Genomic DNA, 57671 nt, shown 5'->3' on the forward strand with positions numbered 1-57671 from the left:
GCAAGGACTATCACCTGACCTTCCAGGATATCCCCGGGCCAAACCCGCACTTCCAGGCGCACCTCAAGTTCGCCGACGGCGCGCCACTGACCATCGACGTCACCCCGGCGCCGGTGCCACTGGCCACCTGGCTACCGGTAGTGCTGTTGTTCCAGCTGGCAATCCTGCTGCTGTGCACCTGGCTTGCGGTACGCCTGGCGATCGGCCCCCTGACGCGCCTGGCCCAGGCCGTCGACCACCTCGACCCCGACAAGCCGGGGCCACAGCTGGATGAGAGCGGCCCGCGCGAGGTGAAGTACGCGGCCGTCGCCTTCAACGCCCTGCAAGCACGCATCGCCGCTTATCTCAAGGAGCGCATGCAATTGTTGGCCGCCATCTCCCACGACCTGCAGACACCGATCACACGTATGAAGCTGCGCGTGGAAGTGATGGACGACGGGCTGGAGAAGGACAAACTGTGGAGCGACCTGAGCGCCATGGAGCATCTGGTGCGCGAAGGGGTAGCCTACGCCCGCAGCATGGACAGCAGCACCGAGCAGCCATGCAAGGTCAATCTAGACGCGTTTCTCGACAGCCTGGTATTCGATTACCAGGACAGCGGTGCGCAGGTCGTGCGCTGTGGCGACACCGACACGGTGCTGCACACCCGCCCGCATGCCCTGCGCCGAGTCCTGGTCAACCTGCTGGACAACGCCTTGAAGTTCACCGGCTCTGCGCGCCTGGAAGTCAGCCACCGGAGTACCGGCGACACCCTGATCCGGGTGCTCGACGAAGGTCCGGGGATTCCCGAGCAGGAGTTGGGCGAGGTGCTCAAACCCTTCTATCGGGTCGAAGGTTCACGCAATCGCAGTACCGGTGGGACCGGGCTTGGGCTGGCAATTGCCCATCAACTGACCCAGGCCCTGGGTGGGCGACTGAGCCTGAGCAATCGTGAAAGCGGTGGGCTCTGCGCCCAGATAGAACTGCCGCCCTCGCACCTGTAGGAATAACGCTATCTGTAGGAGGGGTCTCCCCTCCTACCCTCGGGCCTTGTACGGTTCTGTAGCACACCCGCCCAACGGTACACGCCGATACACAACCCGCGCCTTGCCGACACACTGCAGATACCCCTTCCCAACACACTCCCAGCCACAACAACGCGACGGTATTCGCCGTCGACGACCTGGGAGCTGCTCATGAAAAACCTCGCGTTACCCTCCGGCTGGAAGCTGTTCGCTGCCCTTGCCGGCCTGACCCTGCTGATGACCGGGCTGGCACTGTGGATGCACCCCGTCGGCTCTGCCGATGCCCTGCGCACCGCCATCCGCGCCACCGCGCGAAGCTCCTTCGCGCTGTTCCTGCTGACGTTTCTGGCCTCCTCGCTGGTGACCCTGCTGCCTGGTGCCTTCAGCCGCCAGGTGCTGCGTGAGCGACGCTTCCTCGGGTTGGCCTTCGCCTTCTCCCACACGGTTCATGGCGTGCTGATCTACCTCTATGCGCAACGCTTCCCGGAACTGTTCTGGGCCGGCCGCACCGCAGTGGCCAACATTCCCGGCAGTGTCGGCTACCTGTTCATCCTGCTGCTGACCCTGACCTCGTTCAAAGGCGCCATGCGCCTGCTAGGCGGTCGCCTGTGGCGAGGCCTGCACAGCACCGGCACCTGGGTGCTGGCCGGGGTGTTCTGCCTGTCGTTCTACAAGCGCATCCCGATGGGCGGCTGGTACCCGCTGGCATTCGCCCTGATGTTCGCCGCCATCGTCCTCAAGCTCACCGCAAAGCGCGCTCAACACCTGCGCCGCGCCAAACCCGCCCTTTCCTGCTGAAGCGAGACCTGCACCATGACAACACTGATCAATCGCACCCTTGCACGCATCGACAACACCGGCAACTGGAGCGCGGACCTGCCCCTGCGGCTGTTCCTGGCCTGGGAGTTCTTCGAGTCGGGCCTTGAAAAGTTCAACGGCAACAACTGGTTCGTCGACTTGCAGGCCAACTTCCCCTTCCCGTTCAACATGCTGCCCGCTGAGTTCAACTGGCAAGTGTCGATGTGGGCCGAGCTGATCTGTCCGCTGCTCCTGCTGCTGGGCTTCGGCACACGCCTGGCCTCGGCGGTGTTGGCCGTGGTGACGGTCGTCGCGATCGCCTCCGTGCATTGGCCGGCACATTGGTCATCGCTGGCTGAGCTGGCCCAGGGCTATACCATTACCGACCGCGGCTTCGGCAACTTCAAGCTGCCGTTGATCTACCTGGTGGCGTTGCTGCCCTTGATACTCAAGGGATCGGGACGTCTCAGCCTGGATTATTGGCTGACTCGCCGCTGGCAGCACGGCTGATCAAGACCCGCAGAACACAAAGCCCACGCCTGGTAACAGGCGTGGGCTTTGTGTCTTCCAGCGGAGTGCAAACGCAGTAGATGGGCCCGCATGATTAGCACGTGCCCTCGGTTGAGGCGCCCCGTCAGGGCGCCCGGGTTCCAATGATCACACCCTGGGCGCGCAACCCTTCGAGCATTGCTCTCCCGCCCTCGAGCGACGCCTCGCCCCCCAGCGCCAGCAAGCGCTCACGCCCGCTGCCCGAGGCGTTCAACAGCTGCCACGCCAGTGGCGCCAGGCGGGAAAAGTGCACCTTGAATCCTGCATCGCGGTGTACCAGCAGCAGGGACGGCATCTCTGGCGCCTGTTCAGGCTGGTAACCCGGGCCGATTTGCTCCACCGGCCACTGGTAAGCCAGCACCTGGGCCACACAGGACAGCAGCGGCTCCCCGTCGAGCAGATCGCCGTCTGGATCGTGTGCCGGGTCCTGCGCATCAGTGAGGCTCAGGTACGCCTCGATCCACTCGTAATGCGCCAGTTCCAGTTGCCAGGGTGCATCCAGCTCGACACCTTGCAGATAGTCGATGAAGCACTCGGCAATCTCGGTGAACAAAGGGGTCTGGCTGCGATAGTTGGCGTAGAAGTCGCGCACCCGGGCATGCCAGACCTGATCGCCCAAGGTCCTGCGCATCACCGGGAAACTGCCGGCCAGCAAGCCCTCGATGGCACCGTAGAACAGCTCGCGGTAAACCCTCAACCGCCGCGCCTCGATACCGGGTGGCGCCGGATGGCGCTGCGGGTCGCGCAGGTGACGGGCCAGGGTGAATTGTTGCTCGCGCAGCTCAGTCATGGCGCAACCCTCCGGCAGCCTGCTGCAGCGCCCGGATGCGTGCCGTCTCGGCCAGCAGCTCGGCGATGGGCGGGTAGTTGAAATCGCGCTCCAGCACTGTCGGCTGATTGCCGAAACGCTGGCAAGCGATCGAGAACAGCGTCCATACGTCTTCCTTCACCGCAGCGCCGTGGGTATCGACCTTCAAGTCCGGCGCCTCGTCGTAGTGCCCCGCCACATGCATGCCAACCACCCGTTCGCGCGGCAGCCCTTCGAGAAAGGCCAATGCGTCGTATCGATGGTTGCAGGCATTGACGAAGACGTTGTTGACGTCCAGCAGCAGGTCACAGTCGGCTTCCTCGAGCACCGCGCGGATGAACGACAACTCGCTCATCGCCTGGTAGGGCGCGGCGTAGTAGCTGATGTTTTCCACCGCGATACGCCGGCCCAGACAATCCTGGGCCTGGCGGATACGCGCAGAGACATGGCGGACAGCTTCGTCGGTGAAAGGAATAGGCATCAGGTCGTAGAGATGGCCATCATCGCTGCAATAACTCAGGTGTTCGCTGTACAGCTTCACCTGGTATCGGTCCATGAAACGGCGGGTGCTATCGAGCAGCTTCAGGTCCAGCGCCTCGGGGCCGCCCAGCGACAGGGACAGGCCATGGCAAGCGATTGCGAAACGTTCCGCGAGCTGCGCCAGGCCATGGCCAAAGGCGCCACCGACATTGATCCAGTTCTCCGGGGCGCATTCGAGAAAGTCCACGGTGCCTGGCTCCAGTTTCAGCAGTTCGGCAAGCAGGCCGCGGCGCAAACCAAGGCCGGTGAGCAAGGGTTGGGAATGCATGAGAGAAGTCTCCGCAGGGGCCGGAAACGACTGCGGGGCAAGCCGCCTTCCGTTGAACGATGGAAGATGGCTTGCCCCGCGCGCTAACCGGCGAGAGGTCAGATTTGTCGAATGAAACGGCAGAACGGCGGGAGAAGATTGCAGATAGCGGTCATGGCAAGGCTCCACATCGGTCGAAAGGTCAGCTCATTTCGCCGCAATGGTGTGTCCTTGGTGTATCGGGCAATGGCGGAATTTGTATGGCAATCGGTCACCGGGGCCCGGTGATACAGTGCGATACAAAAACGCCGGTCTGCAAAGACCGGCGCGGATGGTTCAGTCGTCCAGTGGCTTGGGCGGTGCTGCCGGCTTGGCTGGTTTGGCGGCCTTGCCAGTTTCTTTCGCTTTGGGCTCTGCGGCCGGGGCGGCAGCGACCGGCTCGGGTGTCGCGATGGCTTTCTCAGCGGCGGGCAGTTCGTCAACCGCCTTGAAAATCGCCTGCGGGTCGATCTTCTCACCGCTTTCATCATCCTTGAGCATGTGCCGCTCGCCATCCTTGCCGATCAGGATCACCTTGGTGCCTTTGCTCGCGCCAAGCTTGAGCTCGCGGATCAGCGCCATGGTGGTCTGCTGCTCGAGGTTCTTGTCTTCGCGTTTGCCCATCATCTGGGCAACGCTGAACAGCACCAGGTTACGCTCCTTGAACCCGGCCTGGGTGGCTGGATCCTTCATGGCCTCTTCCAGCCCGCGCAAGGTCGGGTCGGCGCTGCTGGGGGCGATCACGACCAGTGGCCGTGCCTTGCCCAGCTCCTTGGCCAGGGGCGCATCGCTGTCGGCCGCCAATAGCGGGGCGGCGACGGCAAGCAGGGTGGCGAGGGTCAGTGACCGGACGAGCATGTGTATCTCCTTGTTCTCTCGATATATCAATGACTACAGATCATAGAGAAAGATCCGAAACGGAGCCTAAACCACCTGAGGTGGACCATGCGCTGTGCAAAGGTAACTTCCGGTGTCCAGGCCTTCGCTCAGGAGGTACGGAAATGGCCGGCACCCACTGCAGAGCATAGCCCAACAATGAACGCCGGCCCCTCGCCGCTCAGCCCGTGCCGCTGCCACGGCTTGATCCAGGCTGCGGCTCGGAAGCACCCGGTCCCAGTTGGGATGGGTTCTGCGCCAGCGCGGCTCGGGTCAGTTCTATGATCCGTGCCTGCACCGCCGCGTCGTGCTCGGTCGACAGCAGGTCCATCGTCTGGCGAAAGGTCTGTGAATCCATGCCAGTGCCAAGCGCGCGCATGCGCTCGGCGAATTCGCTATCGACCAAGCGTATCTCAAGGCTGGCACGCTGCTCGCGCAGTTGCCGGTCGATATCGGCCTGCCGCTTGAGATGCTCCTCCAGGGCATCTCCCGTCAGATCGGCGGTTTGAAGGCTCAGTTGGCCGGACTGCGTCTGCAACCGTTGCACCTCGTTACGCAGGGCTTGCACGGTATCGTCATAGGATCGGGCGCCTGATGAATCATTGCCAGCCATCTCCTGAACCACCTCGATACGCTCGAAGAACGGCTTCTTGATGGCGTCGAATTCCGCTTGATGGCTGTTCTTGAGATGCTCGGTCCAGAATTCACGCATGAACAGCGACTCGACCATGGCCTGCTCGGTTTCCCCCTCGCGCAGCCGCTGGCGGGCGGCAGCCAGACGCTCGGGAGTCAAGCCGGCAGTCTGCTGGTAGGCGATGTCTGCCGGTTGTGCGGGCAGATCGAAGTCATCGCGCAGCATGACACGGTAGGCCAGTTCTACCTCGACTTCATCGGGGTCACGTCCCGCGATCACACGGCCGGCAATGTCATCGACGGCAATCCGTTCGATTTCATCCAGACGCCACAGCTGTCGTCCCAAGCGTACCAATGCCGCATCCTGGGCACCTCCCCTGGCGTCGACCAGCGCCCTCCAGACCAGCATGCGCACCTCCAGTCGACTGAAATTACCGATGACACTGTCCTGGCAGGTCCTGGGCAACATCGCCTGGGTGAACAGTTCCTCGCGCAACTCAGCATGCTCACGCATCGCAAGCATCATGCTGGTCACTCGCCGCCCAAGATCGGCGCCATGGTTGCGAAAATCCAATGTCTCCAGCAGGCGGCGCAACAAGTCCATGAAGTCGGCGCTGCCCGGCGCCTCGGCCAGCCCATTCCAGCAATCGTCGAACTGCACGGTGTCGCCTGCTTCGATCACGTGTTGCCAGGCACCACGGGCACTGTCGAGCGCAGCAGCACCCTCCTCCGCTTGATCACTGACAGTTTCGGCTTCCAGCTCCTCTTCAATTATCAGTTGATGACGAATCATGAAGCTGCGCAGTCGCTGGGTCGACGTGGCGCTCAGCGGGTTCTCGCTCAACAGCACCGCGCGGGCGTACCACCTCGGGGCACTGAAGAAGTGATCGGGAAGTTCGACAATTGCGTTGTGACGCAGGTCAGCGACCACCAAAGAGCCTCGACTCAGCAAGCCCTCGGGCAACTCGCTGATTCCGGTGTGTGCCAGCTGCAGGGAGTTCAGGTGCGGCATGCCCGCCACGGAAAAACTGCGCCCCAATGGGTTGTACGACAAATCCAGCAGCCTCAGGTGCGTCAGTTGCAGCAGCGTGGTCGCCTGGCGATCGTCCAGCATGATCTGATTGCCGGTCAGGTCCAGCTCACGCAGTCGCGACAGGTGACGTAACCGGGGCGGCAGGCGGGTAAGCCTGTTGTTGGGTATCTCAAGGACTTCCAGGCGACTGAACGCCCGCATGAATGTGCTGGAAATCTCGGTCAGGCCAATGCCGCGCAACGACAACGACACCACATGATCGAAGCGAACCTGTTGCGAAAGCTCCGGGAGCGACTGCAGCGACACGGTCCACAGGTTCAGGCGTTGACCGATCACGCGCCCGTTCTGGTCGTACACCCTGGGCAGCGTGCGCCGCCAGGCCGCAAGCAAGGCGTCACGCATGTAGACCCTTTCGCCACGGGCGCTCAGGCTCACGGGCTGATTGGTCCACAATTGCAGGTCCGTCTCCAGCACGGCCAACTCATCCTCAAGCCGACTCAGCTCGGTGTGAATGTTCCCGCCGCTGTTGCCAAGCGTCACCAGCCAGGCTTGTGCATCGTTGTCGCTCAGGTTCGGGTAGAGGTTACGTACCCTGGCGAACAACGGCCGGCCTCGTCCCCGCCCGCCCCCGCGACCGCTCAACGGGTAACCGACCCGGCCATCCGCCAGACGTTGCGGCGCGCGGAACCAGCCTGCAGAGGCACGCCTGCCGAGCATCGTTTGGACGTCCGCCCGACGGGCCGCGGTCGCGCGCGCCAGGGTCACACGCAGGTTGTGCGCCAGGGGCTCGCCCAATCCCAGAGCCTCCCGCTGAGGGCCATCCATCGCACCGCTCAGGACCTCGAACAACTCCCCTTCCCCGAGCACCGCCTCGGTTGCCTCATCGAGCAGTAGGAAGTACCCATCGGTGTGAACCAGGGTCAGTGTGCGAACGGCCTGTGTGCGGTCTATCGACAGCAGCACCGGGCCGTTCGCAGAGCCCTCGCACAAGCGCCAGGCCACGTTGCGCGAAGCACCCGGCAGGGTGTCGAGAACCTGCAGCGCAACACGGGCAAGGTCGGCGTTCTGGCTAGCGTCCAGGTACAACCCTTCGAACACTCGGGCCACTCTGATACGCCACACCGCAGCGCCCGCCTTTGAAGCAAGGTCCATCGCAACCCGGCCGTCATCCAGCAAGCGCTGGCGATCCACAACACTGGCTTCGCGCATCAGTTGCGCAGCCGCTCGACCGTGCAATGAAGCGAACTGCCGACACAGACGCTGGACGCCTGCGTTCCCCGGTGGCTGCTCCAACGCATACATCTGCTCGAACAGACGCCTTCGTTCGGACCAGATCAACTCCGCCAATGCCTGGTCCGAAGCACCTGCGGCGCCAGGTAGTAACCGCGCCTGATCAAGCACGGCCTCTTCGGTGGGCATGACCCCGCCGCGCAATTGCCTGACCACTCGACGGATTCGCAGGTCCAGCCGATACCGAACGACACTGTCCTGCCATTCGCCATGGGCCACGCGCCCCTCGACATGTACCGCTCGCAGATGCTGGGCCTGTATGTCGTGGGCGAGCAGGATCTCATCGATCTGGTCGTCATCCAGCTCGGCAAAGTCATGGCCCAGGCGCCGGAAAGAGCGCCGAGGGTCATCCCACTCCAGCGGTTGCTCCCACCACAGCCGCCAGCTACCCGCGCCATTGTGTCTGAGCACCGGCGCATGCTTGTCGTCACCCTGCAGGCGCCAGCGCTGATCGCTGCCCTGCGCAACGCGATAGTGCTGGCCATCCATTTCAACCCAACAGCCTTCGCCGGCCCGGTATACACCCAGGTCGTCACGCACGGCCCCCGCAGGCGGCGCACTGCGAAAGGGTGTGAGGTCTTCTTTCCACAGCCGCGTGCTGCCGTCCTCCAGCCGCACCGGCAACAGGCTATCGACGAGTGCCGAACGGCTCCAGGCCGCTCGCGCCAACTGAGCACCTGCCGCCGTAGCCGCAATCATGGCGACATCGCCGGCGACGTTGAGCAGGTGATCGAGTGCCTCGCTGCTGTCCCCTTCGTGCCAGGCCTCGACACCGTGGTAGACCTCACCCAGCAGTTGCCATGCGCTCACCGCGAGCAACACCGCGCCCAGGGCCGGCACGAAAAGCCCCGCTATGCTGAGCAAAGCCCAGCCCTCTGCGGACAAGCGCTGATCATGCTCGCGCCGGACCTGTTCATCCACAGCAGCCGAGGGCACGGCGATCATCGCCGCATCGGCCTTGACCTGCGCGATGCGCGCACGACCCAGCGCAATGAACAGCGAGCCCTCCAAGGTACTGGCGGTGGCCTGGTCGCTGATCTCCCAAGGATGCATGTGCTCTTCCAACGCAATGTTCGCCAGGTCCGACACACCCTGGTAGCCCGAAGCCACAGCAGAAAAGAACGACTGCGCATCGCGGCGCAACACGAAGCGGCTGAAGAAACGCTGATACCCGGGCAGCCGCAAGCGCTTGCCCAGGTCATTGGCAAAGTAGCGCAGGTTGGGGAACGCGCTCCATGGGGTCGCGGGGTCGCCCGGAATATGGACCAGCACGCGGTGGCTGGAGCTGTACAGAGGGCTGAAGGTCTCATCGCGCACATCCAGCACCACGATCTGCTCCAGGTTGCACGCCAACAGGCTCAGGCGCTTGCACTGCACCGGTCGTCCTTCGAAGGTCAACGGGGCTTTCTGCGCGCAGAGATTCTGCACCAGCACGTATTCGTTCTCGCTCAGGACGCCCTTCAGCCGAGCGACACAGGCATCGGCCAGCATGCCGTAGCGATGGGCACGGCCAAACACCGAGTCGGCGCCAGCCTCCGAGTCGCTGTACTGCTCCAGCACCGTGTGCAAATGGCGCTGGTACTGACCGCCCAGGTCCAGTGACCGGCACAGCGCAGCGAAATGACGCGCGCTAGGCAGACGTGCAGAGTTATTGCCAGGATCGCCTAGCCGGCTACCGGGTAACTGCCCGCCGTCCTCGGTTTCCTCCTCGCGGAAGTTGCCCAGCGCGGCCTCGAGCAGGGGTATTTGCGTGTACACCGGCACCGTCACCGGATAGCCGATGGGTATCGAGGTGAGCACCGGCTCACGGTGTCCACGCCGAAACTGCAACGTGCGGACATCGAAAGGCTCGTCGACATGGGGCTTGAGGGCCTCGGTCAGACGAGTCTGGGCAAAGCTGTCCAGGGGTTCCAACTGCCCCATGATGGCTTGAGCCCGCGTCTGGAAGTACACGCTGAGCTGCATCGCTTCGTGCAACTGCTTGACCTGTTCCGGGGAGGCCTGACGCAGCCAGTCCGGCAAACGCTCCCCAATCACGGCGTCCTGATGCAAGGCCGGAAAATCGGGGACGGTCGTGGCGTCTTCTTCGCGCTGTTCGCGGGGGGTCGGCATGGCATCGCGCTCCTTGAAAAAAGAAGCGCAGGCTAGGTGGCAGGGTCCCCGCTCGGGCAGTAGATAGATGCCACCCCGACGGCGGCCCACCGAGCGTGCGGCGGGGCCCTCAGAAGAGCAGGAGCTGACGATCGGTCAGGCTGGCGAAATCATCCCCAACGAACGGCAAGATCGCATCCGCCACCGGCTGCAACTGCCGGCTCAGGTAGTGCTCGTGATCGACTGGCGACTGCAGGTTCTCCAGAGGCTCCGGGCCTGCCGTGGTGATGAGGTAGCTGATCCAGCCTCCCCGCTGGTATTGCAGCGGGCGACCCAGGCGCAGGTTGTATTCATCGGCAAGGCGCGCGGCGCGCACATGGGGAGGCACGTTGCGCTGGTAGTCCTGCAAAGGGCGACGCAGCCGCTTGCGATACACCAGCAGTTCATCCTGTTCGCCCAACAGCGTGCGTCGTACATAATCGCGCACATAGTCGCGGTAGGGTTGGCCCCGAAAGATCCGGCCATACAGCTCCTGCTGGAACTGCCGGGCCAGCGGCGACCAGTCGGTGCGTACCGACTCCAGCCCTTTGTACACCACCTCGTCCTGGCCGTCTGCGCGCTGTACCAACCCGGCATAGCGCTTCTTGCTGCCCTCCTCGGTGCCGCGGATGGTCGGCATCAGGAAGCGCCGGTAGTGGGTTTCGAACTGCAGCTCCAGCGCACTGTGCAGCCCCAGCTCTTGATCCAAATGCTCGCGCCACCACTGGTTGACCTCAGCCACCAGTGCACGCCCGATACGCGCCGCCTGCTCCTCGTCGTGCGCCCCCTTGAGCCAGACGAAGGTGGAATCGGTGTCGCCATAGATCACGTCATAACCACGTGCTTCGATCAGCGCCCGGGTCTGGCGCATGATCTGATGCCCGCGCAGGGTGATCGACGATGCCAGGCGCGGGTCGAAGAACCGACAACCGCTGGAGCCAAGCACGCCGTAGAAGGCATTCATGATGATCTTCAGGGCCTGGGACAACGGAGCGTTACCCGCTTTCTTCGCCGCTTCGCGATTCTGCCAGACCCGCTCGACGATGGCTGGCAAGGCGTGGCGGGTACGCGAGAAGCGGGCGCCACGAAAGCCCTCGACCGAGCTTGTCTGATCGGGCTCGCGCAAGCCTTCCACCAGCCCCACCGGGTCGATCAGGAAGGTACGGATGATCGACGGGTACAGGCTCTTGTAGTCCAGCACCAGCACCGATTCGTACAAGCCTGGCCGCGAGTCCATGACGAACCCGCCTGGGCTGGCCTCGCCCTCGCGGCTGCCCAGGCTCGGCGCGACGAAGCCCAGCCGGTGCATGGCCGGGATGTAAAGGTGACAGAACGCCGCCACCGAGCCGCCGCTGCGGTCCACCGGCAGGCCAGTCACCGTGGCACGTTCAAGAAGGAAGTCGAGCAGCCGGGTGTGCTCGAAGATGCGGGTGACCAGCTCGCAATCCTTGAGGTTGTAGCGCGCCAGGGCCGGCTTGTCCTGGGCGAACATCCGGTTGATCTCATCCATGCGCTGGTAGGGAGTGTCGATGGCCTTGCCTTCCCCCAGCAGGGTCTGGGCGACGTTTTCCAGGCTGAACGAGGGGAAGCTCCAGGTCGCCGAGCGCAGGGCTTCGATGCCGTCGATCAATAGCCGCCCCGGCGCATCGGCGAAGAAATGCGTGCGGCTGCCATGCTCGCGCAGGGTCATCGGCGCACCATCGCGGCCCAGGCACAGAGGCACCTGCAACTGCCGAGCGTGATCATGGAGGATACGCAGGTCGAACTGCACCAGGTTCCAGCCGATGATCGCGTCCGGGTCGTGACGCTCCAACCAGCGGTTGAGGCACTCGAGCAACTGGCCACGGTCGGCGCAGTAGTGCAGGTCGAAATCCTCCACCTGCATTGGGCCGTTGGGAGGTCCGAGCATGTAGACCTGGCGCTGACCGCATCCCTCCAGCGCGATGCTGTACAGCTCGCCCCGTTCGCTGGTCTCGATATCCAGAGACACCAGGCGCAGGCTCGGGCGGTAGTCCGGATGAGGCTTGAGCTGGGCATCCACGACCGTTCCCTGGGCATCGACACGACCACCGAACAAGACCGGCGCGGTAATGAAGCGCTCCATCAGATAGCGCTCCGGCGGTCGGATGTCGGCTTCCAGCACCTCGACGCCGGCGGTGCGCAGGCGTTTGTCCAAGGCCATCAGTTGGCGATGTTGACGGCAGTAAAGGCCCATCACCGGCCGCTGCTGAAAGTCGCGCAGTTCAAGGGGGCGCAGCTCTGCGCCCGGCTCATCGCCGAGCAACAGTTGTGCATGTGCGGCCTGCTGCGCGGGCACGAACGCCACCGAAACCTGCGCGCCCAGGCGCACACGCCGGGGGCCCTGGTCGGTGGCCAGCCAGAACTCCACGCACGTGCCGTCGGGGGTGTCATGCCAATGGCGGGTCAGGACAAAACCCTGCTGCAGCTCCACATGGACCTCACACACTTGATCAAGCGCGAATTCTACCCGCTTTGCGCAAGCCCCGGGACGTCTGGCGATTCTGCAACACGCGGGCAGATGTGAAAAATTTGTCTTTTTTTTTGGCATACCACGCTTTCGGGGCGCGACAAATCCTGACAAACTTATTGCCAATCATTCTCATAAGCACTAGCAACAAGGATATCCAGGCATGACCCCTGCTGCTCCGCCTCGTCGTTTCGCGCTCAACCTGCTGACCCTGGCCATCGGTTTCAGCACCCTGCCCCATGCCATGGCTGACGACCAGCAACCACCCGCAGCGCTGGAACTGGGCGCCACCGAGATCAGCGACAACCGGCTGGGCAGCACCACCGAAGGCAGTACGTCCTACACCACCGGCGCCATGAACACCGCGACCAAGCTGCCGTTGACCATGCGCGAGACCCCGCAGGCGGTCACCGTGATCACCCGTCAGCGCATGGACGACCAGAACATGACCAGCATCAACGACGTGGCCCGCTACACCCCGGGGCTGTTCCTCAACCAGTCCAGCGGCCCCGGCCGCCAGAGCTACACCGCCCGAGGCTTCGACGTCGACAACCTGATGTACGACGGCATCCCAAGCGCCTATACCGGTTGGGTGGTTGGCGCCCAACCCAACCTGGCGATGTTCGACCGCGTCGAAGTGGTTCGCGGCTCCACCGGTCTGGTCACAGGCGCCGGTACACCATCAGCGGCCATCAACCTGGTGCGCAAGCGCCCACTGGCCGAACAGAAAGTCACCGTCACCGGCGCGGCCGGTAGCTGGGACAACTACCGCGGCGAGCTCGACGCCTCCAGCCCGCTCAACGACAGCGGCACCCTGCGCGGCCGGATAGTGACCTCCTACCGCGACGCCAACGGATTCCGTGATGGTCAGGAAGAAAACCATGGGCTGTTCTATGCCATCAGCGAAGCCGACCTGAGCGACGACACCACCTTGACCCTGGGCTTTTCGCACCAGAAGGACAAGACCAATTTCTTCTGGGGGGCCATCCCGACCGACCTCAGCGGCCATCACCTGGATGTGTCGCGTTCGTACAACCCCGGCACCGACTGGGAAGACAAGGACCAGGAGATCAACACCCTCTTCGCCGAAGTGCGCCACCACCTGGCCAATGACTGGAAGCTGCAGGTCAACGCCAACTACAGCGAGCAGAACGCACTGTTCCGCGGTTCTTACCTGTCGCGCTGGAACACTGCCAAGACCCTGAGCAGGACGGTCTACCAGTCCGCGCACGACGAGAACCAACTGGGTCTCGACGCCTTCGCCAGTGGCCCCTTCGAGCTGCTGGGCCGCAGCCATGAATTGGTGCTGGGTGCCAGCAAGCGCATCTACGACATGAACGAGCGCGAATACAGCCCCTATGACAGCGACTATCCGCTCGATAGCGGCAAGCCGAACTTCCTGCACACTGGCAACAGTCGCTACCTGATCAACCAGGAAGGCGTTTACGCCACCACCCGCCTGAGCCTGGCAGACCCGCTCAAGCTGATTCTCGGCGGACGCCTGGACTGGTACGACTACGACCAGCGAGACAACAACGACGGCGACTACAAGGTGACCCGCAACGTCACTCGCTACGGCGGCCTGATCTATGACCTGGACGAGCATCACTCGGTGTATGTGAGCTACACCGACATCTTCACTCCGCAGAGCGGCAAGGACGTCTCCGGCAAGCCGATCATCCCGATCGTCGGCAAGAACTATGAAGTCGGCATCAAGGGCGAATATTTCGATGGTGCCCTGAACGCCAGCCTTGCGGTGTTCCGTATCGACCAGGAAAACCGTCAGGTCCAGATCGGCGCGGCCAACTGCCCGCAGATGACCTGCTATGAAGCCTCGGGCGAAGTACGCAGCCAAGGTATCGATTTCGAACTGCAGGGTGCACTGACCGACCATTGGCAGATCGGCACCGGCTATACCTACGCCCGCGTGCACACCATCAAGGACGAGAAGAACCCGGCGAGCGTCAACAAGCCGCTCAAGTCCGACACGCCAGAACACCAGTTCAAGCTGTTCACCACCTATCGCTTCCAGGGCCCGCTGGAAAAACTGCGAGTGGGCGGCGGCATCACCTGGCAGAGCCGGATGTACAACGACATCCCGGTCAATGGCGGCAACTATCGGTTGGTACAAGGTAGCTACGCAGTCACCGACCTGTTGGCCGGCTATCAGGTCAACCAGCATCTGGACCTGCAGCTCAACGCCAACAACATCTTCGACAGGAAGTACTACTCGTCCATCTCGAAGTCGGTGGACTACGGCGGCGACACCTTCGGCGATCCACGCAACCTGATGCTGACGGCCAAGTACAGCTTCTGACCCTCGCGGGCTGGCGGGCCAGGCCTGTCAGCCCTTGATCGCGCGCTCGATCGTGGCGATGTCGATCTTGTCCATATTCATCATCGCCTCGAACGCCCGCTTGGCTGCCGCGCGGTCGCTACCGCCGACCGCGTCGGTCAGCACCCGCGGACTGATCTGCCACGACAGCCCCCATTTATCCTTGCACCAGCCGCACACGCTGGCCTGGCCACCGTTATCGATGATCGCGTGCCAGTAGCGATCGGTCTCGGCCTGGTCGTCAGTGGCCACCTGGAACGAAAACGCCTCGGAATGCTTGAACGCGGCCCCACCATTGAGGCCCAGGCACGGGATGCCCATCACGATGAACTCCACCGTAAGCACATCACCCTCCTTGCCCGAGGGATAGTCACCCGGCGCCTTGTGCACGGCCACCACACGGCTGTCGGGGAAGGTGTCGGCGTAGAACTGCGCCGCCGCCTCGGCATCGCTGTCGAACCACAGACAGATGGTGTTCTTGCTGGGCATGGCGCGCTCCCGGATCGGTGGATGATCCTGAGCAGTCTAGCCGGGCCCGTCACAGGTGGCTGACGAGGGCGACACACGGAAAACTCGGAATTTTCCTACGCAAGAAACGGAAAGCGAGAAGTCGAAATTGGGACTTCCCCGTCGCAACATTGCCACCGCGGCTGATTGATAGCCGTTCGAACATCTCTGGCATATCAACGACAAGGAAGCCCAACATGGACATACGCGAACTGCCGGGCAACGACGCCTGGGATTACGGTATCAGCCTCGACAAACATGTCCTCTACAGCGTGCCGGTCGGCGAAAACGCCCAAGGCTACATGCAGTTCGACACCACCCGCACCGCCATCGGCGAGGCTGTGTTCCAGCTCAAGTACCGCGACGACTACGACCTGGTGGACTTTCTCGCAGAATCTGTCGCCCATGCGATACAGAATGTCCCGGTGGATGTCGTGCTGCCCATGCCCGCCAGCCGCCAGCGTACTCGCCAGCCCGTGCACGCGGTGGCAGAACGGGTAGCCCAGCTGCTGGAGCTCGAGTACTGCGACCAGACACTGATCAAGCACAGCAGCACCGTCGCAATGAAAGACCTGGCGACCTATGAGGAGCGTTGCGCTGCGCTGCAAGGTTGCTTTGTCACCCACGACAAACTCCACCCGTGCAATATCCTGCTGCTCGACGACCTGTTCGACACTGGCGCCTCGCTGGAAGCCGCCTGTACCGCCCTGCGCGGATACGCTAGCATCCGCTCAATTGCAGTCGTCACCCTTACACGGAGGCATTGATGCCGAAGGTTTTCATCTCCGGCTCGATCACGCTCAAGCGTCTCGACTCCCAGGTCGAGGCGCGGCTCGACAATATCGTTGCCAGCGGCCATGAAGTTCTGGTCGGTGATGCCGCAGGCGTGGACCAATGCGTGCAGCAGTATTTCGCCAATCGCCAGTACGCCGCCGTTACGGTGTACTGCACCGGTGACACGCCTCGCCACAACCTTGGAGCATGGCCACTCGTGGCTGTCTGCCCACCCGCCAATGCCAGGGGTCGCGCGTTCTACACCGCCAAGGACCTGGAAATGGCCGAAGCAGCGGATTTCGGCCTGATGATCTGGGACGGCAAAAGCCCCGGCACCTTGAGCAACGTCTTCGAACTGCTGGACAGAGCCCGGAAGTCGGTGGTTTACCGTCAGGCCGCGGGATTGTTCTGCAACGTCCATTGTCTGGACGATCTGCAGGCGCTCATCGCCCAGATGGACGAGCCGGCTCGCCTGGAGGCCGACAAGAAGGTCGGCTTGTCCAGGCGGATCGAACGGCTCTCGAGGAAAGTCGAAGATCCGGTAGCTATTCGTCAGCAGATCGATGAACACCTCACGGCCATCGCCCGACACCAACGCCGGGTGGCCGAGTTGCAAGCCAAGCTGGACGCGATCTCTACATCCACCGGCGCCGACCTGTTCTCCTGAAGGCAACCGGCCGGGCGCCGGTTGCCTGTGGAAAGGTTTGAACATTCAGCCCGCACACGACTCAATACGGGATTGACGCCCTTTTCGGACATCCGTACGATTTATTCGTACATCCGTACGAAATTATTCCAGCGAGTCTGTACCATGCCTGCCACCCACCGCCTGGCCCGCTACGCCTTGTATCTGCTGTTTCTGCTTCCTGGCCTGACCCTCGCCAGTTGGGTCACCCGCACCCCAGCCCTGCGCGACGGCCTGTCGGCCTCCACCGAACAGATGGGGATGATCCTGTTTGGATTTTCAGCCGGAGCGATGTGCGGGATTCTCAGTGCCGGACGCCTGATCACCCGCTTCGGTGCGCACCGAATGATGCGCATCGGCCTGCTCGGCCTGTCCGCCGGCATGCTGGTGCTCGCCGGCAGCAGCGAGTTGGCCAGTGCCTGGTGCGCCTTTGCCGGGCTGTTCATCTACGGCATCGGCATGGGCTGGGCGGACATCGCAGTGAACATCGAAGGTGCCGCCGTGGAGCGGGAAATCGATGCGCCGATCATGACCACCCTGCACGGATTCTTCAGCCTCGGTACCCTGGTGGGCGCGCTGGCCGGCATGGGCATGACTGCGCTGCAGGTCCCCCTGGACCTGCACCTGGTCGTCGCGGCACTGCTTTCGGCCGGCGTGACCCTGGCCCTCGTCCCCCACGCCCCTCGGGCCAGTGAACGGGCAACGAACCAACCGACAACGCAGGCAGCCGAATTTGCCTGGGGCGCCCTGCTCAGCGACCGGCGCCTGTTGCTGATCGGTTTCGTGGTGCTGGCCATGGCGCTGGCCGAGGGTGCAGCCAATGACTGGCTGCCGCTGCTGATGATCGACGGCCACGGATTCGCAGAAACCACCGGCACGCTGATCTACCTGGTGTTCACCATGGGCATGACCCTGGGTCGATTCGCCGGAGCGCCGGTGGTGCGCCGCTTTGGCCGGGCGCTCACCTTGCGTGCCAGCGCACTGCTGGGTGCAGGCAGCCTGGCGCTGGTGGTGTTCTGCGAGGTGCCATGGATCGCCGCAGCCGCGGTAATGCTCTGGGGCATTGGCGCATCGCTGGGTTTCCCCCTGGCGATCTCGGCAGCCGGGGAAAGCGGTGCACATAGCGATCAGCGGGTAAGGCTGGCGGCAACGGCGGGCTACCTGGCGTTTCTGGTCGGCCCGCCCTTGCTGGGTTTCATCGGCGAGCATCATGGCTTGCGCCTGGCGATGCTGCCGGTCCTGACATTGGTGGCCCTGGCGTTCGTCGTGGCGTCGGCGCTACGCGAGCAAGCCCCGTTGCCTGCCGATACCTGCGAGAAGGCCAGCTGAGGGGTTATCGCCGTGCAGCCAGCAAGCCAAGCCCTGCACACCCCAGCAACGAGGCGCTGATCCGATTGAACAGCCGCCGTGGCCGCGGCTGGTTGAACCAGCGCTGCAGGTAGGCACCCAGCGCCGCATAGATCGCGATCGCCACCCATTCCAGCAACAGGAACCACAATCCCAGCCAAAGGAACTGCTCGCCCACGGGAGTGGGACTGCCGATCGACACGAACTGCGGCAGGAAGGCTGTGAATATGAGAATCGCCTTCGGGTTGCCCGCCGCCACCCAGAACTCCTGCCGTGCCAGGCGCCAGATACCGCGGGGCTGCCCGCCGGCATGGGGCGCCTCTGCCACGGGCGCCCGCCACAGCTGCCAGGCGATATAGAACAGGTAGGCCGCGCCCACGAGCTTGATGCTCAAGAACAGGTATTCGCTGGTATGCAGCACCACCGCCAGCCCCATCGCCGCCAAGGCGATCATGCCGCTGAAGGCGAGGATGCGCCCGCTTCCTGCCAGGCAGGCAGTGCGCAAGCCGTGGCGGCTGGCGTTGTGCAACGACAGCAGGTTATTGGGTCCCGGCGCCATATTGAGGGCGAAGCAGGCGGGGATGAACAGCAACAGGCTCGAAAGGTCCATTGTTTTTTCTCCATGCGGACCCCGGTAGCCTTGCGCCCTGGCGCCATGCGGTCAAGCACAGTGGCGTGGTCATTCGCCGGCACAGTGAGTCCGGGGCTGCGACGCAGCCCCTGCCCGCCTCAGATCCTGCGTCGTGCCTTCAGCCCCGGGATGGTAGTGGCTGCGATCTCGACCTGCGGCTTTTCCCACCCGGTACTGGCCGCCAGCCCTGCCAGCGTCGGCTGACGGAACAAGGTGCGTGCGTCGGCTTGCAACCCCGCCTGGCGCATGCGCGCCACCAGATTCACCGCCAGCAGTGAATGCCCGCCCAGTTCGAAGAAGTTGTCGTCGCGCCCAACCTGCTCGACTTTCAGCACTTCGCTCCAGATCTGCGCCAGGGTCTGCTCCAGCGCGTTGCGTGGCGCCACGTAGGCGCGGCTGATCACCGACTCCGCGCCGGGCTCGGGCAGTGCCTTGCGGTCGATCTTGCCGTTGGGGCTCAGCGGCATGTCGGCCAGGGCGACGAAGGCCGAGGGCACCATGTACTCCGGCAGTCGCGCCAACAGGTGGCTACGCAACGTATCCAGCGCCGGAGCGGGTTGCCCCTCTCGGCAGGTGAAATAGGCGACCAGGCGCTCGTCGCGCACCAGGACCACAGTCTGGCCCAGCGCGGGATGCCCACCCAGCAGTGCCTCGATTTCACCGAGCTCGACGCGCAAACCGCGCAGCTTGACCTGGAAGTCGTTGCGCCCGAGGAACTCCAGCTCGCCATCCTCGCGGTAGCGCACCAGGTCTCCGGTGCGGTACAGCCGATCGTCCTCGACGAACGGGCTGTCGATGAAGCGCTCAGCCTGCAGCGCCGGCAACCCCAAGTAGCCGCGCGCCACACCGACGCCGCCGATGTGCAACTCTCCCGCCACGCCCATCGGCACCGGCCGGTCATGGGCATCGAGCACGTAGAGCCGGGTATTGGCGATCGCCCGGCCGATCGGCGGTGGCGTGTGCGGCAGCGGCTGATCGGGTTCGAGCGTCCAGGCCGTGCTGTCGACCGTAGCCTCGGTCGGCCCATAGACATTGTGCAAGCGCACCTGCGGCAGGCGCCGGCGCACGCTGGCAGCCAGCGCCAGGGTCAACTCACCCCCGCCACAGAAGATGTCGGTCAGGCTCGTACAGCGTTCGACGCCCGGCTGCTCGAGAAACTGGTGCAACAACGCTGGGACGAACTTGATCGTGGTCACCTGGCGAGCCTGGACCAGTTGCACCAGGTAAGCCGGATCGCGATGACCGTCGGGGCGAGCCAGCACCAGGCGCAGACCCGCGCACAACGGCCAGAACAACTCCCAGACCGAACCGTCGAAGCTGAATGGCGCACGCTGCAACAGCGCGTCACCCGGACGCGGCGGGCAGATGCGCGAGCCCCAGTGCATGAGGTTGCCCAGCCCGCGGTGCTCGATCATCACGCCTTTGGGCATGCCGGTCGAGCCGGAGGTGTACATCACGTAGGCAAGGTTCGAGGGTGTCAACGCCGGCACCTCAGGGGCCTCGGCAGGCTGCGCTTGCCAGCCGCCCTGGTCGAGATCCACCAGCGGCACCGCCAACAGATCGAACAGGCCACGTGTCGCCCCATGGACAAGCACTGCCAGCGGTTTACTGTCCTCGACCATGTAGCGCAGGCGTTCATCCGGGTAACCAGGATCCAACGGCACGTAGGCACCGCCGGCCTTGAGCACGCCCAGCAGCCCGACCAGCAGCGACAGGCCGCGCTCGATGCAGACGCCGACACGTGTGTCAGGCTGTACGCCCAGGGCCACCAGGTGATGGGCCAGACGGTTGGCCTGCTCGTCGAGCTCACGGTAGCTCAGCGCCGCCTCGTCGGTCTGCAGCGCCACCGCATCCGGCGTGCGCAGCACCTGGGCCTGGAACAGCGCCGGCAGGGTCTGGCGCATCAACTCGTGGGGCTCCTCGGTGGCATTGAGTTCGTGCAGCAGCCGTTGCAGCTCGTTCTCAGGCACACTGCACAACTGTTCGATCGGTGCCGAACCACCCTGCTCCAGCGCCTCGACCAGCCCCTCGAGGGTACGTTCGAGGTAGGCCAGCACACGCGCTGCACCTAACGCTCGCGGCGCGCGAACGTTCAGGTGCAAGGCCTCGACCTGATCATCCACCGACAGCACCAGCGCATGGCTGTGTACTTCGCTGGCTTCCAGCAAGCGGGCACCTGGCAATGTCGATTGCCCTGCCACCAGCCCATGGCGGAAATTGATCAGGCTGTTGAACAGCGGCACACCCGCTGGCAGCCCGCTGCAACGCTGAGCCAGCAGCAAGGGGGCATCTTCGTGGCCCAATAGCGCGGCAAGCCCGGCATGGGTGTCGGCCAGTGCCTGCGCCACGCTGCGCCCCGCCAGGCTCACCCGCAGGGGCAAGCTGTTGATGAACATGCCCAACGCCCGATCGGCCCCCTCGCCCGCCATCATCCGCCCCAGCAACACGCTGCCGAACACCACGTCGTCACGACCGCCCAGTGCCCCCAGCACCTGTGCCCAAGCCAGGTGGAACAGGCTGGCCAGGCCGACATCCTGCTGCCGGGCCAGGCGGCGCAAGGCCTCGGTCAGCACGAGCGGAACCTCATGCCCAAGGCTCTCCAGCGCGCCCATCTGCACATGATCCTCGACCATGCCCGGCAACGTCGGCGGTGCCTCGACACCTGCCAGCAATGCCCGCAGGAACGCCTCGTGCCCTTGCTGCCGCGCCTCGGCGCCGCTGAGCGCGACATAGTTGCGATAAGGCACAGGCGCCGGCAGCGTATGACCCTGATCGCTCATCAGGGCCCGCAGCTCACCGAGCAACACCTGCACCGACACGGCATCGTTGACCAGATGGTGGAAACGCAAAAGCCCCAACCAACGACCGTGCTCACGGTCTTCGGCGCCCGCCAGCGCCATCATCGGCGCACGACGCAGGTCCAGCGGGCGTTGCGCCGCAGAGTAATGCGCAGCCAACGCCTGCGCCGTATCGTCCGGCCCGGCCCGCAATACCTCCACGGGCAATTGCGCCTGACGCCAGACCACCTGCTGCGGTTGTTCGAGCCCTTCCCAGGCCAGGCTGGTGCGCAGGATGTCGTGACGCTCGACGACCTGTTGCAACGCGTGGGCGAATGCCTCGAATGCCGTCTGGTCGGTAAAGGCGAACAGCGCCTGTTGCTGATAAGGATCATGGCTGTCGCGCAGGTGGTGATAGAGCAGCCCCTGCTGCAAAGGCGCCAAGGGGTAGATTTCCTGCACATTGCCCGCACCACCCGGTATCCCCGCGACGATGGCGTCGATCTCGCCCTGGGTCAGCGACGCCAGACTGAGCAGCGCCGGCGTGATGTGGCTGCAATCAGCAGGCACACGGTTGTCTTCCACCTGAGCGAGGGAACGCTGGCTGGCCGCGGCAAGGCTTGCCAGGGTCGGCTGGCCGAACAGGACCTGCACGTCAGCCTGCAGGCCCTGCTGGCGCATGCGCTCCACCAGTTGCACTGCCAGCAACGAGTGGCCGCCCAACTCGAAGAAGTGATCGTGACGACCAATGCGCTGCACTCCCAGCAGCTCGCTCCAGAGTGCCGCCAGGCGTACCTCCACGTCGCCGCGAGGTGCTTCATGGGCGCGGCGTACCGACGCGGTTTCATCCAGGGCCGGCAAGGCGCGGCGGTCGAGCTTGCCATTGGCGGTCAGCGGCCAGTGGTCGACGCGCTGGTAGCCGACCGGCAGCAGGGCCGCAGGCAGAAGGCCGCGCAGGTGCTCATGCAGGTCGCCGGGAGTGACCGCATCTCCGATGAACCAGCCCTGCAGTTGGCCATCGCGCAGCAGCACCAATGCTTCACGCACCTGTCCGTGGCTGGTCAGCGCAGCCTCGATTTCGCCGAGTTCGACACGCACACCGCGGATCTTCACCTGATCGTCGTTGCGCCCCAGGTATTCAAGGGTGCCGTCGGCAAGCCAGCGAACTCGGTCGCCGGTGCGGTACATCCGTGCGCCGGCTTCGTCACTGAATGGGTCGTCCAGGAAACGCTCGGCGGTCATCTGCGGGCGATTCAGGTAGCCGCGAGCGACCCCCAGGCCGGCTACGTAGAGCTCACCCGGTACACCGACCGGCAATGGCTTGAGCTGCGCATCGAGCACATACAACCGTGTATTGGCCACAGGCGTGCCAATATGCAGCGCGCCACCCGCCATCACCCGCCCGGAGCTGGCGACCACCGTGGCTTCGGTAGGGCCGTAGTTGTTGATGACCGCATAGGCCCGCTCACGCGACAGGCTGCGCAGCCGGTCGCCCCCCACCAGCAGGGTGCGCAGGGTCGGATGATCATGCTGGGTGAACGCATGTTCGGCCACCGGGGTTGGCAGGAAACTGACCTGCAGTGGCTGGGCACGCCACCAGCGCAGCAGCTTGTCGATATCCTCGCCACCTTCGCTGGTAGGCGCCAGGTGCAGCGTCGCACCCGCGCACAAGGCTGGCCAGACCTCCCAAGCCATGGCATCGAAACCAAAACCAGCGAGGCTCGACGTGTGTCCGCCGACGCCCAGGTCAAAAGTCTCGCAATGCCAGTCGACCAGGTTGGCCAGCATGCGATGTTCGACCATCACTCCCTTGGGTTGGCCGGTGGAGCCTGAGGTGTAGATCACATAGACCAGGCTCTCGGCCACAAGCCCCGCCACGCGAGGATTGTCCAAGGTGGCCGCGGCTGCCGGGCAGGCGTCGAGTTCGATCAACGGCAGTGCATGGCGTGGCAGACGCGCCAGCAGATCCTGCTGTGTCAGCAGTGCCACGGGTGCGCTGTCTTCGAGCAGGTATGCGATGCGCTCACGCGGATGTGCCGGATCGATCGGTACGTAGGCCGCTCCCGCCTTGAGTATCGCCAGCAGGCCCACAAGAGTATCCAGGCCACGGCGGGCAACCACCGCAACGCGCTGCTCGGGCCTCACACCTCGCTCGATCAGACGCAGGGCCAGTGCATTCGCCCGCTGATTGAGCTCGCCGTAACTCAGGCTGCGCCCTTCGTGCACGGCGGCAATGGCCTCGGGCATCAGCGCTGCGTGTGCCTCGATTCGGCGATGCACGAGCGGCTCGCCAACTGCACGCCCCGTCGCGTTCCATGCCTGCATCTGGCGATGCTCGGCAGGTGTCGGCAGATCGAAATCGGCAACCGCCAACGCGGGTGTCGCCAAGCCTTGATCCAGCACGTGCAGCAGCCGCTGTGCCAACGCCTCGGCCTCGTCGCTCGCCAGCCAGGCGCGGTGATGCACCAGGTGCAACCAGGCCTTGTCGTTATGGCGGTTGCTGCGCAGATGGATGGCCAAGGGCGTGGATTCGTGGCTGTTGGAGACCTTCACCGTGTGGGCGCTGGCCGCGCCGTAACGGTAGTCGTGATCGTCCTGCTCGTAGGAGACCGACACCTCGAACAGTTGCCCGCGCTCTTCGCGCAACAGGCCCAGTGCTCGGTTCAGCTCGCTCACGGCCAGCCGCTGATGGCGAAAATCGCGGCGCAGGGTGTCGCGTATCGCGACCACCAGTTCGGCGAAACCCAGTGCCGGAGAGAACGCCAACGGCACCGCGCTGACCTGCACGAAGGTACCCAGCGTAGCCTTGAAACGTGCGCCGCCACGATTGAGCAGCGGCAGGCCCACCACCCAATCCTCGCGTTGTGCGCTGCGAGAGAACAGCACATGCAGTGCAGCCAGCAGTACATGGAACGCCGAGGCCTGGTGAGCTTCGGCCAGGCGCTTCATGCGCTCGTGCAACGCATCGGGGAACGCCTGAACCCAGGTGCGCGAAGGTGCTTCATCGGTGGCTCGACGGTAAGGGTGACGCGCTGCCAGCAGCGGCTCCGGCACGCTGGCGAAGCGCTTGAGCCAGTAGGCGCGATCGCGGGCCTGGCGAATCGAGCCCTGGTACTGGCGGTCTTCGTCGATGAAGTCGGCATAACCGGCCTGGGCCCGTGGTGCCTCGCCGCCTTCGAGCAGCGCGGTGTAATGCTCACCCAGTGCCTTGAGCATCTGGCCGAAGCCCCAGCCGTCGAGAATCAGGTGATGGGCCTGGGTTGCCAGCCAATGGTGCTCCGGCCCCAGGCGAATCAGGGCAAAACGCAGCAGTGCCGTGCCGTCGAAGCGATAACCCTGGCCCATTTGCGCCTGAATCAATGCCGTGGCCGCCGCTGCCGGGTCAGCTTCAGCCGACAGGTCCAGCAGGGGCAATGCCAAGGTGGCATGCTCGGCGAAGCGCTGCACAGGGAGGCCGTCGGCCCCGGCACCTGGCAGCAGCTCGGTGCGCAACACCGGGTTGGCCGCCACCAGTTGCTGCAACGCTTGGCGCAGGGTGTCAGGCCGCAGGTCGCCCGTGAGTTCGACATAGCCGCCGATGGTATAGAGCGGAGAATCGCCGTTGCTCAACTGGTCGAGCCAGATGTCCCGTTGAGCGCTGGTCAGGGGGTAGGTATCGGCGGCAGGCATGGGCTGGGAGGGTCCTTCTCCGTTGATCGTCCGCGGATTCAAGCATCGCTTCCCTACCCTGTATGGCCCCGGAAACCCGGACAGTCGCCCGAGCATCCTCGGTCGCTGATTTTTCTGTAGGAAATCAGCTACATATCAACCCCTTCGATAGCCTACCCGCAGGGCCAACCGTGGCAAACGTGATGGCAACAGCAGCTTTATGACGTCAATTTGCCGACTACTGCCGAAACATCTGCATTTAGTCTGTCCGAATCATCCCCCCACTTTGTCCGATTTGATGCCATTTTCTGTCCCCGGTTTCCACTACAGACGCAGGCGCCAGGCCCAGGCTTGAATAGCGCCACCCTCGACCGGCCAAGGCGTAAGGCCATTCGCCACCCCGCCTGCGCAGTACCCGATTCAAGGATGAACAGGACATGAAGCTGACCCGCAGCCTCGAACATCACCACGACGCGCGCCTCTACCTGCAACTGGGAGAGCTGATCGCCAGCACCGGCGAGGATCATTTTGCCGAGCGCATGCTCCGGCTGGTGGACAGCCTGGTGCCAGTGCACCGGCTCGACCTGAGCGAGTGGACCCTGGATGCCCGACAGACCGGCGTCAGTCGGGTCAAGGTGCTGGGCGGCGCGGGACTTGCCCAGGAGTTTCCTCCACCTGATCAGCCCAACCACCCGCTGCTGCAGAACATCCTGCAGATGAACGATCCCTTGCTCATTCAGGTAAAGGCGCCTCACGTCACCGGCAACCCGCAATCCAGTGCTCACCAGTGCAATCTGGTGTCGTGCAATGGCGACCGCCGTTGGGTCATCTGCTTCCATCGCCTGCCCAGCCAGATGGCCTTTTCCCTCGGCGAACTGTCGCTGCTCAAACGCCTCTCCGACACCTTGCTCCCTCTGCTTGAACACCATGCACAGCACCAGGTGCACGTGCAGGGTGAAGGTTCGGCGACGCCCGACACCTTGCGCCACGGCTTCGACGAGCGCCTGGCCCAGGAAGCCGTGCAACTGTCGAGCCGTGAGCAGGAAGTCTGCCTGGGGCTGCTCACCGGTGGCACCGTACCGGAAATGGCCCAACGCCTGAACGTGAAGAACAGTTCGGTGGAAACCTACCTCAAACGCGCCACCGCCAAGCTTGGCGTCAGTGGCCGCCACGGCCTGGCCAGATGGATGGCCGGTGCCTGACCCCAGAGAACCCGCGATGCCTAGATACCCTGCTGCCGTGTTGGCGGTGTTGCTGACCGGCTGCACCCTGGCCCCCGACTATCAACGCCCCGCCCTGCCTGTCGCACCTCGATTCCCGGGAGAAGCCAGCCAGGATGCCATAGCTCCCAGCCGCCAGCACGACGACTGGCACCAGGTGTTCCAGGATCCGTGGCTGCGCCAACTGATCGACAACGCTCTGCTCAACAACCGCGATCTGCGCGTAGCAGCGCTCAACGTCGAAGCCTATCGTGCGCAGTTTCGTATCCAGCGCTCGGAGTTGCTGCCCAAGGTCTCCGCCGACGCCAAGGGCCAGCGCCAGTACCTGCCCCGACGCATGACCGGGACCGGCGACGGAGCCATCACCCAGACCTACGCCGCCACGCTCGGGGTGAGCGCCTATGAGCTTGACCTGTTCGGCCGCCTGCGCAGCCTGAGTGACAAGGCCTTGCTGACCTATCTCGCCAGCGAACAGGCCCGGCGCAGTGTGCAATTGGGGTTGGTGGCCAGCGTGGCGAGCAGCTACATGACCTGGCGAGCCGACCTGGAGCTGCTCGAACTGTCACGCCAGACCCTGATCGCCGACCAGGAAAGCCTGCGCCTGACCCAGGGTCAGCGTCGCGCTGGCACCGCGTCGGCATTGCAGCAGATCCAGGCGCAGACCAGCGTCGACACCGCTCGTGCCGCAGTAGCCCGCTACCAGCGCCAGGTTGCCCAGGATATCAACCAGCTGACCCTGCTGGTCGGCGCGCCCCTCGATGAGCGTACGCCCAGCCTGCCGCTGGCCTCGCAGCAGATCGTCGGCTTGCCGCCCGGCCTGCCCTCGGCACTGCTGCAACGTCGCCCGGACATCCTGGAAGCCGAATACCAGCTGCGTGCGGCCAATGCCGACATCGGTGCCGCACGGGCAGCATTCTTTCCCAGCATCAGCCTGACCGCCAACGCAGGCACCAGCAGTCGCGAATTGTCCGGGCTGTTCGACGGCGGCAGCGGTACCTGGTTGTTCCAGCCGCAGATCAATCTGCCGCTGTTCACCGCCGGCAGCCTGCGGGCCAGCCTGGACTATGCGCGCCTGCAAAAGGAAATCGAGGTGGCCCGCTACGAGAAATCGATTCAGGGCGCGTTCCAGGAGGTGTCTGACGGCCTCGCGGCGCGCGCCACTTATGAGCGGCAACTGGTGGCCCAACGCGACCTGGTGGCCTCCACCCAGCGCTACTACGACCTGGCCCGCAACCGCTACCGCATTGGCGTGGACAGCAGCCTGACCTTTCTCGACGCCCAGCGCTCGCTGTTCAGTGCCCAGCAGGGCTTGATCAACGACCGGCTGGCGCAATTGCTGGCAGAGGTGAACCTCTATGCCGCGTTAGGGGGAGGCTGGACAGACGCGCACTGAAGGCAGGCCGTCGCCCGCGGCCGCGCCTTGGCGCCTGCCGCTCAGGTCGAGTCAGGCCAGGTCGGCAAGGGCCTGGGCCGCATATGCGTGGGAGCGCAAGCGCGCCAAGGGGTCATGGATCCGGCAATCGATCATCAACTCATCGGCGCCAGTCTGTTCGATCAGTGTGCGCAACCCATCCCTCACCCGCTGCGGCCCACCGGCCACGGTACAGGCCATCACCTGTTCCAGCACCGCCCGTTCATGGCCCGGCAAGCCCTCGACATAACCTTCCTGCGGCAGGGGCAGCAGGCCGTGACGTCCGACATGCAGATCGAGCATCCATTTGCGGTGCGAGCTGGCGAGATAATCGGCTTCGGCATCGCTGGCTGCTGCGAACAGATTCATGCCCACCATGACGTAGGGCTTGGCCAGTTGCGCCGAGGGTTGGAAGTTCGCGCGGTAATGGGCGATGGCCTGCAGCAGGTAGCGCGGGGCGAAATGGGAGGCAAAGGCGTAGGGCAAGCCGAGCCGTGCCGCAAGGTCGGCGCCGAACAGGCTGGAACCCAATATCCACACCGGCATCTCGTGCTTGCCCGGCACCCCGCGCACCGATCGCTGGCCGTTGTCGGCCAGGTAGTCGCGCAACTCGGCGATGTCCTGGGCAAAGTCACGCTCGGGCGCGACGCCGCGCAAAGCACGGACGGTCGGGCCGGAGCTGCCGGGGGCACGCCCCAACCCCAGGTCGATGCGCCCCGGGTGCAGGGCATCGAGCGTGCCGAACTGCTCGGCGACCACCAGCGGAGCATGATTGGGCAGCATGATGCCACCGGCACCCACGCGAATATGCCGCGTGGCATTGGCGATCTCGTTGATTACCAGCGCTGTGGCGGCAGAGCCGATGCCGGGCATGTCATGGTGTTCGGCGATCCAGTATCGAGCGTAGCCGTGCTGCTCGACATGGCGCGCCAGTTGACGGGATTCCTCGATCGCATCGGCCAGGGTCTTGCCCTCGCCAATCATGACCAGGTCCAGGACAGACAACGCAGTCATGGCGTCTCCATAAGTCGTGACGGATATGACTGCACAGTGTCCAGGGCCACGCCTGGGCGATAAACCGCAAAACGGGCCCTACACACGGTCCCTGCATTCCCCAATCAGCGTTCCCAGGGCACTCCGTGCTCCCAGCGGGCGACCAGCAGGTCGATGAAGCCTCGCACCCGTGGCGACAAATGGCGCTTGCTGGGGTAGACGATACGAATCGGGTCCGCTGGCGGCCGGTAATCCGCGAGTACCTCGACCAGCGTTCCAGCGCGCAAGTCGTCGCCGGTGATGTAGGTGGGCAGGTGAATCAGCCCGAACCCGGCGCGGGCGCCATCGAGCATGGCCTCGGAGCTGTCGATGTTCAAGCGCCCGGGCTCTTCGCACAGGTGCAGCCCTTCATTGGTGTGGAAGCGCCAGGGGCTGGCCTTCTCGCCCGCCAGAAAAGCGATCTTGTCGTGCCCATACAGGTCTGCCGGTACCTGGGGCACCCCATGACGCTGCAAGTACTCGGGTGCAGCGCAGGTGACGAACTGCTGCCACGCCACGGTGCGTGTCAGCAGTTGCGAGTCCTCCTTGGGCGCACCGATGCGCACGGCAACGTCCACCCCCTCCTCCACCAAATCGACGAAACGGTCGGTGAAGCGGATATCGGCGCGCAGTTCCGGCCATTGCTTGAGGTAGACATCCAGGATCGGCAGCACATGACGCTGGCCGAACGACAGCGGCGCAGTCAGGCGCAGAGTGCCGGTCGGTCGTCCACGGCGCTGGGCCATCGTGGTCTCGACTTCGTCCAGGTCTTCGAGGATCTGCCGCCAACGCTCGAACGCGACCTGGCCTTCATCGGTCAGGCTCAGTTTGCGCGTGGTACGGTTGAGCAGGCGCACGGCCATGCGCGATTCAAGGCGCGCGATGCTCTTGCCCACCGCCGAGCGGGTCAGGCCCAGGCTCGCGGCGGCTGCGGTGAAGCTGCCGACCTTCACGGCACTGACGAAGGCGGCGATGTCGCCGAAGCGGTTGGGTTCCATGAAGCTGTTCCTGGATATCCGAGGCTGCCTAGGATGGGGGCAGATCGAGGTATTGCAAGGCCTTGATCGCCATCAGGTGCAAAGGATAGAACCCGTAGGCCCAGCGTCCCACAGGCACGATTGAGGCGCCCTGGTACGCCAGCATGCGCAAACCCAATGGCAGCGCCATTGCCGCGGTGGCCAGCACCAGCAGGGAAAAGGGCTGCCAGGGATGCGCCCATAACCAACTGTTGGTCAGGTTTGCGCCCATTGCCAGCAGACAGGGCACCAGCCAGCCGGGCCGACTTCGCGACCACAGCATCACGCAGGCCGCCGGCAGCAATACCCCCGGCAGGCCATACATCAGTCGATCGCTGAAAACCAGCGCCAGCCCGGCACTACCGAGGCCGACAATGCGCGCAGCAGGCTGTGGATGCTTTACCCCCCAGGCGACCAGCAGGCCAAGGGTCAGGGTGGGCATGACATTGAGCGTCTGCGAGTCATTGTCCAACCAACGGTACGGGCCCTCGGCAAGTACCGAGAAGGCCAGCATCCAGCTCAGGTAGCGCGCGTTGGCTGCCGTGTACAGCGCGCCTGGCTCGGCGCGTGAGACATGACAGGCGATCACCAGGCAGAACAGTGGAAACGCCAGGCGCCCGACCACGAACAACCCGTCGGCACTGGGCCACAGGTAGCGCAAATGATCGGCGACCATGCTCAGGATCGCCGTCCACTTGACCAGGTCGAGCCCGGCCGAGCGGCCGTTCAGGGCGCCACCCCGGATTGCGGCGAGGGGTTCAGGTAGCGTGTGGTCCAAGCCGCCAGGGGCAGCGGAGGTTGCTGTTGGAGGATCCGACGCCAGATCAGCCCCAGGTCATGGCCGTTGAACATCGCGGCACCGTCACTCCAGTTGGCTGGAGTATCGACCACCCACTGACCCTGGCTGTCGCGATGAGCCATGCGGAAACGGAAGGTGTAGTTACCGGGAATGCCCATGCGCAGGTCGGTCACCACCAGCACATCGCCGACCACGTCATAACGCAGCCAATCATCGGTGAACCAGCGCAGCCGCTCGTGCAGCGCGACGCCCTCGAGCACCTTGGCGGCGACCAGGTTCAGCGACAGGCGCTGCATCTCGGGTGGTTCGCGGTCGAAAACGCTGCTCACGCCCTCGTAGTAATGACCATCCGCCGTCTTGGCCAGCACCCGCCAGACCAGGCTGTTGAAGGCCATGGGCACTGCCCGCACATGATCGACAACAACGCCCTGGCGGCCCAGGGCCTCATGGAAACGCTGCTCGACCGCCATGCGTCCGGCCAGCCCGAACCCCAGATACGCCGTACTGAACAGCAGAGCCGCCGCCATCAGGGGTATCGCCCGGCCACTCAGCCCCCGCCACGCGGCGTAGATCACAGCTACCAGCAGCGGCACGGTGTAGATCGGGTCGATGATGAACACTGCCGCCCAGCTTTCGGGAGTGAACGGCAGCGGCCAGAACAATTGCGTGCCATAGACCGTGAAGGCGTCCAACAGGGGATGGGTGACCAGCACCAGCCAGAACGCCACGAACAGTCGGGGCCAACGGTAGCCTCTGTCGGGCCAGCGCCTCTGCCCTACCCAGGCCACCAGCCACGCCAGCAGCAGCGCCAGGCCGGTAAGGACGAAGATCGAATGGGAAAAACCGCGGTGATAGGTCATCTGCGAAACAGGGTCCGCATACCGGATTACCACATCGAGATCGGGCAAGGTGGCCAGCGCGGCACCGTACAACAGCGAACGGCGGCCCTGGATGCGGCCGAGCACGGTACCTTGCAGGGTGGCGCCAAGTACGGCTTGGGTAATCGAGTCCAAGGTAAGTCTTCCATCGACAGGGTCAGGGAAACCTACCCCTCGGCGCCCGCTGCGGCAAGCGTGCAGAACCCCTCGAGGGCGCCGGGGAAACAGCTTGCAAACATGTGTCAGCACCGCTCGGGAAAAATTGCCTGCAGCGAGGCCATGGCTTCTGTTAAAAACGACGACTTCCAGCACGCCTGATGACACCCATGACCGACACCCTGCTCACTCACTTCAAACGCCGCTGGCTCACCTGGCTGGCCATGGCCTTGCTGGTGGTTGGCCTGCCCGCGGGTTGTGCGGTCTTGCAGCACAAGGAGCGCGAACTGGTGTTTCGTATCGAGCCGGGCCAGGCCAGTTGGTTCAGGGGCCTGCCGGCCGGCGTACAGGAGCTGGACCTGCGCCCGCGCAGCTTCACCGACGGCCAGAGCCTGCACGCCTGGTGGTGGCCGGCCAAACGCGCCGATGCGCCAGCGATACTCTACCTGCACGGCGTACGTTGGAACCTCACCGGTCAGTTGTTCCGCATCGAGCAGCTGCACGCCATGGGCTATTCGGTGCTGGCCGTGGACTACCGCGGGTTTGGCCAGAGCCAAGGCGACCTGCCGTCCGAGGCCACGGTATACGAGGACGCCCGAATTGCCTGGGAGCGCTTCGCCCAGTTGCAGCCGGTGCCAAGCAAGCGCCTGATCTTCGGCCATTCGCTGGGCGGTGCGGTCGCTGTCGAGCTTGCGTCGGAGCTCGCACGCCAGGCACGCCAGCAAGGCCAGCCCGTACCTGCGCGCGGCCTGATTCTCGAATCCACCTTCACCTCCCTTGGCGACGTGGCGGCATCGGTGGCCGATACCGCACTGCCGGTACGCTGGCTGCTGTCGCAGAAGTTCGACTCGCTGGGCAAGATCGCCGATATCGATTTACCTCTGCTGCTGGTGCACGGCCTGGACGACCGTTATGTGCCGCCACGCTTCAGCCAGGCGCTGTTCGAGGCCGCGCAGCAGCCCAAGACCTTGCTGCTGGTGCCGGGGGCAAGCCACAACAACAGCATGAGCCTGGCAGGCCAGCGCTATCGCCGCGCTATCGAAGCCTTGCTCTGAGGCCCGCGGCGATGATCACTGTACGGGCAGGAAATTCATCAGCAGCAGGCTCTGCGCATAGTTGAGGCCGATCCGTCGGTAGCGCTCATCGAGCATCTGCGCCAGCAGGTCGAGGCGTGCGACGATCTTGCCGAACTCGACGGCAAAACTCAGGTTGCTGCCCTCTTCCGAGATCTCGTTGGAAAACAGCAGCAACACACCATTGGCGTCCTGGCGCTGACCGAGCATCCAGGTGGCCTTTTCGATGTTGCGCGCGGCGTTATTGACGAACAGTGGGTCAATGGCGTCGGTCATGTAGAACTCGGTGCGTCCACCGTGGGCGGTAATCAACATGCTGCCGATCGCATAGATGAACGCACCGACCCGATCACCGCGAAACTCCGGGCTCAAGGCATAGCTCAGCGCCGCCAGGTCACGGCGCTCGCCCAGTTGCGGCAACGACTGGCGCTGCTCGATGGCCTGGCGGATCTGGCGCTCGGCAGTGGCGGCATCCAGGTATCCGGACTGCTTCCACTGACTGGGGTTGCGCAGGTAGAGCTTGTTCATCAGCAGATACAGGCTCTGCAGGTTGTCGCGCATGGACAAGGTCGCCATGCGGTCGACACTGGTCTGGAACAGCTCGCCAGGATGCCCGTTACCCAACTGGGTGAATACGTCATGCCCCTGCTGCCCGGTGCACCCGCACAGGGCGATCAAGACACCCACCAATGACAGGCGGGCATGGCGGCGAAAGGCAGGAACAGGCATTTGCACCGGGGTCCAGGGTCAGCGGCCGGGCCGGGAATCGGCGCAGCCTGGCCATGCATAGAGCCCCTGAATGTAAAAAAGTGCGACGTTCAAGGCTGACTGAGGATTTTCAGCCCGCCCATTTGCTCATTTCGTAACAAGAATTGACGACCAAAGCGTGGCCGTGATCTCCTAATACATTACGTAGGGTGCCCCTTTGCAGGGGTGAAACGGGAAACCGGTGCGTCACAGGCTCTTCATGGGTCTGGCAAGTCCGGTGCTGCCCCCGCAACGGTAAGCGAGCGAGCGTCTGATCCACTGTGCCTGCAGTGCGGCATGGGAAGGTGACGCTCTCCCCAGGAGCCAGGCTCCTGCTCGTCAGCCCGGAGACCGGCCCGACGTCTTGTGATCACACCCCGCGGTGGGCGGGCGCTGTTGCATGTCCCTGGGCGGTTCTCGCCTGGGGTTGCCGCGCTTCCTGTCGCCCATGAAAAAAGCAGAGGAATGCGTCATGTCCGTCACCAGCGCCAAACACAGCATCGCCACCTCCGTCAGCCTCAGCCAGCGCCTCGTCGTTGCGGTCGGCGCCAGCCTGCTGGGCTTGTGCCTGGTGTACTTCGCCGGGTTCTCGCACCTGGAGGCTGTGCACAACGCTGCCCACGATACCCGTCACAGCGCCGCCTTCCCTTGCCACTGAGTGTCCGATGATGATCAAGCGTATCGCTCGCACTGCAGGCTTCAGTGGCCTGCTCGCCGCACTTTTGCTGACGCTATTGCAGAGTTTCTGGGTCGCTCCGTTGATCCTTCAAGCCGAAACCTATGAAAACTCGGCCCCCACCGAGCAGCACGAGCACGCCGGTGAAAGTGCCGCTGGCCATGAGCACGGTGCAGAAGCCTGGTCACCGGAAGACGGCTGGCAGCGCGTGCTGTCGACCACCGGCGGTAACCTGGTGGTGGCAGTCGGTTTCGCGCTGATCCTTGCCGCACTCTACAGCCTGCGCGAACCCGGTCGAGTCAGTACTGGCGCCTTGTGGGGCCTGGGCGGCTTCGCCGTGTTCTGCCTGGCACCGACCCTGGGCCTGCCACCCGAACTGCCTGGCACCGCCGCGGCCGATCTGGGTCAACGCCAGACCTGGTGGATCGGCACCGCCGCCGCCACTGCAGTGGGCCTGGCGTTGCTGGTCTTCGCGCGGCACTGGCTGCTCAAAGTGCTTGGCGCAGCGCTGCTGGTGGTACCGCACCTGATCGGCGCCCCTCAGCCACTGGTGCATGAAAGCCTGGCGCCCGAAGCGCTGGAAGCACAGTTCAAGGTTGCCTCCTGGCTGACCAACGCAGCCTTCTGGGTCGCACTGGGTCTGCTGAGCGCCTGGCTCTACCGCCGCTCCGCGCAGGCCTGATGGCCGCGCTCTATGTCGGTTTCGGCTGCCGCCGGGGTTGCCCGGCGGCGGTTCTGGAAACCCTGCTGCACCTTGCCCTGGCCAGCAACGGCCTGACGCTGCCCGCGTTGCGGGGTATTGCCAGCATCGATCTCAAGGCTCAGGAGCCCGGCCTGCGGCAACTGGCCGAGCAGCTCGGCCTGCCCCTGACGCTGTACAGCGCCCAGCAACTGCAGCCCTTCCTGCCCTTGCTCAGCCACCGCTCCGAAATGGCCTTCAACACCACCGGCTGCTGGGGAGTGGCAGAAAGCGCGGCGCTGGCACTGGCGGCGAGCGAGGGTCAGCGCTCGCCGATCCTGACAGTCACCCGACAGGTGCTCGGTGACGCTACCCTGGCGCTGGCCAGCAACGGATAATCGCACTTCATTTCACGTTCAAGGACTTGCCATGACGGTCTATTTCATCGGTGCCGGCCCCGGCGATCCGGAGCTGATCACGGTCAAGGGCCAACGCCTGATCCGTCAATGCCCGGTGATCATCTACGCCGGCTCACTGGTACCGCCCGCGGTACTCGAAGGTCATACCGCCAGTACCCTGATCAACAGCGCCGAACTGCACCTGGAGCAGATCATCGGCGCAATCCGCGAAGCCCATGACCAAGGCCTGGATGTGGCCCGTGTACACAGCGGGGACCCGAGCCTGTACGGCGCCATTGGCGAACAGATCCGCCACCTGCGTGAACTGGGCATCGACTACCAGATCATTCCTGGCGTTACCGCCACAGCCGCCAGCGCCGCCCTGCTCGGCTGCGAACTGACGCTGCCGGACATCTCGCAGACCGTCATCCTGACCCGCTACGGCGAGCGCTCGCCGATGCCGGCAGGCGAGCAACTGGCGGACCTGGCGCGCCACCGCAGTACCTTGGCCATTCACTTGGGAGTACGCCATCTGCCGCGCATCGTCGAGGAACTGCTGCCGCACTATGGGGCGGATTGCCCGGTGGCAGTGATCCACCGCGCCACCTGGCCGGACCAGGACTGGGTCAGGGGCCGTCTCGCCGATATCGTCGAGGGTGTTGCCAACAAAGGCTTCCGGCGCACGGCACTGATTCTCGTCGGCCACGTTCTTGGCGATGCACCGTTTGCCGACTCGGCCTTGTACCGCGCCGGCCACGCCCATCTGTATCGCCCCGCCGACTGAGGATTGCCAGCCAGCTTCCAGCGACCGACACTGGCGCATCTCTGTCCACACCGGAGTTGCGCCATGCTCGAGCTACGCCCCAATTGCGAATGTTGCGATGCCGATTTGCCCCCCGACACCCTGGACGCGCTGATCTGCTCGTTCGAGTGCACCTTCTGCCGCCGCTGCGCTGAACAGCATCTGCAGGGACAATGCCCCAATTGCGCGGGACAATTGCTGCAACGCCCGACACGGCTCGGTACCGCGCTGCTCAACAATCCCGCTTCGACGCATCGTGTGAACAAACCGCATCCCGCCTGTGCGCGCCCGACCTGAGCGCCCTCACCCCACGCCTGCCGGCGAGGGCCTCATCGCCCCTCGCCCCTAGTTTCTTTTGTAGGACTTTTCACCAGCAAATGGCGGCTTTTTCCACACGCCTATACTCGCCATTATCAAAGCGTTCTGATGGACGTATCGTGCCCGCAGCCAGATTGGCCCTACAGACGCATTCCTGGATAACGTCAGGAACGAACATTACTTCGTACAGGAGTTTTCCAATGACCACCGTACTGATGGTCGATGATCACCCTACCGTCCGCCTCGCCGTGCGTATTCTGCTCGAGCGGGAACGCTTTGAGGTTGTCGGTGAGTCGGGCAATGGCATCGAGGCCGTACAGATGGCGCGTCAGCTTGCGCCGAAAGTGGTGATTCTCGATATCGGGTTACCGGGCCTGGATGGCATGGAAGTGATCAAGCGTTTGCAATTGCTCGATCCTGCGCCAAAAATCATGGTACTCACCGGGCAGTCCTCTGATCTCTACGTCCGTCGCTGCCTGGATGCCGGAATCTCGGCTTTCGTCAACAAGGACGAAGACCTCGATGCCCTGTTGTTCGCGCTCAAGGCCCTGGTCAAAGGCTATTCGACCTTTCCGCAGATGTCGGTGAACAGCAGCACTCTGGAATCGGAAACGGTGAGGCTCAACAGCCTGTCGAACCGGGAAATGGAAGTCCTGCGCAGGCTCGCGCGGGGAGAGAACAACAAGTACATAGGGACGGCCATGAACCTCAGCGCCAAGACCATCAGCACCTACCGCGGTCGAATCGGAGAAAAACTCAAGACCGAGTCGCTGGTCGAAATGGTCGACCTGGCCAAACGCAACCAAGTGAACTGAGCCTCGCGACCATGAGGCACACCCTTGGCGGCCTGCTACTGGCAGCGGCGGCCCTGCTGGTATCGGGCGCCGTCATTGGTGAAAGCGAACCGCGACACTTGCTGGCTCGCTCGATCAGTGCCAGTGTCGCGCTGCCGCTGAGCTACAGCGACCGCCAGTGGCTGCGCGAGCGCAAGGTGCTGGTCCTGGGCAGTTCGCGTCCTGACTACCCCCCCTTTGAAATCAATGTCAGCCCAAACGACTACGAAGGGTTGAGTGCGGACTATGCTGGCCTGATCGGCGAGCAGCTGGGCATGCCGATCGAAGTACGCCGTTTTGCCAGTCGCACGGCGGCCATCGAAGCCCTGCACCAGGGGCAGATCGACCTGCTTGGCAGCTCCAACGGCTTCGAAGCAGCCGATGCCAAGTTGTCCCTGAGCCAGACCTATGCCGACGACCTTCCGGTGATCGTCACACGTCAGGACCGCCCCCAGTTGCACAGTGAAGATCTGGCCGGCCTGCGCCTGGCCATGGTCGATCACTACCTGCCCAAGACGGCCGTCCAAACCCTGTATCCCCAGGCGCAGCTGATCCTCTACAGCTCGACCTACGCAGGCCTCAGCGCAGTGGCGCAGGGTGATGCCGATGCCTACATCGGCGATGCCATCAGCTCGGACTTCGCCATTGGACGAGCCTATCAAGGCCTGGTGCGCATCGACCATTTCGTCCAGGCACCCGCAGGCGCTTTCGCCTTCGCACTGGACCAACACAACACCAGGCTACTCAGCCTGGTCGACCAGGCGTTACAGAGGATTACCGACAGCGAGCGCCTGAATATCCTGCGCCGCTGGTCCAGTGGCAACACCAGCCTGCTCCTGCAGCGTCGCCTTTCCACGCTCACCGATGAAGAACAGCGCTGGCTGGCCAGAGCCCCCAGGATACGGGTACTGATCAACCCGAGCTTTGCACCAATCACATTCAACGACACCCAGCAGCAACCCAACGGCATTACACTGGACGTTCTCAAACAGATCACTTTGCGCACCGGCCTGCGTTTCGACATCGTTGAACGCAACTCCGTAGCGGCCATGGTCGATGAGGTGGCACGGGGTGATGCACAGATGGTCGGAGCCCTGGATTACAGCCCGTCGCGCGCATCGCGCGTGCGTTTCACCCGCCCCTACCTGGTCAGCCCCAACGTGCAGGTCGTGCGCCACACCAGCACGCAGGCCGGCCCACAGGACGCACAACGCATCGCGCTGGTGCGTGACGGCTCCCAGGAGGTCGCGCTGCGCCAGCGTTATCCGCAGGCTCATGTGGTCGAGGCCAACAACACGTTGGCGATGATGGAGTCGGTGGCCAAGGGCAATGCCGACGTCGCGCTGATCAGCAACATCAGCGCGTCCTACTACCTGACTCATGTGTTCAAGGACAGGTTGCGCATCGCCGGCTTGCAGGACGACAGCCAGACAGCAATAGCTTTTGCCGTGGCGCCCGATCTGCCGCAATTGCAGTCGATCATGGACAAGGCGTTGCTGAGTATCCCGCCGGAAGAACTGGACCAATTGATCAACCGTTGGCGCACCAGCACCATCGTCAGCGATAGCCTGTGGGGCAACTACCGCTCGCTGGCGTTGCAGGTGCTGGTGCTTTCGGCAGTGCTGCTGGCCGGCGTGGTGTTCTGGAACGGCTATCTACGCAAGTTGATCCACCAGCGCAGCGAGGCACAAAGGGCGCTGCAGGCGCAGCTCACGCTCAGCCGCAGCCTGCTCGAACAGTTGCGCCAAGCCAAGGAGGATGCCGAGCGTGCCAGCCAGGCCAAAAGCAGCTTCCTGGCAATCATGAGCCATGAGATCCGCACCCCCATGAACGCGGTGATCGGGCTGCTGGAACTGGCACTCGAAGACAACCGTCAAGGCCACAGCGACCCGCAGGGATTGCAGACTGCACACGATGCCGCACTCGGCCTGCTCGACCTGATCGGCGATATCCTCGACATCTCGCGCATCGAGTCCGGGCACATGGTCTTGCAGCCCGTAGCCACCGACCTGGTCGAGCTCGTCCGCTCGACCGTACGCGCCTTCGAAGCCAATGCCAAGGTCAAGGGGCTGACGCTTCAAACCAGGCTCCCGGAGTCGCCGATCTGGGCCTCTGTCGATCCGGTAAGGCTACGCCAGGTGGTGTCCAACCTGCTCAGCAATGCGATCAAATTCACCGAGCAAGGCCAGGTCGAAGTCGGTCTGATCGTGCAAGCGCACACCAAAGGTGTCCTGCAGGTGGAACTGCAGGTGCAAGACAGCGGCATCGGCATCAGCGAAGCCGATCAGACCAAATTGTTCCAGGCCTTCGCTCAACTCGACGGCCAGCGCGCACGCCATGGTGCCGGGCTGGGCCTGATCATCAGCCGTACACTGTGCCAGCTCATGGGCGGCGTCCTGCAACTGCAGAGCCTGCAGGGCGTCGGCACCCGAATCGATATAAGCCTGTCGCTGCCGAGCGCCGAGCCCCTGGTCGCGCAACCCCTGCCCGAACTACTCGGCGACACTACCCAGGCCGGTCCTTTGCATATCCTGGTCGTGGATGACTACCCAGCCAACCTCATGCTCCTCGAAAAGCAACTATGCACTCTCGGGCACAAGGTGCGCCTGGCTGAAAACGGCCAGACGGCCCTGGCGCTCTGGCAGGCCGAAGCGTTCGACCTGGTGATCACCGACTGCAGCATGCCCGTCATGGATGGCCACGAGCTGACACGACGCATCCGCGCATTGGAACGCGAACGCGGTGCCCAGCCCTGCCGAATCCTCGGCGTCACGGCCAACGCCCAGGCCGAAGCCAAGGCACAGTGCCTGGCCGATGGCATGGACGAGTGCCTGTTCAAACCGATCGACCTGCGCACCCTCAAGGCCCATTTGCCCCAGGCGCCAACCACCGAGGCAGCGCCCCCCAAAAATGCACCGCCAGACAGTGGTTTCGACATTGCTCAGTTGCGCCATCTCACCCAGGACGACGTGGAGCTGACTCGGCGCCTGCTCGAACAACTCGCCCAGAGCACCGCGCAAGATCTGCAGGCCCTGCGCGAACTGGCGCCGGGCCACACATCGGCGCAGGTGAAAACGCTGGTGCACCGGATCAAAGGCGGTGCGCGCATGCTCAAGGTCAGGGGGGTGGTCCGCGATTGCGAAACGCTGGAACAGGCACTGGCCGATGGAGCGCCCAGCGATGCATTGCTCGCACGCCTGGAGGCAAACCTCCAGGGCCTGGAGCATCAGTTGCGCGAGGGGCTCAATGCAATTGCAGGGTCGAACTGATCTGGCTGATCGCATCGACCACGTGACGTGAGCCTTGCTGGATCTCCATGATCACGGTACCGGCCTCGTTGGCCAGCTCCACGCCCAACCCCGTGCGCGACAGGCTCGACTGCATGCTGGCCACCGCCGTCAGTGACAGGTCGTGATTCTGTCGCACCACCTCGACGATCTCCAGCGTGGCTTTGCTGGTCCGCGCCGCCAGGCTGCGCACCTCGTCAGCCACAACCGCGAAACCGCGCCCGTGCTCACCGGCACGGGCGGCCTCGATGGCGGCATTGAGTGCCAACAGGTTGGTCTGGTCGGCAATCCCGCGAATGGTCAGGACGATCTTTCCGATCAGCTCCGACTGCTTGCTCACCGCATCGATGCTGCGCGCCGCGTCGTTGAGCTCCTCGGAAATCTGCTCGATCACCTGCACCGTCTGCTGCACCACCTGGGTTCCCTTGCGCGCGCAGGCGTCGGTCTGCACGGAGCTTGCGTGAGCCGCATCGGCCGCGCTCTGCTGGGTGCTGACCTGATTGGTGATGTCGCTGGCGAACTTGACCACCTTGTACAGGCGGCCTTTGCCATCGAAGATCGGATTATAGGAAGCCTCCAGGTACACCGTCTGGCCTTGCTTGTTGACCCGTTCGAAGCGGTGGGAGTGATACTCGCCCCGGTTGAGCGATGCCCAGAACTCCCGGTACTGGGGCGATTCACGCTCATGGGGCAGGCAGAACAACCCGTGATGACGCCCCGTGACCTCCTCCAGGCGATAGCCCATGGTGTCGAGGAAGTTCTGGTTGGCGGTGATCACCCGCCCTTCGGGGGTGAACTCGATCACCGCCATCGAGCGACCGATGGCCTTGAGCAGGCTTTCGCTCTCATGCTCTTCGTTGACCCTGCGGGTGATGTCGGCCGCGACCTTGATCACGCTGGTAACCTGCTGTTGATCATCGAGCACTGGCATGTAGCTCGCCTCCAGCCACACCTCGCGCCCGGACTTGTCGATACGTTCGAACGTACCGCTGATCGCCTTGCCCTGCCCCAGCTCATGCCATAGCTGCTGGTACTCGGCGCTCTTGGCATAGGTTGGGTCGCAGAACAGACGGTGGTGCTTGCCGCGGATCTCATCGGCGCTGTAGCCCATCGTTGCGCAGAAGTGGTCGTTGGCGTCGAGGATGGTGCCATCCGGGGCGAACTCGATCATCGCCATGGAGCGACTGATCGCGGCCAACTTGGCTTCCATGCCTGCCAGTGCCTGGCGGCTACGCTGAATCTCGATCAGGTCGGACTTGCGATGGTACTCGAACATGCGCCGGGCCTCCTTGTGCGCGCAGGGGTTTCCTGAGCATAGATGGGCCCCGCCGCCATGCAAGCGATCTGATATCACCTTGTGATTAGGCGGTTTCGAAGGCGACTTCGACCGTATCCACGTCCGGTCAGGTGCTTTCCCGCACCACCAACCCGAAGCCCATGTCCTGCTGCTGCTCAACGACCCGCTTGCCGTCGAGCAGACTCAACAGCGCCTGCGCGGCAGTGCGCCCCACAGCGGCCCTTGGCGTACGGATCGAGGTCAGGCGCGGCACCATGTGCGCCGAAGCCGGCAGGTCGTTGAAGCCGACCATCGCCACCTGCCGCGGAACCTCGACACCTTGGCGCAATGCCTGGAGCACCGCGCCCTGAGCCAGGTCATCGTTGCAGAAGAACAGGCCGTCGACATCCGGTGCCTTGGCCAGCAAACGGCTGAACAGCTCGCCACCAAGGCCGATCGATGAGGGTTGTGGGTCCAGCATCTCCAGCTCCGGTGCCTGCAAGCCGGCCTCCGTCAACGCCTGGCGAAACCCCTCGGCGCGCTGCATCACCCGCGGATCGAGCTGCGCCGCGATGAAGCCCAGGCGCCTGCGGCCACGCTCAATGAGGTGGCGAGCGGCGGCGCGACCCGCCTGCTGCTGCGAAAACCCCACCGACAGCGCGCCCGGCTCCCCGCCAAGCTCCATCATGTGGACACAGGGCACGCCGCTGGCTGCGAGCATCTGCCGCGAAGCATCGCTGCGCTCGAAACCGGTCAGCAGGATGCCGCAGGGCTGGTAGGCGAGGTAGTTGCGGATCAGGTTCTCTTCCTCGGCGCTGTCGTAGTGATAGTTGCCGATCAGCACCTCCAACCCGCGAGGACGCATCACGTCGTGAATCGCCTCCAGCGTGTCGATGAACAGTTGGTTGGACAGCGATGGAATCAATACCACCACCGACTGGCTGCGTGCCGATGCCAGGGCACGGGCGGCCGGGTTGGCCACGTACCCCAGGCTCGCTGCGGCGGCAATGACCTTTTCCACCAACTCCGGTGCAACCGTGCTGACGCCGCGCAGCGCGCGCGAAGCGGTAATGGGAGAAACCCCTGAAAGCCTGGCGACTTCGGCCAGAGTGGGACGACCTGTGGTGCGGGAGCCGGTGCGGGTCATGAATGTTGTAATTTTACTACTTGCAAGAAGTGGGAACGGTCACTAAGGTAGCGCTGTCTCAGGACGCAGGCAACGTAATAATTGCCGCAGCATCCATACTGCGTATCACAAGATCAATAACACCCGGGAGGGTGGCGCTTGCACCACTGCTCGTCGAGAGCAAGACAGCGCTGTCTTACCCCGCAGGAGGTACCGATGAACCTTTCCCCTTGCGCCATCGTGGTCATGGGCGTGGCAGGCTGCGGCAAAAGCTGCGTCGGCCAGGCCGTTGCTGCGCGTAGCGGTGGACGCCTGATCGAGGGCGACGCCTTCCACCCTGCCGAAAACATCCAGAAGATGAGCGCCGGCATTCCCCTGGACGACAACGACCGTGCCGGTTGGCTGGTACGCCTGGGCGAAGAGCTGCAGGCCATTCTCCAGGCCGGCGAACGCCCGATCCTCACCTGCTCGGCGCTCAAGCGCCGCTACCGCGACACTCTGCGCCAAGCCGTGCCAGGCTTGGGCTTCGTCTTTCTCGAATTGAGCCCTGAAGAGGCCGAGAAACGCGTGCTCGCACGCCCCGGCCACTTCATGCCGGCAAGCCTCATCACCAGCCAGTTCGCGACCCTCGAATCGCCGCGTGGCGAACCGCTCACGCTGGCGCTGGACGCCACGCGTCCGATCGAAGCACTTGCCGAATCCGTGCACGACTGGCTAAAGCCCTGCGGTGACCGGCACCTGGCGCGAACTGCCTGATCCGGCGGTTTTCCGGCTCACCAAAGACAGCGCTGTCCCGACGCCTGCGGGCGTCAAAAGTTCACTCAAGTTTCGCCATTACAACAACGACAAGACCGAGGCATAGACACCATGTTCGGACTGGCTACTGATACCTACCTGCTGCTCGACGCGCTCGTTACCATCGTCGGGCTCATCCTGCTGATCACCCATTTCAAGGTCCACCCCTTCGTCGCACTGACCCTGGCCGCAGGCTTCCTGGGCCTGACCTCCGGCATGCCGGTGGCCAAGGTCATGAAATCGTTCCAGGACGGCTTCGGCGGCGTGCTCGGCTTTGTCGGCATCGTCCTGGCGCTGGGGACCATGCTCGGCAAGCTGATGGCCGACTCCGGCGGCGCCGACCAGATCGCACAGACGCTGATCCGAGCCTTCGGCAAGCAGAAAGTGCATTGGGCGATGATGTTCGCCGCTTTCCTGGTGGGCATCCCACTGTTCTTCGAGATCGGCTTCGTGCTGTTGATCCCGCTGGTATTCATCGTCGCACGCCGCTCCGGGGTGTCGCTGGTGAAGATCGGCATCCCGCTGCTGGCAGGGCTCTCGGTGGTGCATGGCCTGGTGCCGCCGCACCCTGGGCCATTGCTGGCGATCGGCATTTTCCACGCCGATATCGGCAAGACCATCTTCTACGGCCTGCTGGTGGCGCTGCCTACTGCAGTCATCGCCGGGCCGCTGTTCGGTAACTTCATCTCCCGCTACATTCCGGGCAACCCGTCCCAGGAGCTGATGGACCAGATCGCCCGTGACTCCGACCAGAAAAACCTGCCCAGCTTCACCATCACGCTGGTCACCGTGCTGCTGCCAGTAGCGCTCATGTTGCTCAAGACCTTCGCCGACGTGGTGCTGCCCACCGACCATATCGTGCGTCAGTGGATGGACCTGATCGGCCACCCCATCACCGCGCTGCTCGCCGCCTTGCTCCTGGCGTTCTACACCTTCGGTTCGGCCCGCGGCTTCAGCCGCCAGCAGATCATGAAGATGCTCGACCAGAGCCTGGCGCCCACCGCGGCGATCGTGCTGATCGTCGGTGCAGGCGGCGGCTTCAAGCAGATGCTGGTGGACACCGGCGTTGGCAACGTGATCGGACAGATGGCCGTGCAGGCTCAAATTTCACCCATCATGCTGGCCTGGCTGGTGGCGGCGGTGATCCGCATCGCAACAGGTTCGGCAACCGTGGCGACCATCACCGGCGCCGGTATCGTCGCGCCGGTGATCGAACTGGTGCCGGGGGTGAACCGTGAGCTGCTGGTACTGGCCACCGGCGCCGGCTCGCTGATTCTGTCCCACGTCAACGACGCCGGGTTCTGGCTGGTCAAGCAGTACTTCAACATGACCGTGGCCGAGACCTTCAAGACCTGGAGCATGATGGAAACCATCCTGTCCGTGGTCGGCATCATCTTCATCATGCTGCTGTCGATGGTGGTGTGACCGTCGGTCGGGGTGATGGCACCTTGCTGAGCAGGACGGGGCCCAAGAGAAAGATGCCCCTGTCCTGCGCAAAGGAGTTTGCCCCATGAAGCGATCCCTGACCCGTACCTGCCTGCTCGCCGCCCTGCTCTGCTCACCACTGGCCATGGCGGTTGGCACCGGCACCACTTACCCGGACGATCCGCATAACCCCGCGCCACAGCCTGGTGTAGACAGCACCCTCAACCCGGTTGAAAAACCCATGCCGCGCGATACCGACCCGCGGATCCAGGGCAACGACCCGGAAAGCCCGCCGGCCCGGCAGAACGACAACCGCGACCTGCCCGGCATGGACGGCAGCGGCTCGGAGGGTAATGGTGGCCAGGGCGGCAGTGGCAAGCCCTGACGGTCACCACTGCCGCTTGTCAGGCCTGCTCAACCCCAGCTTTTCGATCTTGTAGCGGAGCATGCCGCGTGACGGCCCCAGCAAGCGTGCCGACTTGGTGACATTCCGGTCGGTGCGCTCAAGGCTTCGGTAGACCCTGTCGCGCTCCATGTCGGGCAGGCTGGCTCCAGCCTCGGGGCGTTGGGGTTCGTAGACAGCGTGATGAGCCATGAAGCGGCTGCAAGGTGTGCTTGAGCCCCAGCATGACCGGCGGTATTGCCTGACCGCCAACGCGCGCTCTATCCGGTCGGGAAAGGCCCTGATCAGCGCCCCATTACCTCCACCACCCAGTCGATGAACACCCGCAACCGCGCGCCCACATGTCGATTCGGCGGATAAGCGACGTACAACGGCATCGGCTCCAACTGCCAATCTTCGAGCACCCGCACCAGCGCACCGCTGGCCAGTGGCGCGCGGGCCATGTAGTCCGGCAGCCACAGCACCCCAAGCCCAGCCACCCCGGCCGCCAGGTAGGCGTTGCCATCGTCCACCGCCAGCACCTGGGTGCCGCGGACCTGCAGCCGCTCGGTGCCGCGAACGAGGGCATAGGGCAGCGGTTTGCCGGTACGTGCCCAGAGAAAACCTACCGTACGGTGGTCAGAACCCTCCAGGTCCGAAGGGTGGGCAGGGGTGCCAAGGCGTTCGAGGTAAGCCGGCGCCGCATACACCCCCAACTGCAGGTCGGCAACCTTGCGCGCCATCAGCGACTGGTCCAGCAGTTCGCCTCCGCGCACCACGCAATCGACATGCTCGCCAATGATGTCGACGATACGATCGCTGACGCCCATGTCGATCTGGATGTCCGGGTAGCGGGCATGGAAGTCCGGCAGCGCCGGCACCAGCACCAGGCTTGCCAACGGGCTCGGTACATCGACCCGCAACTTGCCACGCGGCAGGCCGGCAGCGCCGCTGAGGCTACTCTCCGCATCCTCGAGCTCCGCCAACAGGCGCAACACCCGCTGGTAGAACTGCTCGCCATCGCGGGTCACGCTCACTTTGCGCGTGGTACGGTTGAGCAGGCGCACGCGCAGGCGGGTTTCCAACTGCTGTACCAGCTGGGTCACACTGGTGCGGCTCATGTGCAGCGTCTCTGCAGCCTTGGTGAAGCTGCCCGCCTCTACCACCCGGGCAAAGGCACGCATTGCGTCGAACCGGTCCATCAGCGCCTCGATTGTTTGGAATCAACAAACAATGATAACCAGACTCGCACGTTTATCGGACAGGTCTGGGCTCGTACAGTCGCCCAATCACCCCCTGATGGAGAAAACACCATGAACCAACGCGACGTTGTATTCCCTGCTGGCCGTCAGGCCCTGTACGACATCAATCACTACTCCCCCGCCGTGCGCAGCAATGGCTTGCTGTTCGTCTCCGGGCAAGTTGGCAGCCGCGAGGACGGCTCACCCGAACCGGGCCTGGAAAACCAGGTGCGCCGGGCCTTCGCCAACCTCGAGGCGATTCTCGCCGCCGCCGGTTGCAGCTTCGCTGACGTGCAGGACGTGACCCTGTTCATCGTCGACCCACAAGACAAGTTCCAGATCATCTGGGACTTGGTGCGCGCTGAATTCTGGGGGCCAGCACCTTACCCAACGGTGACGGCTGTCGGGGTAACCTGGTTGTACGGCTTCGATTTCGAGATCAAGGTGGTGGCGCGGTTGCCGCAGTGATGTAGGGAGGCAGATGGCCCTATCGCGGGACAAGCCCGCTCCTACAAAAGCGCCGCAACTGCTGAATACTGCAGTGTCACTTATGGGAGCGGCGGTTCGGCGCCCCGACTTGTCCCGCGATAGGGCCATCTGCCTCCACAACGATTAAGACAGTCACATTCCCCTGCTCTACTCCCCTCACGCGGCCCGCAGCCTGCGAGCTCGGACGAAATGCGCATCACGCCCTTTCGATATGCGGCAAGTGAAGGCACAATGCGTGTCCTTTTTTTGGCCGGCCTGGCCGGGGGCCTTTGAAATGATCAAGACGCCGTACTACCTCATCGACAAAACCAAGCTGCTGGGCAACCTGGAGAAGATCGCCTACGTGCGCGAACACTCCGGCGCCAAGGCCTTGCTCGCCCTCAAGTGCTTCGCCACCTGGTCGGTATTCGACCTGATGGAGCAGTACATGGACGGCACCACCTCCTCCTCGCTCTACGAGCTCAAGCTCGGCCGCCAGAAGTTCGCTGGCGAGACCCACGCCTACAGCGTGGCCTGGGCCGACGATGAGGTCGAGGAAATGCTGGAGAACTGCGACAAGATCATCTTCAACTCCATCGGCCAGCTCCAGCGCTTCGCCGAGCAGTCCGAAGGCAAGACCCGCGGCCTGCGCGTCAACCCGCAGGTAAGCAGCTCCGACTACCTGCTGGCCGACCCGGCGCGTCCGTTCAGCCGCCTGGGCGAATGGGATCCGGAAAAGATCGAAAAGGTGATCGGCACGATCTCCGGCTTCATGTTCCACAACAATTGCGAAAACGGTGATTTCAGCCTGTTCGACAAGATGCTCTCGCACATCGAAGAGCGCTTCGGCCATTTGCTGCACCAGGTCCAGTGGGTCAGCCTCGGCGGCGGCATCCACTTCACCGGCGAAGGCTATGCACTCGACGCGTTCTGCGCCCGCCTGAAAGGCTTCTCCGAGAAGTACGGCGTGCAGGTCTACCTGGAGCCCGGTGAAGCAGCGATCACCAACAGCGCCTCGCTGGAAGTCACCGTGCTCGACACGCTCTACAACGGCAAGCACCTGGCCGTGGTCGACAGCTCCATCGAAGCGCACATGCTCGACCTGCTGATCTACCGCCTCAACGCCAAGATGGCCCCCAACGACGGCGAGCACACCTACATGGTCTGCGGCAAGTCGTGCCTGGCCGGCGACATCTTCGGCGAGTACCAATTCGATCGTCCTCTGGCCATCGGCGATCGCCTGTCGTTCATCGACGCGGCGGGTTACACGATGGTCAAGAAGAACTGGTTCAACGGTCTGAAGATGCCGGCCATCGTCGTCAAACAGCTCGACGGCAGCGTCGAGGTCAAGCGCGAGTTCGGTTTCGAAGACTACGTTTCCAGCCTGTCGTAAGACCGGCTTTCAGTAAGGAGCAAGGGATAAATTGAAGAAGAACGTTCTTATCATTGGTGCAGGAGGTGTCGCCAAGGTGGTGGCCCACAAGTGCGCACAGCATAACGACGAACTCGGTCGTATTGCGATTGCGTCACGGAACATCTCCAAATGCCAGGCCATCATCGACAGCGTCAAGGCCAAGGGTAGCCTCAAGGTACCCGCAGACATCCAGGCCTTCTCGCTCAACGCCCTCGATGTCGAGGCGACCAAGGCACTGATCCGCGAGACCGAATCGCAGATCGTGGTCAACGTCGGTTCCGCCTTCCTCAACATGTCGGTGCTGCGTGCCTGCATCGATACCGGTGTCGCCTATCTCGATACCGCGATTCACGAAGAACCGGGCAAGATCTGCGAAACCCCGCCCTGGTATGGCAACTACGAGTGGAAGCATCTCGAGGAGTGCCAGCAGAAGAACATTACCGCCATTCTCGGTGTCGGCTTCGACCCGGGTGTGGTGAACAGCTACGCGAAACTCGCGCAGCAGCAGTATTTCGACCGCATTGATTCGATCGACATTCTCGACGTCAATGCCGGTTCCCACGGCAAGTACTTCGCCACCAACTTCGACCCGGAAATCAACTTCCGCGAGTTCACCGGGCAAGTATGGAGCTGGCAGAACAGCCAGTGGACCAGCAACTCCATGTTCGAGGTCAAGCGCACCGACGACCTCCCGGTGGTGGGTTCGCAGAACCTCTACCTGACCGGTCACGATGAAGTACATTCGATCTCGAAGAACCTGAACGTACCCAATGTGCGTTTCTGGATGAGCTTCGGCGAACACTACATCAACGTGTTCACCGTGCTGAAGAACCTCGGCCTGCTCTCCGAGCAACCGGTCAAGACCGCCGAAGGCCTTGAAGTCGTGCCGCTGAAAGTGGTCAAGGCCGTACTGCCCGATCCAGCATCCCTGGCTCCGGGCTACACCGGCAAGACCTGCATCGGCGATCTGGTCAAGGGCACCAAGGACGGCCAGGCACGCGAAGTGTTCATCTACAACGTCGCCGACCACGAAGAAGCCTACGCCGAGACCGACAGCCAGGGCATCTCCTACACCGCTGGCGTGCCGCCAGTGGCCGCAGCCCTGCTGGTCGCCCGCGGCGAGTGGGATGCCGGGCGCATGGTCAACGTCGAGGAACTGGCCGCCGAGCCGTTCCTCAAGGCGCTGGACGTGATGGGCCTGCCGACCCGCGTCAAGGATGAAAAAGGCGATCGTCCATGGGACGCTGAAGCCTAAGCAGCAAAAAGAAGGGGCGCCCGTTGGCGCCCCTTCTGCATTTCACCCCTGGCGCCCAACCGCCACGCACTTGATCTCCACCAGCAGCCCGTCATGGGCCAGCTCGCTAACACCGACACAGGTCCAGGGGCAGGTACCCCGTGGGAACAGCTCGTCCTTCACCGCACGAAACACCGCCATGTGCTCTCGCAAGCCGACATGATAAGTGGTCAGTTCCACCACATCCGCAAAATCACAACCGGCGGCCGTCAGCACGTCCCTCAGGTTTTCCCACGCCGCGTGAAACTGCTGCCGCGGGTCGGCAATGACCTGCAGGTCCGCCGTACGCCCCACCTGACCGGCCAGATACAACGTATTACCGACCTTCAAGGCCGGCAGATAACCGGCACGTTCGGCAAGTTTCTGCTGGGAAGCGGGAATGATCGGAGTGCGGTCGCTCATTGAGGATGTCCAGTGCTTGAGAGTGGACGCATCTTAGCAAGCGAACGCGAAAGCGAGCTGCGGCATGGCGGCACGCTTTCGAGACGGTAGCTCCGCATCTGGCGGCCCCGCACCAGGGCCGCCAACCGCCGGGCTCAGCCCGCTGGCGAAGTCAGAGGCTGCAGCTGCAGCACTTCATTGGTGTAGTCCCACTCCTCCTGCACCTTGTCAGGATGCTCGTTCAACTTGAGCCCGTAGCTTGGGATGATCTGGTGCAGCTTCTCCTGCCAGGGTGGTGAAGCGACCTTGTCCTTGAACACCTTGCGCAGCAGGTCGAGCATGATCGGTGGCGCGGTCGAGGCGCCCGGCGAGGCACCCAGCAGGCCGGCAATGGTGCCGTCGGCAGAGGTCACGACCTCGGTGCCAAGCTTGAGCACCCCGCCCTGCTCAGGGTCGTTCTTGATGATCTGTACGCGCTGTCCAGCCTGCCACAGGCGCCAGTCTTCTTTCTTGGCATGGGGGAAGTAGGTCTGCAGCGCAGCGAAGCGGTCGTCGTCCGACTGCATGACCTGGCCGATCAGGTACTGCACCAGGTCGAACTCGCGGACCCCGACACGTACCATCGGCCAACTGTTGTGTAGCGTCATGCTGCCGAACAGGTCGAGCAGCGAGCCTTCCTTGAGAAACTTGGTCGAGAAGGTTGCAAAGGGCCCGAACAGAATCACCCGCTTGCCATCGAGCACTCGCGTATCCAGATGCGGCACCGACATCGGCGGCGCCCCCGTCGAGGCGATGCCATAAGCCTTGGCCATGTGGCGCTCGGCAATGGCAGCGTTCTCGGTCACCAGGAACGATCCCCCCACCGGGAAACCTGCGTACTCCTTCGCCTCGGGGATGCCTGACTTCTGCAACAGAGGCAGCGCCGCGCCACCGGCACCGATGAACAGGAACTTGGCATCGGTGGCCGACGTGCTGCCATCCTTGAGGTTCTTATATTCCACATGCCACGAGCCGTCGTCGTTGCGGGTGATGTCCTGCACTTCGCTGGAGAGCTTGAGGTCGAAGTTGGGGCGGGTCTGCAGGTACGTCACGTACTGACGGGTGATCTCGCCGAAATTGACGTCTGTGCCGATCGGCGTCCAGGTCACCGCAAGCTTCTGGTTCGGGTCGCGCCCCTCCATCATCAACGGCACCCACTTGGCGATTTGTGCGTTGTCTTCCGAATACTGCATGGGCTTGAACAGCGGGCTGGCCTGCAGCGCCTCGTAGCGCTTGCGCAGGAAACGGATATTGTCATCGCCCCAGACAAAGCTCATGTGCGGCGTGGCGTTGATGAACGAACGTGGGTTCTTCAGTACCCCCTGCTTGACCTGCCAGGCGAGAAACTGCCGGGTGACCTGAAACGACTCGTTGATCTCCACCGCCTTGCTGATGTCGATCTTGCCGTCCTTTTCAGGGGTGTAGTTCAGCTCGGCCAGCGCCGAATGCCCGGTACCGGCGTTGTTCCAACCGTTTGAGCTTTCCTCGGCGACCTTGTCCAGCCGCTCGATCATCTCCATCGACCAACCGGGCTCGAGCTCGTTGAGCCACACGGCCAGCGTGGAGCTCATGATCCCGCCGCCCACCAGCAGCACATCGACCCGCTTGCTCTCGGCGGCCTGTACGGCCGTGAGGCCAAAGGCCAAGGCCAGGCCCGCAAGGGCCGGTTTGAATGCGATTCCTCTGTTCATGTGCTCCCTCCGTCGAGGCACCGCTGGCCCCGATCCTGTCCGTGAATGTGCCTTGCCCCTGGTCCGAGTGTTCGTGCCTGTGGCGTACGAAATCCCAGGCAAGCTTAGCTGAGTGATTCACTCAGGTTAGCCGCTCGCGCATTCAGGCTGTGGTGGTGGAACCGAGGTCAAGCGGTCAGGCAACTTCAAGAAGCCTCTTGCAACTCGACCGCTCCGCAAATACTGTATGAAAAACCAGTATCTCGAGACATCCCCATGCAACTCATCGCCAAGCTCGGCATTCTCGCCGACGCCGCCAAATACGATGCCTCGTGCGCCAGCAGCGGCGCGCCCAAGCGCAGTTCGCGAGGGCGTGACGGGCTTGGCGCCACCGATGGCATGGGCATCTGCCACAGCTACACCCCTGACGGGCGCTGCGTATCGCTGCTCAAGGTGTTGCTCACCAACTTTTGCCTGTACGACTGCCAGTACTGCGTCAATCGCCGCTCCAGCAACGTGCCGCGCGCACGCTTCAGCCCCGAGGAAGTGGTGCGTCTGACCCTCGACTTCTACCGGCGCAACTGCATCAGCGGGCTGTTCCTGAGCTCGGGCATCATCCGCTCGGCCGACTACACCATGGAGCAGTTGAACCGCGTTGCCAGGCTGCTGCGCGAAGAGCACGGTTTCCGAGGCTACATCCACCTCAAGACCATTCCCGACGCCGACCCGCTGCTGATCGAAGAAGCCGGGCGCCTGGCCGACCGGCTGAGCGTCAACGTCGAGCTGCCCACCGAGGCCAGCCTCAAGCGCCTGGCGCCGGAAAAACAGGCACACACCATCCGCCAGGCCATGGGCGTGATTCACCAGGGCCAGCAGGCCGTGGCCGGCGAACCGCGGGCGCCGCGTTTCACGCCAGCCGGCCAGAGCACCCAGGTAATCGTCGGTGCCGATGCCACCGACGACCGCACCCTGCTGCGCAACGCCGAATCGCTGTACCAGGGCTATGGCCTCAAGCGCGTGTACTACTCCGCCTTCAGCCCGATCCCGGACAGCCCGAACAGCGTGCCCCTGGCCGCACCGCCGCTGCTGCGCGAGCACCGCCTGTACCAGGCCGACTTCCTGATGCGTGGCTACGGCTACAAGGCCGGCGAGCTGCTCGGCCAGGCCGGTAACCTGGCGTTGGACATCGACCCCAAGCTGGCCTGGGCCCTGGCCAACCGCGAGGTCTTTCCGCTGGACCTGAACCGCGCCGAGCCCGCCCTGCTCGCCCGTATTCCCGGTATCGGCCTGCGCAGCGTACAGCGGCTGGTGGCGCTGCGACGCGAGCGGCGGATCCGCTACGACGACCTGATCCAACTGCGCTGCGTGCTGGAAAAAGCCCGGCCGTTCATCGTCACCAGCGATTACCGTCCAGCCCAGGCCGAACTGCGCAGCGGCATGCTGCGCCAACGCCTGCGCGAACCGCAGGCACCGGTGCAGATGGGGCTATGGGCATGATCGCGCTGGATTGCGACGACCTGTTCGGCACCTGGCGCGACCAGGCGCGGGTGCTGCTCGGCCATGGCATCGACCCGGCCGAGGTGACCTGGGGCCAGGGGCCGATGGACGACCTGCTGGCCATCCCCACGCCTTTACCACAAGGGCCCGGCCCCTTCCGTGCGCGGGTGCCCGCGGCCCTGCTGGCACAGCTTGAGCAGGCCGCTCGCTATCGCGGCGAACAACGCTGGAACCTGCTGTACGAAGTCCTCTGGCGTGTCGCCCATGGAGATCGCACCGCAATGCTCGCCGGCGACCGCCTGGGCAGCGAGTTGCAGCGGCGTATCAAGCAGGTCTCCCGCGAGGCGCATCACCTGCACGCCTTCGTGCGCTTCGTGCCGTTGCCGGAAGCGGTCGCCGAGCGCCTGCAACTGGACCTGGTGGCCTACCACGAACCTGCCCATGACATCCTTGAAAGCGCCAGTGGCCATTTTGCCGACCGCCTCGGGCGCCAGCGCTGGCTGATCGCAACGCCCACCGATGGCATACGCTTCGACGGCAGCGAGCTCGACTACCGTCGGCAATGTCCGCGTGAATGGGTGGACTGGGCGCGCCATGCCGAAGATCCCGGCGCCGAGCTGTGGCGTACCTACTACCGCTCCACCTTCAACCCGGCGCGGCTGAACCCTGATGCCCTGCGCCTGCACATGCCGGGGCGTTTCTGGCGCCACCTGCCCGAGGGCATGCTCATTCCCCAGCTCGAAGGTTTGGCGCGCCAAGGCAAGCAACGTGACGGGCAGGCACTGGAGGTTGGCTTGCAACGTGGCAAGCGGGTCGGGCGCTGAGCGCCGTTGTTGCCTACACTTTCGCTGATTGCCTCTGATTTCCGGGAGCCACCATGGACGATTCCAGCCAAGGCAAGCCACCCACCTTCTGGCAGATGCTGCACAGCATCCTGGCTGCCGCCTTCGGCGTGCAGAGCGGCAAGAACCGCGCGCGCGACTTCACCCACGGCAAGGCCAGCCACTTCATCGTGATGGGGGTGATGTTCACCCTGGTGTTCATCCTGGTGCTGGTGGGGCTGGTGCAGTTGGCGATGCATCTGACGGGGCGGTGAAACAATCATTTGACGCGCGCAGGCCAGAACGCACCCGCCCGCGGAATTCCCTCCCGCGGGCGGCTCAGGTTGCAGTTCACGGTCTGAAGTTTGCGTTACTGATGGCTGACCCAGTACACAGCGGTCACGACAACCAGCACGATCAGGCACAGGATCGCCCAGGCGTCGACACTGCTGTCAGGCTTGCGGAGCTTGGTCGGGTTTCCCATTGCATTGCCTCTTGTAGTGGTTATGGGAATGCACGTCACACCAGCAGTTAAGTCCAGCAATGCCCTTTGCTCAAGCAGGGTCTTTCAATAATCGACGGGTGACGTCAGGAACGGGTAGCGATAGTCGGTGCCCCGCCCCTCTGCGCTGTAGCGGCGGAAGTCGACGTCATAGCCTTTGCGGGCGCTCAGTTCCAGCCAGCGCTGCGCCTTCGCCGCATCGATGGCCTGCAGCACTGGCAGGCGGTACAGGTGTTGCCCGTCACGGTCCATCGCCAGGCCCCGGGCGTCGTCATGCAGCATCACCATGGCCCAGCCACCCAGGCTGAAATGCCCGCCCATGAGCACGCTCAGCCGCCCATCCACGCGAGCCTGCAAGGCCTCCGGCGAACTGTTGACCGCGCTGAACAATACATCGCGCCCCGGCACCAGGCCAACCGCCTCGAACGCCTGCATTGCACCGAACGCCATCTGGTCGTTCGCCGACCACACCAGGCGCACCCGCGGATAGCGCTGCAGCAGCAACTTGGCCTGCTCGAAGGCCCGTTGGCGGCTCCAGCCGCCATACACCAGCTGGCGCAAGCGTACGTGCGGAAACTCGGCCAACGCCCGCCGCATGCCTTGCTCGCGCAGTTGCGAAGCAGGCGTGGTGCTGATGCCGGAAAACGCCAGCAGCTCGATCGGTTCGCCTGTTCGGGGCAGGCTGGCGACCAGGTCGTGCAGCATCTGGTAACCCGCCTGTTCGTCATTGCCGACCAGTGAGCCGAGCAGCGGCGCGTACTTGCCCGGCTGTGCCTGAATCGCCTCGACCTGTCCCTCGGTCAGGCCGTTGTTGACCAACAACAGCTTGACCCCGCTGCCCTGCGACAGGCGCATGATCTCTGGCGCCACATACTGCTCGTTGACCAGCACCAGGTAGTCGGGCTTGTGCTCGCCCTGCAGGACCGCCCGCGCCTGCTCCAGTTGCCGCTCGGCCTGGCGCTCGCCGTACTCCACGCGCAGATCCATGCCCAGGTCGTCGGCCGCCGCTTGCATGAAACGCGAATAGCCAACCCAGAACGTCTCATCGGACAACCCGGGATTGAGAAAAACCACCGAAGCGGCTTGGGCGCTTGCCACCAGCGGCAGACCCAGGCACAGGCTGCGGCACAGCGTCCTGATGACCATGCGAGACATCCCTGCAAAAGCAAAGGATACAGTATAACGGCGCATGGCCATCCCGGATAAATAGCAGCCAGTCTCACTTAGTCCAAATGGTTCTTTTCATATGCAAAAACATCACTTTAGCGCATAAATACAACCTGTTATCGTTCCCCCGCTCCGACCCGGAGTGCGCGGCCGTGCGCGCGATTAGCTGCATGCAGCCTGAGACAGGACTTTTATGTACGTATACGACGAGTACGATCAGCGGATCATCGAGGACCGCGTCAAGCAGTTCCGTGATCAGACCCGCCGCTACCTGGCCGGTGAGCTGAGCGAAGAAGAATTCCGCCCTCTGCGCCTGCAGAACGGCCTCTACATCCAACGTTTCGCCCCGATGCTGCGCGTCGCCGTGCCCTACGGCCAGTTGAACGCGCGCCAGGTCCGCATGCTGGCCAAGATCGCCCGCGACTACGACAAGGGCTACGCGCACATCTCCACCCGCCAGAACGTGCAGTTCAACTGGCCTGCACTGGAAGACATCCCGGACATCCTGGCTGAACTTGCCACCGTGCAGATGCACGCGATCCAGACCAGCGGCAACTGCCTGCGCAACACCACCACCGACCAGTTTGCCGGCGTTGCCGCAGACGAGCTGATCGATCCACGCCCCTGGTGTGAGATCGTCCGTCAGTGGACCACCTTCCACCCGGAATTCGCCTACCTGCCGCGCAAGTTCAAGATTGCGATCAACGGTTCGAAGGAAGACCGCGCAGCCATCGAAGTGCACGACATCGGCCTTGAGCCTGTGCGCAACGAAGCCGGCGAGCTGGGCTTCCGCGTGCTGGTCGGTGGCGGCCTGGGCCGCACGCCGGTGGTCGGCTCGTTCATCAATGAGTTCCTGCCCTGGCAGGACCTGATCAGCTACCTCGACGCCATCCTGCGCGTGTACAACCGTTACGGCCGTCGTGACAACAAGTACAAGGCGCGGATCAAGATCCTGGTCAAGGCCCTGACGCCAGAAGTGTTCGCCGAGAAGGTAGAGGCCGAAATGGCCCACCTGCGTGGCGGCAACAGCACCCTGACCGAAGCAGAAGTCCAGCGCGTCTCGCGTCACTTCATCGACCCCGAGTACCAGGCCCTCGACAATGTCGACTACAGCGCCCTGGACCAGGAGCACCCAGGGTTCGCCCGCTGGCGTTCGCGCAACACCCGTGCGCACAAAAAGCCTGGCTATGTGGCCGTGACCCTCTCGCTCAAACCTACCGGTGTCGCTCCAGGCGACCTGACCGACAAGCAGCTCGATGCCGTGGCCGACCTCGCCGAGCGCTACAGTTTCGGCTTCCTGCGCACCTCGCACGAGCAGAACATCATTCTCGCCGACGTCGAGCAGCGCCAGCTGCACGCGCTGTGGCTGGAACTGCGTGAAGGTGGTTTCGCCACACCGAACATCGGCCTGCTGACCGACATCATCTGCTGCCCAGGCGGCGACTTCTGCTCCCTGGCCAACGCCAAGTCGATCCCGATCGCCGAGTCCATCCAGCGCCGCTTCGACGACCTGGACTACCTGTTCGACATCGGCGAGCTCGACCTCAACATTTCCGGCTGCATGAACGCCTGCGGCCACCACCACGTGGGCCACATCGGCATCCTCGGCGTGGACAAGAAAGGTGAGGAGTTCTACCAGGTGTCGCTGGGCGGCAACGCCGCGCGCGATGCGAGCCTGGGCAAGATTCTCGGCCCCTCCTTCGCCCAGG

At 63.8% G+C, this 57671-nt stretch carries 46 protein-coding genes, 2 pseudogenes and 1 riboswitch (2 of these 49 running past the window's edge); of the genes and pseudogenes, 27 read left to right on the forward strand and 21 right to left on the reverse strand.

Going from position 1 to position 57671, the window contains the following annotated elements:
* From APH44_RS00425 to APH44_RS00435, 3 genes are all read left to right on the forward strand, one after another.
* Positions 1 to 983: the 3' portion of a HAMP domain-containing sensor histidine kinase gene (locus tag APH44_RS00425; protein ID WP_054890711.1), read on the forward strand. 319 nt of this gene lie to the left of the window's left edge; the window shows 983 of its 1302 coding nt (coding positions 320-1302); its start codon lies beyond the left edge, outside the window; it ends in the stop codon at positions 981 to 983.
* 192 nt (positions 984 to 1175) lie between these two features.
* Positions 1176 to 1802: a ferric reductase-like transmembrane domain-containing protein gene (locus tag APH44_RS00430; protein WP_054890712.1), complete on the forward strand. Its 627-nt coding sequence runs from the start codon at positions 1176 to 1178 to the stop codon at positions 1800 to 1802.
* A gap of 15 nt (positions 1803 to 1817) precedes the next feature.
* Positions 1818 to 2312 (forward strand): DoxX family protein, encoded by a 495-nt coding sequence (locus tag APH44_RS00435; protein ID WP_054890713.1) that lies wholly within the window; start codon positions 1818 to 1820, stop codon positions 2310 to 2312.
* A gap of 124 nt (positions 2313 to 2436) precedes the next feature.
* On the opposite strand, the gene APH44_RS00440 is transcribed toward APH44_RS00435, so the two are convergent.
* The 5 genes from APH44_RS00440 to APH44_RS00460 all read right to left on the reverse strand — a co-directional run bounded on the left by APH44_RS00440 (position 2437) and on the right by APH44_RS00460 (position 12399).
* On the reverse strand, positions 2437 to 3141 hold the full coding sequence (locus tag APH44_RS00440; protein WP_054890714.1) for a DUF2063 domain-containing protein: 705 nt from the start codon (positions 3139 to 3141) through the stop codon (positions 2437 to 2439).
* Positions 3134 to 3967: a DUF692 domain-containing protein gene (locus APH44_RS00445; RefSeq protein ID WP_054890715.1), complete on the reverse strand. Its 834-nt coding sequence runs from the start codon at positions 3965 to 3967 to the stop codon at positions 3134 to 3136. The genes APH44_RS00440 and APH44_RS00445 overlap by 8 nt, the downstream gene beginning before the upstream one ends.
* Before the next feature lie 315 nt (positions 3968 to 4282).
* Positions 4283 to 4843, reverse strand: coding sequence for a DUF4174 domain-containing protein (locus APH44_RS00450; RefSeq protein WP_054890716.1), 561 nt, complete (start codon positions 4841 to 4843; stop codon positions 4283 to 4285).
* 199 nt (positions 4844 to 5042) lie between these two features.
* Positions 5043 to 9929 (reverse strand): NEL-type E3 ubiquitin ligase domain-containing protein, encoded by a 4887-nt coding sequence (locus APH44_RS00455; RefSeq protein WP_054890717.1) that lies wholly within the window; start codon positions 9927 to 9929, stop codon positions 5043 to 5045.
* 109 nt (positions 9930 to 10038) lie between these two features.
* Positions 10039 to 12399, reverse strand: coding sequence for a DNA polymerase II (locus APH44_RS00460; protein WP_054890718.1), 2361 nt, complete (start codon positions 12397 to 12399; stop codon positions 10039 to 10041).
* Positions 12400 to 12598: 199 nt separating this feature from the next.
* Between APH44_RS00460 and APH44_RS00465 the strand changes: the two genes are divergently transcribed.
* Positions 12599 to 14752, forward strand: a complete 2154-nt coding sequence (locus APH44_RS00465; RefSeq protein WP_054890719.1) for a TonB-dependent siderophore receptor — start codon at positions 12599 to 12601, stop codon at positions 14750 to 14752.
* Positions 14753 to 14779: 27 nt separating this feature from the next.
* Here APH44_RS00465 and APH44_RS00470 read toward each other — a convergent pair whose 3' ends face one another.
* Positions 14780 to 15259 carry a VOC family protein gene (locus tag APH44_RS00470; RefSeq protein WP_054890720.1) on the reverse strand — a complete coding sequence of 160 codons (480 nt, stop codon included), beginning with the start codon at positions 15257 to 15259 and terminating at the stop codon, positions 14780 to 14782.
* A 215-nt stretch (positions 15260 to 15474) separates the two neighbouring features.
* On the opposite strand from APH44_RS00470, the gene APH44_RS00475 reads away from it, so the two are divergent.
* The 3 genes from APH44_RS00475 (at position 15475) to APH44_RS00485 (ending at position 18065) form a co-directional block, all read left to right on the forward strand.
* Positions 15475 to 16044, forward strand: coding sequence for a ComF family protein (locus APH44_RS00475; RefSeq protein ID WP_054890721.1), 570 nt, complete (start codon positions 15475 to 15477; stop codon positions 16042 to 16044).
* Positions 16044 to 16718 carry a hypothetical protein gene (locus APH44_RS00480; RefSeq protein WP_054890722.1) on the forward strand — a complete coding sequence of 225 codons (675 nt, stop codon included), beginning with the start codon at positions 16044 to 16046 and terminating at the stop codon, positions 16716 to 16718. Before APH44_RS00475 ends, APH44_RS00480 begins: the two co-directional genes overlap by 1 nt.
* A 144-nt stretch (positions 16719 to 16862) precedes the next feature.
* Complete coding sequence (locus APH44_RS00485) at positions 16863 to 18065, forward strand: MFS transporter (protein WP_054890723.1); 1203 nt, start codon at positions 16863 to 16865, stop codon at positions 18063 to 18065.
* 4 nt (positions 18066 to 18069) lie between these two features.
* Here the strand turns inward: APH44_RS00485 and APH44_RS00490 are convergent, their stop codons facing one another.
* Both APH44_RS00490 and APH44_RS00495 read right to left on the reverse strand, forming a co-directional pair.
* Positions 18070 to 18693, reverse strand: coding sequence for a LysE family translocator (locus APH44_RS00490; protein WP_054890724.1), 624 nt, complete (start codon positions 18691 to 18693; stop codon positions 18070 to 18072).
* Between the two features lie 119 nt (positions 18694 to 18812).
* Entirely contained in the window at positions 18813 to 25160 is a 6348-nt protein-coding gene (locus APH44_RS00495) for a non-ribosomal peptide synthetase (RefSeq protein ID WP_054890725.1), read from the reverse strand.
* A 416-nt stretch (positions 25161 to 25576) separates the two neighbouring features.
* Between APH44_RS00495 and APH44_RS00500 the strand changes: the two genes are divergently transcribed.
* Complete coding sequence (locus APH44_RS00500; RefSeq protein ID WP_054890726.1) at positions 25577 to 26341, forward strand: helix-turn-helix transcriptional regulator; 765 nt, start codon at positions 25577 to 25579, stop codon at positions 26339 to 26341.
* A gap of 16 nt (positions 26342 to 26357) precedes the next feature.
* Positions 26358 to 27752 carry an efflux transporter outer membrane subunit gene (locus APH44_RS00505; RefSeq protein WP_054890727.1) on the forward strand — a complete coding sequence of 465 codons (1395 nt, stop codon included), beginning with the start codon at positions 26358 to 26360 and terminating at the stop codon, positions 27750 to 27752.
* 51 nt (positions 27753 to 27803) lie between these two features.
* On the opposite strand, the gene APH44_RS00510 is transcribed toward APH44_RS00505, so the two are convergent.
* From APH44_RS00510 to APH44_RS00525, 4 genes are all read right to left on the reverse strand, one after another.
* On the reverse strand, positions 27804 to 28784 hold the full coding sequence (locus tag APH44_RS00510) for an LLM class flavin-dependent oxidoreductase (RefSeq protein ID WP_054890728.1): 981 nt from the start codon (positions 28782 to 28784) through the stop codon (positions 27804 to 27806).
* Between the two features lie 104 nt (positions 28785 to 28888).
* The gene (locus APH44_RS00515) at positions 28889 to 29800 is read right to left on the reverse strand and encodes a LysR family transcriptional regulator (RefSeq protein WP_054890729.1); all 912 of its coding nucleotides are present in this window, start codon (positions 29798 to 29800) and stop codon (positions 28889 to 28891) included.
* A 28-nt stretch (positions 29801 to 29828) separates the two neighbouring features.
* Complete coding sequence (locus APH44_RS00520; RefSeq protein ID WP_256216361.1) at positions 29829 to 30596, reverse strand: TraX family protein; 768 nt, start codon at positions 30594 to 30596, stop codon at positions 29829 to 29831.
* Complete coding sequence (locus APH44_RS00525) at positions 30545 to 31630, reverse strand: metal-dependent hydrolase (RefSeq protein WP_054890731.1); 1086 nt, start codon at positions 31628 to 31630, stop codon at positions 30545 to 30547. Before APH44_RS00525 ends, APH44_RS00520 begins: the two co-directional genes overlap by 52 nt.
* 191 nt (positions 31631 to 31821) lie before the next feature.
* On the opposite strand from APH44_RS00525, the gene APH44_RS00530 reads away from it, so the two are divergent.
* A complete protein-coding gene (locus APH44_RS00530; RefSeq protein ID WP_054890732.1) occupies positions 31822 to 32706 on the forward strand; it encodes an alpha/beta hydrolase in 885 nt (294 codons plus the stop codon).
* Positions 32707 to 32721: 15 nt separating this feature from the next.
* Here the strand turns inward: APH44_RS00530 and APH44_RS00535 are convergent, their stop codons facing one another.
* The gene (locus APH44_RS00535; RefSeq protein WP_054890733.1) at positions 32722 to 33453 is read right to left on the reverse strand and encodes a hypothetical protein; all 732 of its coding nucleotides are present in this window, start codon (positions 33451 to 33453) and stop codon (positions 32722 to 32724) included.
* 169 nt (positions 33454 to 33622) lie between these two features.
* Positions 33623 to 33846, forward strand: a riboswitch (cobalamin riboswitch).
* A gap of 97 nt (positions 33847 to 33943) precedes the next feature.
* Between APH44_RS00535 and APH44_RS00540 the strand changes: the two genes are divergently transcribed.
* The 7 genes from APH44_RS00540 to APH44_RS00570 all read left to right on the forward strand — a co-directional run bounded on the left by APH44_RS00540 (position 33944) and on the right by APH44_RS00570 (position 40446).
* The gene (locus APH44_RS00540) at positions 33944 to 34129 is read left to right on the forward strand and encodes a CbtB-domain containing protein (RefSeq protein ID WP_054890734.1); all 186 of its coding nucleotides are present in this window, start codon (positions 33944 to 33946) and stop codon (positions 34127 to 34129) included.
* A gap of 10 nt (positions 34130 to 34139) precedes the next feature.
* Positions 34140 to 34829 (forward strand): CbtA family protein, encoded by a 690-nt coding sequence (locus APH44_RS00545; protein WP_054890887.1) that lies wholly within the window; start codon positions 34140 to 34142, stop codon positions 34827 to 34829.
* Positions 34829 to 35224 (forward strand): cobalamin biosynthesis protein, encoded by a 396-nt coding sequence (locus APH44_RS00550; RefSeq protein ID WP_054890735.1) that lies wholly within the window; start codon positions 34829 to 34831, stop codon positions 35222 to 35224. Before APH44_RS00545 ends, APH44_RS00550 begins: the two co-directional genes overlap by 1 nt.
* A gap of 31 nt (positions 35225 to 35255) precedes the next feature.
* A complete protein-coding gene (gene cobM / locus APH44_RS00555) occupies positions 35256 to 36008 on the forward strand; it encodes a precorrin-4 C(11)-methyltransferase (RefSeq protein ID WP_054890736.1) in 753 nt (250 codons plus the stop codon).
* A gap of 63 nt (positions 36009 to 36071) precedes the next feature.
* Positions 36072 to 36323: a DUF1272 domain-containing protein gene (locus APH44_RS28855; protein ID WP_081255245.1), complete on the forward strand. Its 252-nt coding sequence runs from the start codon at positions 36072 to 36074 to the stop codon at positions 36321 to 36323.
* 221 nt (positions 36324 to 36544) lie between these two features.
* On the forward strand, positions 36545 to 37159 hold the full coding sequence (locus APH44_RS00565; RefSeq protein WP_054890738.1) for a response regulator transcription factor: 615 nt from the start codon (positions 36545 to 36547) through the stop codon (positions 37157 to 37159).
* Positions 37160 to 37170: 11 nt separating this feature from the next.
* Positions 37171 to 40446 (forward strand): transporter substrate-binding domain-containing protein, encoded by a 3276-nt coding sequence (locus APH44_RS00570; RefSeq protein ID WP_054890739.1) that lies wholly within the window; start codon positions 37171 to 37173, stop codon positions 40444 to 40446.
* On the opposite strand, the gene APH44_RS30585 is transcribed toward APH44_RS00570, so the two are convergent.
* From APH44_RS30585 to APH44_RS00580, 3 genes and pseudogenes are all read right to left on the reverse strand, one after another.
* A complete protein-coding gene (locus APH44_RS30585) occupies positions 40421 to 40915 on the reverse strand; it encodes a methyl-accepting chemotaxis protein (RefSeq protein ID WP_370672098.1) in 495 nt (164 codons plus the stop codon). The two genes, APH44_RS00570 and APH44_RS30585, sit on opposite strands and share 26 nt — an antisense overlap.
* 42 nt (positions 40916 to 40957) lie before the next feature.
* Positions 40958 to 41740: pseudogene (locus APH44_RS30590) on the reverse strand (PAS domain-containing protein); the annotation flags it as partial.
* 127 nt (positions 41741 to 41867) lie between these two features.
* Positions 41868 to 42887: a LacI family DNA-binding transcriptional regulator gene (locus APH44_RS00580; protein WP_054890741.1), complete on the reverse strand. Its 1020-nt coding sequence runs from the start codon at positions 42885 to 42887 to the stop codon at positions 41868 to 41870.
* Positions 42888 to 43082: 195 nt separating this feature from the next.
* Here APH44_RS00580 and APH44_RS00585 point away from each other — a divergent pair, with 195 nt between their 5' ends.
* The 3 genes from APH44_RS00585 (at position 43083) to APH44_RS00595 (ending at position 45471) form a co-directional block, all read left to right on the forward strand.
* Entirely contained in the window at positions 43083 to 43622 is a 540-nt protein-coding gene (locus tag APH44_RS00585) for a gluconokinase (RefSeq protein WP_054890742.1), read from the forward strand.
* 111 nt (positions 43623 to 43733) lie between these two features.
* Positions 43734 to 45086 (forward strand): GntP family permease, encoded by a 1353-nt coding sequence (locus tag APH44_RS00590; protein WP_054890743.1) that lies wholly within the window; start codon positions 43734 to 43736, stop codon positions 45084 to 45086.
* An 85-nt stretch (positions 45087 to 45171) separates the two neighbouring features.
* Positions 45172 to 45471 (forward strand): hypothetical protein, encoded by a 300-nt coding sequence (locus tag APH44_RS00595; protein ID WP_054890744.1) that lies wholly within the window; start codon positions 45172 to 45174, stop codon positions 45469 to 45471.
* Between the two features lie 3 nt (positions 45472 to 45474).
* Here the strand turns inward: APH44_RS00595 and APH44_RS28860 are convergent.
* Both APH44_RS28860 and APH44_RS00600 read right to left on the reverse strand, forming a co-directional pair.
* A pseudogene (locus APH44_RS28860) lies at positions 45475 to 45669 on the reverse strand (helix-turn-helix domain-containing protein); the annotation flags it as partial.
* Between the two features lie 104 nt (positions 45670 to 45773).
* Entirely contained in the window at positions 45774 to 46670 is an 897-nt protein-coding gene (locus tag APH44_RS00600) for a LysR family transcriptional regulator (protein ID WP_054890745.1), read from the reverse strand.
* A gap of 111 nt (positions 46671 to 46781) precedes the next feature.
* Between APH44_RS00600 and APH44_RS00605 the strand changes: the two genes are divergently transcribed.
* From APH44_RS00605 to APH44_RS00615, 3 genes are all read left to right on the forward strand, one after another.
* A complete protein-coding gene (locus APH44_RS00605; RefSeq protein WP_054890746.1) occupies positions 46782 to 47177 on the forward strand; it encodes a RidA family protein in 396 nt (131 codons plus the stop codon).
* Between the two features lie 295 nt (positions 47178 to 47472).
* Positions 47473 to 48570, forward strand: coding sequence for a carboxynorspermidine decarboxylase (locus tag APH44_RS00610; protein WP_054890747.1), 1098 nt, complete (start codon positions 47473 to 47475; stop codon positions 48568 to 48570).
* 31 nt (positions 48571 to 48601) lie between these two features.
* A complete protein-coding gene (locus tag APH44_RS00615) occupies positions 48602 to 49846 on the forward strand; it encodes a saccharopine dehydrogenase family protein (RefSeq protein ID WP_054890748.1) in 1245 nt (414 codons plus the stop codon).
* 42 nt (positions 49847 to 49888) lie between these two features.
* Here APH44_RS00615 and APH44_RS00620 read toward each other — a convergent pair whose 3' ends face one another.
* Together APH44_RS00620 and mqo are read right to left on the reverse strand one after the other, a co-directional pair.
* The gene (locus APH44_RS00620) at positions 49889 to 50287 is read right to left on the reverse strand and encodes a RidA family protein (protein ID WP_054890749.1); all 399 of its coding nucleotides are present in this window, start codon (positions 50285 to 50287) and stop codon (positions 49889 to 49891) included.
* Between the two features lie 134 nt (positions 50288 to 50421).
* On the reverse strand, positions 50422 to 51996 hold the full coding sequence (gene mqo / locus APH44_RS00625) for a malate dehydrogenase (quinone) (protein WP_054890750.1): 1575 nt from the start codon (positions 51994 to 51996) through the stop codon (positions 50422 to 50424).
* Between the two features lie 255 nt (positions 51997 to 52251).
* Here mqo and APH44_RS00630 point away from each other — a divergent pair, with 255 nt between their 5' ends.
* Genes APH44_RS00630 through APH44_RS00640 form a run of 3 tightly spaced genes read left to right on the forward strand, consistent with a single transcriptional unit; the run spans position 52252 to position 54568 of the window.
* Positions 52252 to 53472 (forward strand): putative DNA modification/repair radical SAM protein, encoded by a 1221-nt coding sequence (locus tag APH44_RS00630; protein ID WP_054890751.1) that lies wholly within the window; start codon positions 52252 to 52254, stop codon positions 53470 to 53472.
* Positions 53463 to 54296, forward strand: coding sequence for a TIGR03915 family putative DNA repair protein (locus tag APH44_RS00635; protein WP_054890752.1), 834 nt, complete (start codon positions 53463 to 53465; stop codon positions 54294 to 54296). The genes APH44_RS00630 and APH44_RS00635 overlap by 10 nt, the downstream gene beginning before the upstream one ends.
* 53 nt (positions 54297 to 54349) lie before the next feature.
* On the forward strand, positions 54350 to 54568 hold the full coding sequence (locus APH44_RS00640; RefSeq protein WP_054890753.1) for a DUF2970 domain-containing protein: 219 nt from the start codon (positions 54350 to 54352) through the stop codon (positions 54566 to 54568).
* 293 nt (positions 54569 to 54861) lie between these two features.
* On the opposite strand, the gene APH44_RS00645 is transcribed toward APH44_RS00640, so the two are convergent.
* Complete coding sequence (locus APH44_RS00645) at positions 54862 to 55941, reverse strand: ABC transporter substrate-binding protein (RefSeq protein ID WP_054890754.1); 1080 nt, start codon at positions 55939 to 55941, stop codon at positions 54862 to 54864.
* A gap of 214 nt (positions 55942 to 56155) precedes the next feature.
* Here APH44_RS00645 and APH44_RS00650 point away from each other — a divergent pair, with 214 nt between their 5' ends.
* A protein-coding gene (locus APH44_RS00650; RefSeq protein ID WP_054890755.1) for a nitrite/sulfite reductase crosses the window boundary here: on the forward strand, positions 56156 to 57671 show its 5' portion. The gene runs 137 nt beyond the window's last position; the window shows 1516 of its 1653 coding nt (coding positions 1-1516); the start codon lies at positions 56156 to 56158; its stop codon lies off the right edge, out of view.

The sequence above is a fragment of the Pseudomonas sp. NBRC 111143 genome, from assembly GCF_001320965.1.
GTDB lineage: Bacteria > Pseudomonadota > Gammaproteobacteria > Pseudomonadales > Pseudomonadaceae > Aquipseudomonas > Aquipseudomonas machongensis.

Coding starts and splice junctions, on each gene's coding strand:
- APH44_RS00490 (WP_054890724.1), bottom strand. CDS start 18,693: ATGGACCTTTCGAGCCTGTTGCTGTTCATCCCCGCCTGCTTCGCCCTC.
- APH44_RS00455 (WP_054890717.1), bottom strand. CDS start 9,929: ATGCCGACCCCCCGCGAACAGCGCGAAGAAGACGCCACGACCGTCCCC.
- APH44_RS00510 (WP_054890728.1), bottom strand. CDS start 28,784: ATGACTGCGTTGTCTGTCCTGGACCTGGTCATGATTGGCGAGGGCAAG.
- APH44_RS00465 (WP_054890719.1), top strand. CDS start 12,599: ATGACCCCTGCTGCTCCGCCTCGTCGTTTCGCGCTCAACCTGCTGACC.
- APH44_RS00435 (WP_054890713.1), top strand. CDS start 1,818: ATGACAACACTGATCAATCGCACCCTTGCACGCATCGACAACACCGGC.
- APH44_RS00505 (WP_054890727.1), top strand. CDS start 26,358: ATGCCTAGATACCCTGCTGCCGTGTTGGCGGTGTTGCTGACCGGCTGC.
- APH44_RS00580 (WP_054890741.1), bottom strand. CDS start 42,887: ATGACCCGCACCGGCTCCCGCACCACAGGTCGTCCCACTCTGGCCGAA.
- APH44_RS00440 (WP_054890714.1), bottom strand. CDS start 3,141: ATGACTGAGCTGCGCGAGCAACAATTCACCCTGGCCCGTCACCTGCGC.
- APH44_RS28855 (WP_081255245.1), top strand. CDS start 36,072: ATGCTCGAGCTACGCCCCAATTGCGAATGTTGCGATGCCGATTTGCCC.
- APH44_RS00530 (WP_054890732.1), top strand. CDS start 31,822: ATGACCGACACCCTGCTCACTCACTTCAAACGCCGCTGGCTCACCTGG.
- APH44_RS00600 (WP_054890745.1), bottom strand. CDS start 46,670: ATGGACCGGTTCGACGCAATGCGTGCCTTTGCCCGGGTGGTAGAGGCG.
- APH44_RS00645 (WP_054890754.1), bottom strand. CDS start 55,941: ATGGTCATCAGGACGCTGTGCCGCAGCCTGTGCCTGGGTCTGCCGCTG.
- APH44_RS00620 (WP_054890749.1), bottom strand. CDS start 50,287: ATGAGCGACCGCACTCCGATCATTCCCGCTTCCCAGCAGAAACTTGCC.
- APH44_RS00485 (WP_054890723.1), top strand. CDS start 16,863: ATGCCTGCCACCCACCGCCTGGCCCGCTACGCCTTGTATCTGCTGTTT.
- mqo (WP_054890750.1), bottom strand. CDS start 51,996: ATGAACAGAGGAATCGCATTCAAACCGGCCCTTGCGGGCCTGGCCTTG.
- APH44_RS00630 (WP_054890751.1), top strand. CDS start 52,252: ATGCAACTCATCGCCAAGCTCGGCATTCTCGCCGACGCCGCCAAATAC.
- APH44_RS00470 (WP_054890720.1), bottom strand. CDS start 15,259: ATGCCCAGCAAGAACACCATCTGTCTGTGGTTCGACAGCGATGCCGAG.
- APH44_RS00535 (WP_054890733.1), bottom strand. CDS start 33,453: ATGCCTGTTCCTGCCTTTCGCCGCCATGCCCGCCTGTCATTGGTGGGT.
- APH44_RS00430 (WP_054890712.1), top strand. CDS start 1,176: ATGAAAAACCTCGCGTTACCCTCCGGCTGGAAGCTGTTCGCTGCCCTT.
- APH44_RS00540 (WP_054890734.1), top strand. CDS start 33,944: ATGTCCGTCACCAGCGCCAAACACAGCATCGCCACCTCCGTCAGCCTC.
- APH44_RS00565 (WP_054890738.1), top strand. CDS start 36,545: ATGACCACCGTACTGATGGTCGATGATCACCCTACCGTCCGCCTCGCC.
- APH44_RS00640 (WP_054890753.1), top strand. CDS start 54,350: ATGGACGATTCCAGCCAAGGCAAGCCACCCACCTTCTGGCAGATGCTG.
- APH44_RS00610 (WP_054890747.1), top strand. CDS start 47,473: ATGATCAAGACGCCGTACTACCTCATCGACAAAACCAAGCTGCTGGGC.
- APH44_RS00595 (WP_054890744.1), top strand. CDS start 45,172: ATGAAGCGATCCCTGACCCGTACCTGCCTGCTCGCCGCCCTGCTCTGC.
- APH44_RS00635 (WP_054890752.1), top strand. CDS start 53,463: ATGGGCATGATCGCGCTGGATTGCGACGACCTGTTCGGCACCTGGCGC.
- APH44_RS00495 (WP_054890725.1), bottom strand. CDS start 25,160: ATGCCTGCCGCCGATACCTACCCCCTGACCAGCGCTCAACGGGACATC.
- APH44_RS00500 (WP_054890726.1), top strand. CDS start 25,577: ATGAAGCTGACCCGCAGCCTCGAACATCACCACGACGCGCGCCTCTAC.
- cobM (WP_054890736.1), top strand. CDS start 35,256: ATGACGGTCTATTTCATCGGTGCCGGCCCCGGCGATCCGGAGCTGATC.
- APH44_RS00545 (WP_054890887.1), top strand. CDS start 34,140: ATGATCAAGCGTATCGCTCGCACTGCAGGCTTCAGTGGCCTGCTCGCC.
- APH44_RS00570 (WP_054890739.1), top strand. CDS start 37,171: ATGAGGCACACCCTTGGCGGCCTGCTACTGGCAGCGGCGGCCCTGCTG.
- APH44_RS00550 (WP_054890735.1), top strand. CDS start 34,829: ATGGCCGCGCTCTATGTCGGTTTCGGCTGCCGCCGGGGTTGCCCGGCG.
- APH44_RS00480 (WP_054890722.1), top strand. CDS start 16,044: ATGCCGAAGGTTTTCATCTCCGGCTCGATCACGCTCAAGCGTCTCGAC.
- APH44_RS00515 (WP_054890729.1), bottom strand. CDS start 29,800: ATGGAACCCAACCGCTTCGGCGACATCGCCGCCTTCGTCAGTGCCGTG.
- APH44_RS00450 (WP_054890716.1), bottom strand. CDS start 4,843: ATGCTCGTCCGGTCACTGACCCTCGCCACCCTGCTTGCCGTCGCCGCC.
- APH44_RS00605 (WP_054890746.1), top strand. CDS start 46,782: ATGAACCAACGCGACGTTGTATTCCCTGCTGGCCGTCAGGCCCTGTAC.
- APH44_RS00585 (WP_054890742.1), top strand. CDS start 43,083: ATGAACCTTTCCCCTTGCGCCATCGTGGTCATGGGCGTGGCAGGCTGC.
- APH44_RS00590 (WP_054890743.1), top strand. CDS start 43,734: ATGTTCGGACTGGCTACTGATACCTACCTGCTGCTCGACGCGCTCGTT.
- APH44_RS00445 (WP_054890715.1), bottom strand. CDS start 3,967: ATGCATTCCCAACCCTTGCTCACCGGCCTTGGTTTGCGCCGCGGCCTG.
- APH44_RS00475 (WP_054890721.1), top strand. CDS start 15,475: ATGGACATACGCGAACTGCCGGGCAACGACGCCTGGGATTACGGTATC.